This is a genomic window from Subtercola sp. RTI3 (assembly GCF_035018625.1).
Classification (GTDB): Bacteria; Actinomycetota; Actinomycetes; order Actinomycetales; family Microbacteriaceae; genus Subtercola; species Subtercola vilae.
Genome location: NZ_JASJXO010000003.1, coordinates 1 through 57,006 on the forward strand (window position 1 = coordinate 1; position 57,006 = coordinate 57,006).

Below are 57,006 nucleotides of genomic sequence, written 5' to 3' on the forward strand. Positions count from 1 at the left end.
AGATGTGTATAAGAGACAGGTACACAAAGCGACCAAAAGCGCCATCCCCTACGCGAAAAATCTGCCCAGGGTTAGGCTTCTGCTACTTCTCAGAGCACCGGGAGTACGCACGACATTCACTCCGGTCCTGCTCCAAGGGCCGGAGTGATCGCAGACCCAACTGACAGCGCCATGCCCTCCGGGGGGGCTTGGCAATTTCACAGGCATCACATCAGACCGGGGGCCGGTTTTGACGCTCAACATTTCAGTTCTCGGCGGATTCGCCCTCGTCGACGACCTCGGTGGCCCGTATGCCGCCGCATCGGTGAGTTCTCGCCGGTTGCTTGCATTCCTGGCACTGCGACCGCGCGAGAATCTGCGCATCGCGGTTGCGGGTGCCATGTGGCCCGATGTGACCGAACACAAGGCGGCGCTCAGCCTGCGGGCGACGCTGGCGCGAATGGATGCCCGTTCCCGCGAACTCGTCACCGTGGCATCCACCAGCCTCGGTCTCGCAGCGAACGTCGAAGTCGATCTGCGGTCGTCGCACGCGTTGGCGTTGAGGCTGTTGCCGCGCGAAGCACTGCCGAACGTGGCCGACATCAACCCGGCCGCCGTGGCGGCTCTCTCGGTGGAGCTGCTGCCCGATTGGTACGACGATTGGGTGCTCGCGGCTGCCGAGGATTGGCGGGGTCTCCGCATGAACGGTCTCGAGGCGCAGACACGATTACTCGTGGCGGCCGGCCGGTTGCCCGAAGCGGGCGTCGCGGCACGGGCGGCGATCTCGGTCGAACCACTGCGAGAGAGCGCCCAAGCCGCTCTGATCAGGGTGCATATCGCCGAGGGCAACCAGTCGGAGGCGTTGCGGGTCTTCGACCGCTACAGCGTTCTGCTGAACGGTTCGCTCGGGCTGGCTCCGACGACGCAACTGTCGACTCTGGTGCGCGACATCACGCGCTGAGTGATAACTTGCACGGTCATGTGCAAGTTATTACACTGGGACGTGTGAATGATTTCAGCGCATCCCGCGCCCCGCGCCGCGACGCCACCGAGAACCGCCAGGCTCTGCTCGACTCCGCTCGCCTGCTGCTGAACCGCGACCCCGACACCTCGCTCGAAGCCATCGCCGCCGGCGCCGGGCTCTCCCGCCGCTCGATCTACGGGCACTTCGCCACGCGCGACAAACTCATCGTGGCGCTACAGGCCTCGGGCAGCGAACGAGTGATCGCCGCCCTGGCCGCCGTCGATCATCCGGATTCCCGTATCGCCATCGCCCTCATCGGGGCACGCCTCTGGTCTGAGGTCGAACATGTGCGGGTCATGGCGCAACTCGCCGTTCGCGGGCCGCAACGTGAGCTGTTCGGCGAAACCCTCGCGCCACTGCGCGCCCAACTGCTGGCCATCGTGCGCCGCGGCGTGGAGTCGGGGGAACTTCGCCCCGACATCGAACCCGGCACGCTCGCTCGCCTGATCGAGGGCGCGGCGCTGAGCGTACTCGACGAGGCCGTTCGCCACAGCCTCTCGCGCGCCGAAGGGCACCGCCTCGTCATGCTTGCCGGCCTCGGTGCCGCCGGCCTCTCGTGGCGCGAAGCCACCGCCGTCGTCACCGACAACCCCGAGCTGCGGCTCATCGAGGAGAAGACGTCATGAAGGTCATCCTGAGCGCCGTCTCGAAGGGCGAGAACGGGCAGAACCTGCCCGAGACCTCGCTGAGCTACGAGAGCGGCAGGGTGACGCTCGCCGTCGTCGAGACCGCCCAGCGACCCACGCTTCTCGCCCTCATGGCGACGGGTCGGATGGCCCCGGATGCCGGTACCATCACGTTCGACGGCGAACCCGACTCTGAGGCGCTGCGCGCCTCGACCACCATCGTCGATGCTCCCGACGCGAGCGAGCATGTCGGCGATCTCAAGCTCACCGCGGTCGTGCAGGAGGAGCTCATGTTCGCCGGGCTTCCTTCCGGGCGCGCTGCCACACTGCGCGCGATCGACGAGTTGGACGCCACCGAATACGCGACCTGGCAGCTCACGAACATCCCCGTGGCGGTGCGGTTGCACGTACTCGGTGAACTCGCGGCGGCACGGCCGGGCATCCGGGGCCTCGTGCTGACGACGCCCGACCGCCACGGCGGTGACCCGGCCGAATGGTGGCCCACCGCGGCGGAGTTCGCCCGGCGCGGGCTGGCCGTGCTGCTCATCGTGAGCCACGCCACGGCCGACGATCTGCGGGGCGAGGTGGAGGCGCTCGAGAGCGAACGGCTGGCCGCGCTGGCCGCCGCAGCCGAGGAGCAGCGGCTGGCCGAGTTGGCCCGGCTTGCCGAGCTCGAGGCCGAGTCGGCGGCGTTGGCCGCAGAGCCGGCACCGGCACCCGTATCGGCATCGGCATCGCCCACAGCAGCCACAGCAGCCACAGCAGACACAGCATCGACAGCAGCACCAGAATCGAAGGAACGCGCATGAAGATCGTGACACTCGTTCGCACCGAGTTTCGCCGGCTGACCGCCACCGGGCTCGCCCGTCTGGCTCTCGTAGCTCTGATGCTCGTGCCCGTCATCTACGCGGGGCTCTACCTCTGGGCCAACAGCGACCCCTATGGCAATGTGAAGAACATTCCGGTCGCGCTCGTGGTCGAAGACCAGGGCGCCACCCTCAACGGCGCCGCCGTGAACTACGGCACGCAGGTGCACGACCAGTTGGTCGCCGACGGCAGTGTCAAATGGATCGACGCGAGCGCCTCCGACGCCGCAACCGGCATCAAGAACGGCACCTACGACTTCATTCTGACGCTCGGCCCTGACTTCTCGAAGCTGCTCACCTCGTCGGGAACGGCCACGCCCGAGCAGGCCGTCGTGCAGCTCACCACGAACGACACCAACAGCTTTCTCGCCTCGACCATCGCCGCCACGGTGGCCGAGAAGGTGCGCCTCAGCATCTCCCAGCAGGTCGGTGAGGCTGCGGCGCTGCAGTTTCTGAACGGGTTCTCTACGATTCACGACAACCTCGCGACGGCGGTGTCCGGGGCGAATTCACTGGCCGACGGCACCGCTCAGGCACAGACCGGCGCGGCCTCGCTCGCGTCGGGTGCGGCAACAGCGAACACGGGGGCACAGGCGCTGGCCAGCGGTGCCGCAGAGGCGTCGGCGGGGGCATCCACTCTCTCGACGGGTGCACAGACTGCCGCGAACGGGGCTTCGGCCCTCGCGTCTGGCGCCTCGAAGACGAACGACGGCGCCCAGGTGTTGAGCTCGGGGCTGTCGTCGCTGCAGAGCCAGTCGTCGAGCCTGCCCGCGCAGACCGCGGCCCTCGCGGCCGGGGCAGCCCAGGTTGCGGCCGGCAACAAGACTCTGGCGAGCGACGTGGGGGTGGCCGCCGGCCTCGCCCAGGCTGCCGCCGACCAGGTACCCACGGCGCGCGCCAACATCGTGAACCAGCTCACCGCTCTCGGCCTCACGGCCGAGCAGCAGGCACCCATCCTCGCGCAACTCGACCAGGTGGGCACCGCCATCAACAATGGCAATGACCAGGTGAAGACGGCCCAAGACCAGGTGAACCAGCTCTCTTCTGGTGCGAACCAGGTCGCCGCCGGCACGCAGAAGCTGGCGGATGCCGCACCCGCCTTGAGCGCCGGCATCGCCTCCGCCGCCAGCGGCGCCGCGCAGGTCGCCGCCGGCACGCAGCAGGTGTCGACCGGGGCATCCTCGCTCGCCACCGGAACAGCCCAGCTCGCCACCGGCGCTGCCGCCCTCGCCAGCGCGAACCAGCAGCTCTCCGACGGCGCCACAACCCTCGCCGGTGGAACACAGCAGCTCGCCGACGGCAGCAGCACGCTCGCCACGGGGGCCACCCAGCTGAACACGGGCGCCGCGCAACTGCGTGACGGGCTCGTGTCGGGTGAGGCGCAGGTGCCGAACTACAGCGCCGACCAGCGACAGGCCGCCGCAGCGACCATCGCCACCCCTGCCCGCGTCGATACCGACACCGTGACGAAAGCGACGACCTACGGCGCCGGCATGGCCCCGTTCTTCATCAGCCTGGCGGCCTGGATCGGCATCTACGCGCTGTTCCTCATCATCAAGCCGCTCTCCCGGCGCGCGCTCACCGCGATCAAGGCGCCGCTGCGTGTCGTCGCGGCGGGCTGGCTCGCGCCCGCGCTGCTCGGCGCGGTGCAGATGGCCGCGGTGTACTTCGTTGTCACCGTGCTGCTCGGCTTCACCGTGGCGAACCCGGCCCTCATGCTGCTGTTCATGATGTTCACGTCGGTCACGTTCGTGGCCATCATTCTGGCGCTGAACGTGTGGCTCGGCAGCGTGGGGCAGTTCCTCGGGCTCGTGCTGATGGTGCTGCAGCTCGTGACGGCCGGCGGAACGTTCCCGTGGCAGACGCTGCCCGGGCCGCTCGCGGCGCTCCACCACGCGCTGCCGATGAGTTACGCAGTCGACGGCATACGCCAGCTCATGTACGGCGGCGACCTGTCACTCGCGCTGAACGACGTAGGGGTGCTTGCCGTGTGGCTGCTCGGAGCCCTCGCCTTCACGTACTTCCTCGCCGGGCGCACCACCCGGTCGCGCACGCTGCGCGACCTGCGGCCCTCGCTGATCGGCTGACCCGCACCGCACTGCACGGCACCGCACCGCACGCTCCAGCAGCTAGCTGACGTGCACCGAGATCGTGTGGTAGCCGGTGGAGCCGTCGGGCGCGGGCGGCGCCTGGTCGGCGGTCTGGGTGTAGCCCGAGGCGTCGGTGGCCCGCACAGCGATGGTGTGGTCGCCGGCGGTCGCGTTCCACTGCAGCACCCACTGGCGCCACGTGTCGGCCGAGATGGCGTCGGCAAGGGTCGCCTCGGCCCAGGCGCCGTTGTCGATCCGCACCTCGACCCTGGCCACGCCGGTGTGCTGCGCCCACGCGACCCCCGCGATGGCGACAGCGCCGGCAGCGAGCCCGGCATTCGAGCGCGGGGTGTCGATGCGCGACGACGTCTTCACGGGGCCGAGGGCGTTCCAGCCGCGCGGGGTCCAGTAGCCCATGTCCTGGGCGAAGGTGGTGACCTTCATCTCGACGACCCACTTGGTGGCCGAGACGTAGCCGTAGAGGCCCGGCACCACCATGCGCACGGGAAACCCGTGTTCGACGGGCAGCGGCGCCCCGTTCATCCCGACAGCCAACAGCGACTGCCGGTTCGTGTCTTGCAGCACCTCGAGCGGCGTGCCGGCCGTGAACCCGTCTGAGCTGCGCGACAACACCATGTCGGCTCCCGCGGTGGGTTTCGCCCGCGTGAGCAAGTCGCGAATGGGGTAGCCGAGCCACAGCGCAGTGCCGATGAGATTGCCGCCCACCTCGTTCGAGACGCAGGTGAGAGTGGTGGCGTTCTCGACGAGCGGCAACGCGAGCAGGTCAGCGAACGAGATCTCGACCTCGTTCTCGACCATGCCGATGATCTTGAGGCTCCACGTGTCGGGGTTCAGCTGCGGAACCTGCAGAGCCGTGTCGATGCGGTAGAAGTCGGCGGCCGGCGTGATGACCGGGCTCAGGTTCGTCAGCCCGAGTTCTGCTCCGCTCGGGATGCCCGGGGCCGGTGTGGCGGCGACCGGCAACTTCAGGGCGGCCCGGGCGGTACTCACGGCCGCAGCACCTGCGTTCATCGCACGGGCTCCGATGCCGGCCACAATGGACACCGCTCCCGCCACACCCAGGAACACCAGGAATTGGCGCCGCTCGAGCGCGGCCGGCCCGGTGCGGGCGGTCGCCTGCTTCGTCGCCTTCGCCCGCGAACCCGCCTCGCGCGTCTCCCACCGGCCGAGTCTCAGGTGCAGCGACCGCAGCACGAAGACCCCCACGATCATGCCGATCACGGTGGGAATGGCCGACAGCACCGTCGCGCCTGACCGGGTGGTCACGGCGATCACCGCGATGGCGGAGAAGGCGACGAGCACGACGGTTCCGTAGGGCGGTCTGCGCTGCTCAAGCAGCCCCGCGGCTGCGGCGCCGACCACGACCACGATGCCGAGAATGCTGAGGAGCGCCGCCTTGTCACCGGTACCGAAGAGCGAGATGGTCAGCTCTTTGACCCCCGGCGGCGCCAGGTCGATGACGAGCGAACCCACCGCGAACAGCGGGCTGCTCTCGGCATCGACGAACGCAGCCACCACCTCGGCAACGGCCAGAACGCTGAGAGCAGCGACGATTCCCGTCAGGGCAGACCACACACTTCGTCGCATGGGCTCACACTACGCTCGCCAGACGTGGGGCAAGCTGACCGTCACCTGCACGCCTGTGCCGTCCCGAGCATCCGGAACCCCGCACGAACCGCTGCCGACCGAACGCTCAGCCGGCCACCGGATGCTCAGCCCCGCGTCACGGCGCAGGCCACACCAGGGTCGTGCCGTTGTAGATCGCCTTCACCACCGACGTGTCGGCGAACGCGCTGATGTCGGGAACGCTCGCCAGCTGCTTGCTGTCGACGAGAAACGCGGCCTCCTTCGCCATCAGATCGGTGTTCAACGACCCGAGCGGGGTGCCGGCCGGCTGCGACGACGCGACGAGGCCGCTCTCGGTCTGCCAGACCGCGAGGTTGTGGGCCACGTCGTAGCTCGCTCCGCCACCGGCGAGCGCGGCAGCGTCGTTCACGCACTCCGACGCATTCGTAAGGCAGTAGTCGTAGGCGTGAAACGCCGCGCGCAGAAAGTCTTCTGTGGCGGTGGGGTTCGCCGTCACGAACGCGGGGTTGGCCGCGACCGTGCCGAAGGTGCCGGGTATGCCATAGTCTTCGGGGTTCCAGAGCTTCACTGTGTCGCCGTCGGCCTTCAACGTGAGCGGCTCGTTCGACTTGTAGCCGGTGAGCGACTGCACCTGCCCGCGCGGCAGAATCGTGGGGTCGTAGCCCACCACGACCTGCGTGATCTTCGACACATCGACGCCATTCTTCACGAGCATGGCCTGCAGCTCGGGCGGCAGTTGGCCCTTCTGGCCGAGAGTCGTGCCCTCGAGCTGTTTGAGGTCGGTGACGGTGGTGGCGGTCATCAGCGTGGTGATCGGCACCTGGCCGTACGTCGCGATGGCTGTGACATTCACTCCGTTCGCGCGGGCCAGCAGCAGATCGCCGTCGCCACCCAGATCGGTGAGGGTCGCCGTACCGGCGGCCACGAGCTGCGCGTTGCCGGCGGTGTCTCCGGTGCCGGGCTGGATCTTCACGTCGAGGCACACCGCAGCGAAGTAGCCGAGCTGCTTCGCCGCCAGAATGTCGAGGATCGACGCCGACGCCTGGTACTGAAAGCCGGTGACGTACGTGAGGGTGCCCGCGGCCTTGTTCTCGGCGCACCGGGCGGCCGAGACTGCGCTGCCCGGCGAGACCGAAGGGGCCGGGGTGCTGTTCGACGAGCATCCGGTCAGCACTGCGACCATCGCTACGACGAGGGCGAGAACCGGGAGCGCTGTTGCTCGAAGGGAGGGCATGGGTGTCTCCGGGTGTGGGCCAGCATGAGGAGGAGCGCGAAGAGTTTCGGGAATCTCAGGCTACTCGCGTTTGAGCAGCTGCGATTCGTGCCAGCGCAACACCCGCCGTTCGAGCAGAGTGACCAGCAGCAGAAGCACGGCGCCCATCAGGGCGAGGCAGCCAATCGCGGCGTACACCACGGCCAGGCGCGAGTTCGAAGAGGCGACGCTGATGACGGTTCCGAGGCCTTGGGCGGCGCCCGGTGCCGAGAACTCGGCCACCACCGCGCCGACCACCGAGAGCGGGAACACGACCCTCAGGGCCGCGAAGACGAACGGCAGGCTGGAGGGCATCCGGAGCCGCAGCAGCACCTCGAGGCGCGAGGCCCGCAGCGTGCGAAAGACCTGCAGCACAGGAGGAGACACCGAGTTCAGCCCGGTGATCAGGTTCATCAGAATGGGAAAGAAAGTGATGAGCGCGGTCACGATGAGCTTGGGTGCCGGGCCGAAGCCGAACGCCACCACCAGGGCGGGTGCGATAGCCACCACGGGGGTCACATTCAGCACCACGGCGAGCGGCATGATGGCCCGCCGCAGCAGCCCCGACTCGGTGACGAGCACGGCGACCACGAACGCGGCGACGAAGCCGATCACGAGCCCGATCAGCGCCTCGGCCAGCGTGACGCCCGCGTTCTGCAGATAGAAAGCGGGCTCGGTGATGACGGCCATCGCCACGGCCCCGAGCCGCGGCAGCAGATAGGTGTTGTTGATGGCCACGAATTCCCAGACGAGCCCCGCGACGACGACGGCAACGACGGCGGGCAGCCAGAAGCCCGGTCGCAGCAGCCTCGAGCGTTGCGGCTCGCTGGGGCGACGGGTACGGCTACCGGATGCCCGGCTCGCGGCCCCGTTCGCACCACGATTCGCGCCGCCGCTCACCCCGCCGCCCGCGCTCATCGCGGCGCCCACGCGGTCTGCAGTTGTGCCCGCACCCGGTCTTCCCACAGGTGCAGCGCTGCCGACTCGAGCAACCCCTGCCGCCGCGGGCGCGGAAGGTCGATGTCGATCACGGCGTCGATATGCCCCGGCCGGCCCGACATGACCACCACGGTGTCGCTCAGCACCACGGCCTCTGCCACCGAGTGCGTGACGAACACCACCGTTGTGCGCTGCCGCTCCCAGAGCTCGAGCAGCTGAACCTGGGCGGCTTCGCGGGTGAACTCGTCGAGGGCGGAGAAGGGTTCGTCCATGAGCAGAACGTCGGCGTGAATGGCGAAGGCGCGCGCGAGAGCCACGCGCTGCTGCATGCCACCCGAGAGCTCGTGCGGCAGCCGCCCGAGCGAGTCACCCAGCCCGATGGTCTCGAGAATGGCGATGGCATCGGCAGCCGCGCCGTCTCTGGCTGCGGCGCGGGAGGGCGCGGCAGCCCGATCGATGTGGCCGGGCAGACGGCGCCGCAGGGCATCCGCCCGCCTGTTCAGTTTCGATGGCAGCGTGACATTCTGCAGCACCGACAGCCACGGCAGCAGCGCCGGAACCTGCGGCACGAAGCCGATCATCTTCACGGCGCACGCCTCATCGGGGTCGGAGCCGAACACGCTCACCTCACCCGCGTCGGCCGTCTCGAGGCCGGCGATCAGGCGCAGTAGCGTCGACTTGCCGCACCCGCTCGGGCCGATGATGCTGACGAACTGCCCGCGCCGCACCGTGAGGTCGACGTTCGAGAGGGCCTCCACCTCGGCCGCGCCGGAGCCATAGATTTTCGACGCCCCCGACACCACGATCTCGTCGGTCGGGGCCGCGCGCCCGGTGGATGCCATAGTCGCAATCTTAAGCGGCTCGGCTGCGCGTGACGCCCCGGCCGTAACGTTCACCGGTCGCAGTGCCCGACGTCATCGCTACGGCGTCGCCGTCACCCGGCGGGCGGGCCGGATGTTCTCCCCCGCGCTCTTCGACAGCCGAAGCGCCTCAGCAGAGGCCACGAGCGTCAGCACCGCCACGACCAGAAAGCTGAACGAGAACGACCCCGACGGCAGCAGGCTTCCCGTCGGCACCGACTCCCCCGCCCGCAGCGCCACCGCAGCGACGGCCACGCCGAAGCCGGCCGCCACTTGCTGCAGCGTCGAGGCGAGCGTGTTGGCCGCGGTCATCTCCGCCTGCTCGATGTCGGCGAACGCGATGGTGTTGTACGCCGTGAACCCCACCGACCGCACCACTCCGCTGAACACCATCAGCACCACCACCACGACCAGCGGCGTCTCGCGGGTGAGCAGCGCGCAGAGCACCATGCTGAGCGCAGCACCGCCGGTCGCCCCGAGCAACACCGAACGAAAGCCGAACCGGCGAAGAAGAGGCGTGGTGAACGGCTTGATGCCGAGGTTGCCGACGAAGACGAAGAGAACGAGGGTTCCGGCGAGCACCGGCGAGTAGCCGAACCGGTCTTGAAAGAGCAGCGGCAGCAGAAACGGCATACTGCTGATGGTCATGCGAAACATGGAGCCGCCCGCGTGCGAGAGCCGAAAGGTCTCGATGCGCATCGACGAGAGCCGCAGCAACGGATATCGGGCGCGCAGAAAGTGCACCGTCGCGCCGCCCACCAGAGCGAGCCCGAGCGCCGCAAGAAGCACCAGCGCGATGACGTTCGTGTCGCCATCGGCGAGCAGCGACCCCACGTAGACGAGCACTCCGAGCCCGAACCCGGTGAGTAGCACACCCCACCAGTCGAGTGCCGGCGACGCCTCCGGCCCCGCGGCGCTCCGGTCGTGCGGCAGGATGCGCAGGGCAACCACGAACGCCGCCACCCCGAGCGGCGCATTGATGAGAAAGATCCAGTGCCACGTGGCGTAGGTGGTGAGCAGTCCGCCAGCCAGTGGAGCGACGACGGGCGCCGCGAGCGCCGGCCACGTGAGCAGGGCGATGGTGCGAATCAGGTCGGCCTTCGAGGTCATCCGGAGCACAGCGAGCCTGCCGACGGGCACCATCATGGCGCCGCCCGCGCCCTGCAGCACACGAAAGGCCGTGAGCTCGGTGAGATTCTGGCTGAGCGCGCACAGAATGGATGCTGCGGTGAACACGGCGATCGCTGTCAGAAAGACCGGGCGCGCGCCGAACCGTTCGCTCAGCCAGCCGCTGAGCGGAATCAGTACCGCGAGGGTGAGCAGGTACGCAGTGATCGTCACCCCGACCGCCAGCGAGGGTACGCCGAGCGAGACACCGATGCTGGGCGCTGCCGTAGTGAGGATGGTGCCGTCGAGGTTCTCCATGAAGAAGGTCGCGGCGACCAGTAGGGCGATGTTTCGCTGGCGGTGCGGATGCTCGCTAATGCTTTGCTCCGAGCTCGAGCAGCAGCACACCGCCGATGACCAGAACGATTCCGCCGATCTGCATCCACGACAGAAACTCTTTGAACACGAGCCAGCTGATGATGGTCACCGCCACCACTCCCACGCCCGCCCACACGGCGTACGCGATACCGAGCGGCACTCCTCGGCTGAGCGTGACGCTGAGAAGCACGAACGACGCCACATAACCGACCACGACGACGAGGTAGGCCCACCACCGGTTCGCGAGCGTCACGCCCTCCCCCGACGTGAATTTCAGGAACGTCGTGGCGACGACCTCCGAAGCGATCGCCAGTGCCAGAAATAGATACCCCACGCGCTCAGCCTAGGCGTGAACGCCCGGCGGCACCCGCGGCGCGGGGCCTGAGTGCGCGTGGTGCGCGTGGTGCGCGGTGCGCGTGGTGCGTGGTGCGCGTGGTGCGCCCTCCGATGCGCCAGCCAGGCCACCCGGCTCATCCGTTCGCCTCATCCGGCCCCGACTCGCGCTGAAAAACGCAATCGTGATGTCGTCATCGTGCGGGGTAACGGAGCAGGGCTCGTGCGTAGTATTCATCACTGGCGGTGAGGCCTGATCGAACTGCCGCGTCGCCGTTCGCGATGTCGGATTGCGCCCAGACCGCTACTCCGTTCGCGTCAGGCGTTCGGCCCAGATAGTGCGAGTACATCGCGGTGACACGGGTGCTGGCCGCCTCCACGGAATCATAGATATTGTTGACGACCCACCCACGGTCGAGAGGCGGTACATAGCCCGGATGCGCGAGCAGGAAGTCGTGCGGCACGGCCGCGTTGGCGCGGCGCTGGGCCATGTCCGCCCAGAAGAACTGTTCCGAACCCGAGGCGGTTCGCCCCAGAACCTGCTTGTACACATTGGACACCCAGTAATAGAAAGCCGTCCAGGCTGGGTATCCGTTGTCGGTCTTGTTGAAGAACTCGTCTGAGACGAGGAAGTTCTTCTCGACGTCGTCGGTCGCGAAGATGCCGCGGTGCATGCCGTCGAGCCAGCCTTCCGCTCCCCCCGGTTCGGGAGTTCGGCCGAGTATCGTGCGGTATGCGTTGTCGATACGAATCATCCGATACTCGTCGCTGTCGACGAAACCTTCTGCAACAATGCCGCGGTCATTCGTTCGCCCGAGCGCACGCGACCATCCGGTGATTTCACTCGCCACGGCCTTCCGGTTCAGGATGTCGGCGTAGAGAGCATTGACGAATGCACCGACCCCGCCAGACACACCGGGGGTTGTTGTTCCCGTGCGAGTAAGCGTGAACGCTTGCGTCGCCGGCTGACCCTCTGCGACAACAACAGTGGCCGGTGCCGGATCGTCGTAACCCGCCGCCCCGCGATAGTGCACGCTGATCTTGTAGGTGCCGGGATAGACGCTTATGAACACCTCAGAGCCATCAACTATCTGCATGCTCCGATCGAACGAATCGACCCACGTGTTGTTCGACGGGTCGAGAGCGTTCAGATAGAGCTCGAAAGGAAACTGGTCGCATCCGTCGCAGCTCACTGGCACTGTCAGGGTTGTGAGGCGGTAGATCGTCTGGTCTACATGAGCCTTTGCTTCGCCCTCTGCCAGAGTGAGCGAGTCGTTGCCGGACGGGTGCGATGCATCTTGACCCCACCACTCCATGAAGCTCGACCCGTCAGCGCGACTCCCAGAGAACATCAGGCCAAATAGTTCGCCGGCCGGAAGATTGCTCAGCGTGTAGCTGCCGTCTGGGCTGCCGACCGCGGTGTAGTAGCCCGTCGCGGATTGGATCTCGGCCGTGAATGTGGCGCCCGCCATCCCCGAACCGTTCAACGTTCCACCGATGGAGGCGGTCGCCGCCGGTTGGGCTGAGGAAACGGCCTGCGCCGGAGCGACCGCGAACGTCGACAGTAAGGCGACCAGGAAGAGCGACAACGTGGCGCGCGACATTTTCTTCATTCGAGTGACTCCCCATGCCATCAGATCCGACAAGGGCGCCCTCACGGATGAGCCTCAAAAATACCACGTTGGCCCGTTTTCGGTGAAGAAAGAGTCGCCTTCCGCCATTGGCTCTCTGGTCAGCCCGCCAGCGGCGGAAAGGAGACGTGCTGCAGCACCCAGGCGTGCATGGCGACGGCGGCCGCCGCGGAGGCGTTCATCGAGCGGGTCGAACCGAACTGGCTGATCTCGACGGTTGCCGAGGCGGCAGCGAGGGCGGCGGACGAGAGGCCCGGACCCTCCTGCCCGAAGAGGAGCACGCAGCGCGACGGCATGGCGAAGGTCTCGATGAGTACGCTGCCTTCGACGTTGTCGATCGCGACGATGGGCAGGGCCTCCGCCGCCGCGAATGCTGCGAAGTCGTCGACCGTCTCGTGGTGCCTGATGTGCTGGTAGCGGTCGGTGACCATGGCTCCGCGCCGGTTCCAGCGCTTACGCCCGATGACGTGCACGGTGTCGGCGGCGAAGGCGTTGGCGCTTCGCACGATCGAGCCGATGTTCATGTCGTGCTGCCAGTTCTCGATGGCGACATGAAACGGATGCCGGTGGGTGTCGAGATCCGCAATGATGGCGGTCATCGACCAGTACCGGTAGCGATCGATCACGTTGCGCGAGTCGCCGCGCTCGAGCAGCTCGGGGTCGTACTGGTCGCCCTCCGGACGCTCGCCGACCCACGGCCCCACCCCGTTCGTCGTGAGTTCGACCGACGGGTTTGCAGCGGGCGGAAGCGAGGCATCTGACACGCAACCACGATAGCCGCAACCCCCTCTTCAGATTGTTAGATGCATCTAACTTATTGTGCAATACTGTCGAACATGACGACGGTCGAGGTGAAGGCGCCAGAGCAGCGCACACCCAAGCCCGCCCGACTGCTCTTTCTGCTCGGCCCGGCCTTCGTGGCGGCGATCGCCTACGTCGACCCGGGCAATGTTGCCGCGAACCTCACGGCCGGAGCACGTTACGGGTACCTGCTGGTGTGGGTGCTGGTGATGGCGAACGGCATGGCCATGATCATCCAGTACCAGTCGGCGAAGCTCGGCATCGTCACAGGCAAGAGCCTGCCCGAACTGCTCGGTGAGCGACTGGGCACGCGCGGGCGGCGGGCGTTCTGGGCGCAGGCCGAACTGGTGGCGGCCGCGACCGACCTCGCCGAGGTCATCGGCGGCGCCATCGCACTGCAGTTGCTGTTCGGGCTGCCGTTGCTTCTCGGTGGGCTGATCGTGGGTGTGATCTCGATGATCATTCTCGCCGTGCAGTCGCGCCGCGGTCAGCGACCGTTCGAGACCGTCATCATGACACTGCTCGGCATCATCGCCGTGGGGTTTCTGGCCGGCCTCGTGGTGAGCCCGGTGAGCTGGGGCGACGCGGCGGGCGGCCTGGTGCCGAAGTTCGATGGTGGCGAGACGGTGCTGCTCGCCGCGAGCATGCTCGGCGCCACGGTCATGCCGCACGCCATCTATCTGCACTCCTCTCTCGCCCGCGACCGTCACGGCAGAGCGCTCGATGCCCACGCTCACCGCCCCACGGGCATCCGGCGCCTGTTGCACGTAACCCGCGTCGACGTTCTGGTTGCACTACTGCTCGCGGGCGCCGTGAACATCGCCATGCTGCTCATTGCCGCCGCGAACCTGGGTGGGGTCGACGGCACCGACACCATCGCGGGTGCCCACGCCGCCATCACCGCCGCGCTCGGGCCGGTCATCGGCGTGATCTTCGCGATCGGGCTGCTCGCCTCTGGCCTCGCGTCGACGTCGGTGGGCAGCTATGCCGGGGCCACCATCATGGCTGGGCTGCTGAAGGTGCGTGTTCCGTTGCTGCTGCGCCGCGTCATCACGCTCATCCCGGCGCTGCTCATTCTCGGCCTCGGAGTGAACCCCACCTGGGCACTCGTGCTGTCGCAGGTGTTTCTGAGCCTCGGTATTCCGTTCGCTCTTGTTCCGCTGTTCAGGTTGACGGGCGACCGGATGCTCATGGGAGCGTTCGCCGACCGACTCCCCTTACGCGTGCTCTGCTGGGCGGTCGCGGCGCTGATCGTCTGCCTGAACGTGGCGCTCATCGCGCTGACCGTCACCGGGTCAGGCTGAGCCCCGCTCACGCAACAGGAGCGGGAGCAGGAGCAGCTAGCGCTTCTTGAGGGCGGCGACGAGGTCGGCCGGGCGATCGGTTCGCACGGTGTAGACGGTCTCGGCCGCTGGCCCAGCCGCGCCCGGGCCCGGCTGACGCGTCACGACAACGCCCGTGCCCGACGACAGCAGCAGGCCGCGCCGATTGCCCGGCAGCACGCGGTACCCCACGCCGCCGAACTCGCGGGCGATCATGTCGACCGCCTTAGCGCCGGCCACCTCCGAGCGCGCGAAGCGAACGGTGAACAGCGGGGCCAGTGCGAGCGCCACCTCGGCCACGGTCACCTCGACCACGATGCGAACCACGAGCAGCAGGATGCCCACTGCCAGCAGCACCACCGCCCCGACCACGGCGGCAATCGCCCCGCCGCCCTGGAACGAAGCGGGGTCGATCACCGTGGCGTCGACGACGAGCAGCACCGCAGCGACGAGAACAAGAACCCCGGCCATCCGGAGCCAGATCGGGCCACCGGACACCTCGCGAAAGAGCGGTTCGCCCGTGCCTGCCGAGCTCATGCGCCCTCGACGGTGACCCACACCGCGTCGCTCGCCCGCTGCCCCAGCTCAACGGCGATGCCGTCGTCGCCGAGGCGCACGGCCACGTCTCCCGCGAAGGTGCGGTGCTCGTCGACCGTCAGCCGAACGTCGAGCAGCACGCCCTTGTCGGCCACGTACCGGAGTAGCGCCGGGTCGGCATCGGAGATGCGCGAGACCACGAGCGAGTGCCCGGGCTCGGCGTCGCTGAGACGCACCGCGTCGGGCAGGTGCGGCCGACCGTCGGCCGAGGGGATGGGGTCGCCGTGCGGGTCGCGGGCGGGAAAACCGAGGTGCCGGTCGATGCGGTCGACGAGCGTGTCGGAGACGGCGTGCTCGAGAACCTCCGCCTCGTCGTGCACCTCATCCCACGCGTAGCCGAGCACTTCGACGAGAAAGGTCTCGACCAGGCGGTGGCGGCGCACCATGTCAATGGCGACCGCTCGGCCCGCCGCGGTGAGCTCGATGCTGCCGTAGGGCTCGTGCTCGAGCATCCCGAGGCCTGCCAGCTTACGAATGCCATCAGAGACCGTGGCCGTGCTGACTCCTGTGCGTTCAGCGAGCTGTTTGACCGTGACAGGCGACTCCGCCCACTCAGAGGCGGCCCAGATCACCTTCAGATAATCTTGGGCCGCATTCGTCAGATTGGGCAGCGTCATGCCCCCATTCTATGATTGCCGCCGAATGCATACTCGGTACAGAAATTCAATCCCTGCCAAGAAGTAGTTAGCTTCAGTAAATTATTTTTGTGCCCATCGTCAAGCGTATTTCGCCCCTCTCCGCCGCCGCCCAGAACACCCCGACCAGCTCCTACTCTCGAATCGTTCGCCACGGTGGCAACCAGTATTTCGCGACAACGCAGATGGCAGAGATCTTTCGCACCCACGCCGATGAGATCGTGGCCGAGAACCGTACTGAGCTGGTTCCACTGCTGCACAGCACCGGTGTCGAGCTTCTGCTCGTGAGCCCCTCGACGGTTTTCGCGGTGGTCGCGATCGAAGTCGGCCGCCTCAGCGCGGTATAGCAAGCGCACAGGCCCGCACCAGCGCGCACGCAGGCCGCTCGCAGTACCCTAGAGGCGAGCACCCGTGCACCCGAAGGAGCGCTATGTCCCGCCGTGACGAAATCGAATGCTGGCTGACCGACATGGACGGCGTTCTCGTCCACGAGAACCAGGCCCTTCCCGGCGCCGCTGAGCTGCTGCAGCAGTGGCGAGACGAAGACAAGCCCTACCTCGTGCTGACGAACAACTCGATGTTCACCCCGCGCGACCTCAGCGCCCGGCTGCTGGCGTCGGGGCTGACGGTTCCCGAAGAGTCGATCTGGACATCCGCCCTCGCCACCGCAGCCTTTCTCAAATCGCAGCAGCCCGGCGGCTCGGCCTTCGTCATCGGCGAAGCGGGCATCACGACCGCCCTGCACGAGGCCGGCTTCATTCTCACCGACACGAACCCCGACTACGTGGTCGTCGGCGAGACGCGCAATTACTCGTTCGAGGCCATCACCCGGGCCATCCGCCTCATCTCGGCCGGCGCCCGGTTCATTGTGACGAATCCGGATGCGACAGGGCCGAGCGCCGAGGGCCCGTTGCCGGCCACCGGTGCGGTTGCCGCCCTCATCACCAAGGCCTGCGGCAAAGAGCCGTACGTGGTCGGCAAGCCGAACCCCATGATGTTCCGCTCGGCGCTCAACAAGATCGGGGCGCACTCGGAGAACACCGGAATGATCGGTGACCGCATGGACACCGACGTGGTCGCCGGCATCGAGGCGGGCCTGCACACGATTCTGGTGCTCACCGGCATCAGCGACCAGGCCGAGATCGACAAGTACCCGTTTCGCCCCGACGAGATCTTGAAGGGTGTCTACGAGCTGGTCTCGTCAGAACCGGTGGAGTCCGACGCGATCTGATTTCGCCGTTAGGGGTGAGTGAGGCCGGCCGGGGTCACACCCCGCCGCCGCCTCCGCCGCCACCACCGCCACCCGAGAAGCCGCCACCGCCCGAGCCGCCGAACGAGCTGCTCTGCGTACTCGCGGCCAGGCTCGAGTCGACCACGTTCGACAGTGACCCGATGCTCGCCACGAAGAACGCCGCGTTGAACGCACCGACGTTGCCGCCGTACCAGGCCGGCTGCGTACCGAGGTTCTCGTAGTACGTGCCGAGCACCTGCGACCATTCGGTCTCGAGGTTCAGCAGCACCGCATACGGCAGCAGCTTCTCGTAGATCTTCACCACTTGGCCACGATCGGGAGCGCTGACCTGCGTCTTGAGGGCCCCCTCGGGGCTCTGCAACATGGCGAACCGGTCTTTCTCCGCCAGCCGGATGTAGAGCTCAAGGCCCTTGATGTAGTCGCGCAGCTCGGCGCCCTTCGGCGTGAGCGGCTTCTTCGTTCCTGCGACGAACGCCACCACCACCGACAGAGCCGCCAGCGCCAGCAGCACGTACGGCACCGCCCCGCCGTAGTCGCCGTTCACAGCCAACGTGAACATGAAGAACGCAAGCCCGGCCATGACCACAGCGGCCACCACAAAGAGGCCACTGAACAGCCCGACGCCGCCTCGCACGTACCCCTCGGTCACCGCGAGGCGCTTCGTGGACTGCACGAGCGACGAGATGCCCGAGCTGAGCGCGGTGTCGTGGCGCTCGAGCTGCTTCCACGCGCCCGGCGTCAGGGTGTCGCCGAACAGCACACGAGCGAGTGCGAGCTCGGTGTCGTCGAGACCCTGTACACCGACGAGTCGCAGCCAGTACGTCTTCGCGCCACGGCCATCGTTCTGCTGTTCGACGATCTGAATGTTTCCGCGCACCGCCAGGCTCACAAAACTCGCGGCGGGCGCCCGATCGGACTGCTTGTAGACGGCCGACGCCAGCAGCAGGTTCACGCCCTTCGGCGGTGTGTACTCGGCAATGATGGTCGGCCGCCCGGCACCGTCTTTCAGCGCGGTGAGCCGGTAGGCCATGGCCCCCACCGCGGCCAGTACCGCCAGAGTGACGAACACGAGCTCGGCGATCGCGGCGCCCGAGGCGAAGAACGAGTCATCCCGAGCCGTGAACGTGCCGGCGGTGAACCCCACCACCACGGTGACGTTCTCGCCGATTCCCAGCGCCTGGCTGGCCGTCGTCACAACGCTGCCACCGGCAGCCGAGTCGGTGCCCACCTGAATGTCACAGGTGTTCGTCGAACCGGTGACGCCTCGGTAGCAGGCGTTCTTGCCCGTCAGGTTCGAGGCCAACGCGGCCGGAACATGCACGGTGGCCGTCGCGCTCGTGAACGGCTGCTTCCATGCCGTGCCGTTCGTGTCCCAGTAGAACTCGTCGTCGTTCGTGTCGGCAAAGAACTTCGTCACGTTGGTCTGCGTGTAGGTGAACTCGTAGGTCTGCGCGCCGTGCACGAAGTTCGCGTCAGCCACCGTCACGAGCAGCAGGCCGCTCTGCGAGTCGGTCGTGAAGCTTCGCGGATGCCCGGCGCCGTCGGTCACCGACACGATGTTCACCTCGGTGGGGTGCCCGTCGTACTTCTCGGGAATCGCCCGCTGGATGCCGTGGTTCTGGTCGCCGGCCGGAAACTGGGCCACGAAGGTCTCGACCGTCGACAGCGTCGAATGCCCGGCCGAATCGCGGCCCAGCGTGAAGTCACCGTGGTAGCTGGTGAAATCGAACGAGTTCGCGTCGCCACGCACGGCACTGAGGGGAGCCGCCGCACCGGCCGCACCTGGCACCGCGGCATTCGCCGCCCCACCGCCTGCGAGCGCCAGCACTCCCGCCACGAGCGCCGCCGCAGCCGCCCTTCGCACGATCGATCGAATCGCCACAGCGCGCCTTCTGCCTTTCGTCATGAGAAGCCCTCAGCATAACGCTTGAGCCCCTCGAACCTACCCGCTGAAAGCGGGCCCGGCAACGTCGCAGCTGAGGCAGCGCCCGACGACCTGCTGAGGAAGCAGTAGAAGTTGCGCTCGTTGCTTCAGGGTCAACTCAACCCGAGGTCGTCGAGCCCGATGGCGTAGTAGTAGGGGTAGCCGGCCGCCTCGATGCGTGCGCGCGCCTCGGTGTCGCGGTCGACCACGACGGCCACACCCACCACGATGGCGCCGACCTTCTCGAGCGCCTCGATGGCTTTCAGCGGCGAACCGCCGGTGGTCGAGGTGTCTTCGATTACCACCACGCGCTTGCCTTCGAGGTCAGGGCCCTCGACCTGCTTGCCGCGGCCGTGGTCTTTGGGCTCCTTGCGTACGACGAACGCGTCGTACGTCGCGCCGCGCGCCGCACCCTGGTGCAGAATGGCGGCAGCAACGGGATCGGCGCCCATGGTGAGCCCGCCCACGGCGAACACATCGGGAATCTCGGCGATCACGTCGAGCATGACCTGCCCGATGAGCGGGGCAACGCGGTGGTCGAGGCTGACTTTTCGCAGGTCGACGTAGTACGTCGCCTTCTTGCCGCTCGTGAGGGTGAAGTCGCCGTGAAAAACTGCTTCGTCGGAGATGAATTTGATGAGTTTGTCGCGTGCATCGGTCACGGCTCAACCTTATCGCGCGCAGCAAATAGGCTGGGGGCATGCGTGTTGCCACCTGGAATGTGAACTCGATTCGTGCCCGCGTGGGCCGCGTGACCGACTGGTTGGTGCGCGAAGACATCGACGTACTCGCCATGCAGGAGATCAAGTGCAAGGAGACGCAGTTTCCGTTCGAGCCCTTCGCTGAGGCCGGTTACGAGGTCGAACTGCACGGGTTGAACCAGTGGAACGGCGTGGCCTTCGCCAGCCGCCTGCCGATGGAAGACCTGACGGTGGGCTTTGAGGGCGTACCTGGTTTCGGCAAGCCCGACGAGAACGGCGCGCTGCCGGCAGAGGCGCGCGCGCTCGGCGTGACGGTTAACGGGGTGCGGCTCTGGAGCCTGTACGTTCCGAACGGCCGTGACCTCGAGAACGCTCACTATACGTACAAGCTCGAGTGGCTGAAGCAGCTGGCGGTCGACACCCGAAAATGGATCGCCGAGTATCCGGAGCAGCCCCTCGCTCTCATGGGCGACTTCAACATCGCGCCGCTCGACACCGACGTGTGGGATCTGGCTGCCTTCGAGGGCTCCACCCACATCTCGCCCCTCGAGCGTGCAGCGTTCGCCGAGTTCGAGGCGCTCGGCCTCGCCGACGTGGTGCGCCCGCTGGTGCCCACGGGCTACACCTACTGGGACTACAAGCAGCTGCGCTTTCCCCGAAACGAGGGCATGCGCATCGACTTCATCATGGGCTCCCCCGCCTTTCAGCAGCTGGTCTCGGATGCCCGCATCGACCGCAACGAACGAAAAGGTGACGCCCCCAGCGACCACGTGCCGGTTGTGGTCGACCTCGAGCTCGATACCGAAGACGACGACGACCGCCCGATGATCTTCGGCTGACGCTGCCAGGTCACTGCGGCCCGAGCAGCCTGGCCACCACCAGCAACACAGGAACCGAGGCGATGGTGCTGAGCAGCACCACGTCGCGGGCGACGACGATGCCCACCTCGTACCGGTGCGCGAAGTTGAAGATGTTCTGGGCCGTCGGAAGCGCCGCGAGCACCACCACGCCGAACAGGTGCACGCCGTCGAGGTTCACGAGGTAGCGCCCTGCCAGGTACGCGACCACAGGCATCACAATGCTTTTCAGAACCGTGGCGGTGACGATTTCGCGTCGACCGGTTCCGGGTGCGAGCGGGCGCTGGCCTGAGAGCGACATTCCGAACGTGATGAGCACGAGCGGAATTGCCGAGCCGCCGATCAGCTGGAACGGCTGAAGCAGGGCATCCGGCATCTTCCAGCCCGACAGCGCAACGATGAGCCCGGCGATCGAGGCGATGATGATCGGGTTGCGGAGCGGCTGGGTGACGATCGAGCGCACCGACACCGACCCTCGGCGCGACGCGTCGAGCAGGGTCAGAACAAGCGGCGCGATCACGATCAGCTGCAGCATGAGCAGGGGCGCCACGAACTGCGGATCGCCCAGCACGTAGGTGGCCACCGGCAGCCCGATGTTGTTCGCGTTCACGTACGACGACGCAGCGGCGGCGATGGTCGTCTCCGCGACGCCGCGACGAAAGAACAGCCGCGACAGCAGCACGAAGATGCCCGCCGTCACCACTACAGACAGCAGTGTCACGACCAGGAACGACGAGAAGATCACGTGCACGTCGGCGCGGGCCAGCACGGTGAACAGCAGCGCCGGGCTCGAAACGAAGAAGGCAAGCCGGTTCAGGGTTCGCTGGGCTTCGCCCGGCAGGATGCCTGCCCGCTGAACCACGTACCCCACGAGGATGACGGATCCGATGATGGCGAAGCCGATCAGCACACCGCTCACAGGTCGCGACCCGTTCTGTTCACGTTCGACCTGCCAGCACGCGATCGGTCAGCCGACCAACTGCCCGCACGCGACCGGTCAGGCCACCAACCGCCAGCACACGACCCGTCATCAGCCCGTCGGCCCCCACGCCACGCCACTGGTCAGGGCGCCATGGCGGCCACCAGCGCCGACGTCAGGTACGGCGCAAGGGTGGTGGCGAACGTGTTCGTCAGGTGGTCTTGGTCGCGGTACACGTTGGCGCCACCGATGACCGCGTAGCAGTCGTTCGTGTTGCAGAACGTGCTGGTGAAGTCGAGCAGGGTGACCTTCTCGCCCGCGGCGATCGATGCGGCCGCGGCGACACCCACCGGTGGGTCTGCCACCAACCCGTCGGCGCGCGGCTCGACGCAGTCGGCTTCAGCCTCAGTTCGCAGGCACTTGTTGGGGTCGTCGCTCCACGCAGGGTTGTCGACCATGGTCACGACAGGGGTTCCCCTGCTCGTCACCTGGTTCCACGCGGCACTGAAGCCCGTGGCGAGAGCCTTACCTGTGGCCGAGGTGCCGGGCGCTCCGGCGTCGGCGAGCGCTGCCGTGAACACCGCGTCGTACGGTGCCACGGTGGCCAGCTCGGTGGTCAGGTTGCCCCGCCAGGTGTTGCACGAGACCGAGAACGCGTCGGCGCCCTGCAGTGCATCGGTGTTCCACGGGCAGCCGCCCTTGATGTAGGTGGTCAGCGCCCAGCCGTTGTCGGTGGCAAGCTGGATGAACGGCTCCAGCAGCGCGTACGCGTGCGAGTCGCCGATGAGCGCCACACGCTTCGCCGCCGGGTCGGTCGACCCGAAGTGGCAGGCATACAGCCCGGAGTCGTTCAGAGTCACCAGGCACTCGGGGTGCGCCGGGCGGTCGGCGTTGCCGAACCCGGGCGACGGGACGATCGTTCCGGCCAGCGCCGCATTCGAGCAGAGCGCAGCCGCTGCCAATGGTGCTGATGCTGATGCCGTCGTACCCGCCAACGACGTCACCACCGGCCCCGGGCCAGACGCGGCGCCGAAGCAGTCGGGCGGGCTCGCCACCGTCGAGGCCAGCTGATCAGCAGCGGCCTGGTATTTCGGCTGCTGCACGCCCCACACCCCACCGATGAGCAACGCCAGCACCGCCATGCCCGCGAGCATGAAGCTGAAACTGAAGCGGGGCTTTCGTGCGACCCAGAACCGCCATTGCCGAGCCGGGTCTTCGACGAACTTCTTCGTGAGCCACGCCAGCACGAAACAGATGGCGAGCAGCGCGATGCGGTTGTAGATGGAGAGGCCCCAGCCCGGCACAAAGGGCGCCACCACGATGAGCGGCCAGTGCCAGAGGTAGAGCGAATACGAGATGTCACCGATGAATCGCGGAACCCGTGAGGCGAGCACTCGGCCCACATCGAACCAGCGGCCACTCGGGTGCGACGCGATGATGGCCGCTGTTCCCAGCACCGGCACGAGTGCGGCATACCCGGGGAACGCGGTGTTGCGGTCGAACACGAAGGCCGCGCCGACGACCATCACGACACCCGCGTAACCCAGCAGGTTGCCTGCCCAGGCTCGGGTGGGCCGCAGGCGCGGGATGAGCGCGAGAATGGCGCCCGCCCCGAACTCCCACACCCGTGTGTACGTGACGAAGTAGGCCGTTGCCGGGTCGTTCTTCGTGAAGACGATCGAGAGCACGAGAGACACAACGCTCACCAGAACGACAAGTGTGATCATCGCGTTCCAGCGGCCCTTCGCCGCACCCGCCTTGGCGCTCAGGCGCTTCACTCCGAACAGCGACGCGGCCAGCAGCAGAATGGGCCAGATCAGGTAGAACTGCTCTTCGAGCGAGAGCGACCAGTAGTGCTGTACAAGCGACGCGTCGTTCGACGCTGCCAGATAGTCGACCGAGTTCGCCGCGAGCGCCCAGTTCTCGACGTAGAACGTGCTCGCTGCGATCTCTTTGACATTTTCGGCCAGAGCGCTCAACGGCATCACCGTGAGCGTCATGATCACGCTGAACAGCAGCACCAGCAGGCCCGCCGGCAGCAGCCGCCGCACCCGCTTCGCCCAGAACGACGGCAGTGTGATTCGGCCGGTTCGCTCGAGCTCCCGTGAGAGCTGCTGCGTGATGAGAAAACCCGAGATGACGAAGAACACATCGACGCCGATGTAGCCGCCGGTGAGGCGGCCCGGCCAGAAGTGGTAGATGACAACGAGCAGCACCGCGATGGCTCGAAGCCCCTGGATGTGCGGCAGAAAGTGCGCCGGAGCACCGCTCGGGGCGGCAGACCGGCCGCGAAGGCTCGTTGGTTGCATAGTGCCCCATGGTACTTCGACCCTTCTGTTCGAACCCTCCGCCGCATCGGCCTGTGCAGAACTCACCGCTGGTGCGTACCTGTGGGCGAAGAGGAATACTCCTTGGTATGGAGTTTCAGACGTCGCTCATCACCAGCGGAAAATCGGCCACCGGCATCGTGGTTCCACTCAACGTCTACGAATCTCTCGGCACGGCCAAACGGCACGCCGTGGTGGTCGCCATCAACGACTTCACCTACCGCAGCACCGTCACGCCCCATCGCCCGCGACGTGTTCGAAACGCTCTCGTACAGCAACAAACGCGGCTTCACCGTTGCCATCGACGAAGCCAAGACCCCCGAGACGCGCCAGCGCCGCATCGACAAGGCGGTCGCCTCGCTCGCCGATCAGCAGCCCGGCTAGTAACATCGCACCGTGACCGCACTGACGCCCTCCTCCTCTTCTGAACCCGCCGCGACCCCCGAGCCGCTCAGCTATTCGAAGAAAGACTCCGGCACCGGCAAGCTCACCGACTACCGCTACGACATGCTGCCGAAGAACGCGAAGGTCACCCTGCAGCTCGCTGCAAGCGATCCCTGCCAGCAGACCATCGCCGAGGTGCAGGCCAAGAACGTCTCAGACCTGCAGGCCTTCGTCGCCCGCCGTACCCTCGACGAAGAGCGCACCGACGCACCCGTGGCAGTTCGACTGTTCGTCGACTCCCGGATGACCGGGCTGGTCGGCTACGTTCCGAGAGGGCTCGAGGCACCCGTGCTCGACACCCTCACCCGGCTCGAGAATGCCGGCCGCACCGCACGCATCCCCGCCGAGATCGTGAAGACACGCAACGGGCTGCGAATCAATCTGTTGCTCGGCCAGACCCGCTGAACGCAAGTTTCTTCGGTCCCGCCCGGCATTCTCGCCGGAAACCCGCCAGATGCTGACGAAACGACGGCCGGAATCTTTCTAGGCTTCGGGTGAGCGCATTCGCACTCCAGCAGCAGGCCGACGGGAGGTTCTCATGTCTTCACGCACATCTTCTTTCACAGCAGATGCCATCACAGGCGAACCGGAGGTCGTCGAAGACCGCCACACCCTCGCCCTGCACCCCGCCTGGCACACCCTGAAGGCAGCCGTGGCAGAGCTTCGGCTGGCGCAGCAGCACGACGGGTCACTCGAAGACTCCGCCGACCGGGCTGAGGCTGCCGAACTGGTGGCCACGATCATCCGGAGCCTGCACGAACTTCAGCAGCCCTTCGCGCATGATGCGACCTACCTCGAAGCCAGTGCCGCCGACTTCGAGCGCTGGGCCGCCGACGGTTACGGTGTGCCCGACTTTCTCGACTCGCTCACAGCCTTTCACCCCGAATCGAACCGGGTCGACGGGCTGCGGCACGTGGTCGTCTTTCCCATGTACACGCAGAACGGCAGCCCCGACCGGCTCTTCGAGGCCGTCGCTGTCGAGGTGATCTGGCCCGAGTTCGTCGCCGAGCTCGAAGCCGGCGACTACTCGAACAAACTGTTCGTGCCCATTCGTTTTCTCGACTTCACCGAGGGGTACAACACCAATTCGGCCGTGCTGTTTCCTGAGACAGTGGCCATGCGGGCGATTCCCTCGTTCACCTGGGGCGCCATCTTCGCCGACCGCGAAGCCGCACGCTTTCGCCTCGTGGTGCAGGCCGCCGCCGAGACGACGCGGCTCGAACTGCCGGCCGACGCTGAAGCCCTGCTCTCCGACCAGCGGCTGGCCGAAGAGACCTTCGTCATGTGGGATCTCATCCACGACCGCACACACATGCGCGGTGACCTGCCCTTCGACCCGTTCATGATCAAGCAGCGCATGCCGTACTTTCTGTACACGCTCGAAGAGCTGCGCTGCGACCTCACCGCCTTTCGCGAAGCCGTTCGCATCGAGCGGGGCGCCGCCCTGCACACCGCGGCCGGTGAACCGCAGACACACTCGGCGAACGCCATCGCCACGGCCAAACGGGTGCAGTACGCCATTCTCTTCGACCGCATCTTTCGTTTCGCCCTCACCGGAGCCCGCGTACGCAACTACGACGGCCTCGGCGGCCAGCTGCTCTTCGCATGGCTGCACCAGCACCACGTTCTGCACTGGACCGACACCCGCCTCACCATTGACTGGCCCGAAATCGCCGACCAGGTCATAGCGCTCGGTGCCGAGATCGACGACCTCTACTGGCGTTCGATCGACCGCCCGAAGACGGCGCACTGGCTCGCCGCGTATGCCCTGGTCTCTGCGACCGTGACGCCGAACCCCGCTTCGGTGTGGGCGAAGGGGCCGGATGCTCTGCCCCTCGATGGCCCACCCCGAGGTCTCACCGACCAGGTGTTGCCCGACGAGTTTCCCCTGTCGATGTTCTACGAGGCGCTGCAGAAGAAGATGGGCGGCGTCATCGAGTCGACCGCGGGCATCACCGGCCACACGGCCCGCTGACCGCACACGGCGGCGGCTCGGCTCGGCTCGGCTCGGCTCGGCTCGGCTCGGCTCGGCTCGGCGAAGTATCCCCTCGCGGAGGCTCCTCTCGGCCCCTCAACCAATTCGAGTCGGCGGGCAGGGGTGGGAGCAGCCGGCGGCTGACACGCCGCGCCCGAACCTCAACCGGCGCAGCAGCGTTGCGCCGCACGCAAGACGCGTGCGCGGTCGGTGAGGGAGACTGGATGCTGTGACCGACGCACCCGACACCACCCCCAGCACCGCACCCGCCGCACCCGACACCACCACCGCCGCCTTCGCCCCCACCCAGCGCCTGCACGACCCGGCGCTCCGCGGCTTCGCGTCTGACAACTACGCCGGCGTGCACCCCGAGATGCTCACCGCCCTCGCCGCCGCCAACGAGGGCCACCAGATCGCGTATGGCGAAGACGTCTACACCGCCCGCCTGCAGCACGTCATGAAGCAGCACTTCGGCGACGAAGCCGAAACCTTCCCCGTCTTCAACGGCACCGGCGCCAACGTGCTGAGCCTGCAGTCGATGCTGCCGCGCTGGGGCGCCGTGGTCTGCGCCCAGACCGCGCACATCAACACCGACGAGAACGCCGCCCCCGAGCGCATCGGCGGTCTGAAGCTGCTCACCGTCGCGACGCCCGACGGCAAGCTGACGCCCGACCTCATCGACGTCGAGGCCTGGGGCTGGGGCGACGAGCACCGCGCCCAGCCGCTCGCCGTCTCGATCACGCAGACGACAGAGCTCGGCACGCTCTACACGCCCGACGAGGTGCGTGCGATAGCCGATCACGTGCACGAACGTGGCATGCGACTGCATATGGACGGCGCGCGCCTCTCGAATGCCGCCGCAAGCCTTGGTGTACCGCTTCGCGAGTTCACCACCGATGCGGGAGTCGACGTACTGAGCTACGGCGGCACAAAGAACGGTCTGCTCTACGGCGAGGCTGTCGTGGTGCTCGACCCCCGGGCATCCGAAGGCCTCAGCTACCTGCGCAAAATGAACATGCAGCTCACGAGCAAGATGCGTTTCGTCAGTGCCCAGCTCATTGCGCTTTTCGAAGACGACCTCTGGCTTCGTTCGGCCTCGCATTCGAATGCCATGGCCCAGCGGCTCAGAGCGGCGGTCGACCGGATGCCCGGCGTCACCCTCACCCGCCCCACCCAGTCGAACGCGGTGTTCGCCATCGTGCCGCCCGGGGTGGCCGACCGGCTGCGCGAGGTGTTCCGTTTCTACGATTGGAACAACGCCACCGGCGAAGTGCGGTGGATGTGCGCGTTCGACACCACCGAAGCCGACGTCGATGCGTTCGTGGCCGCGCTGGCGGGCATCCTCGCCGACACGCACTGAGAACCCTCTCAGCGGCACCCCATTGCCATGGAATAACCCCTCGCTACGGTTGTTGTACACCGTGACGAGCAATGATGCCCTGATCCCCCGCTGATTCACACACCCAGGAGCACCCATGTCTCTCACCGACACCTCAGCCCGCACCGCCGACACCAGCGCTCCGATTCTCGATGTGCTCGCCGAGCGGTGGAGCCCGCGATCGTTCGAACCCGAAGCCGTCATCGATGAGAAGGTGCTCACCGCCGCCCTCGAGGCAGCGCGATGGTCGGCGTCGGCGTCGAACACCCAGCCGTGGAAGTTCATCGTCGGTCGCCGCGGCACCGCCACATTCGACCTGATCAACGCCAACCTGATGGGCTTCAACCAGGCCTGGAGCCCGAACGCCAGCGTTCTCATCGTCAACATCGCTGAGGTCGTCGACGTCGACGGCAAACCGCGCCGGTGGGGCATGTACGACCTCGGCCAGGCCGTCGCGAACCTCACCGTGCAGGCGCACAACGACGGTCTGCACGTGCACCAGATGGGCGGCATCGAGGTCGAGGGCCTCCGCACCGCGTTCGACATCGACGAGCGCTGGGAGCCGGTCACCGTCACCGCACTCGGCGTGCTCGCCCCGGCCGACGCGCTGGCCGACGAGAAGACCCGTGCCCGCGAGGTCGCTCCGCGCGAGCGCAAGCCGCTCGCCGAGGTTGTTCCGATCAACGACTGACCGTCGCTGCACCAGTAGTGGCCGCCTCGGCGCAGGCGGCCACTACTGCCCGGCCGTTCGTTACCCCCGGTGACTCCGCCGCGCCGACCACCGCCCGCCGCCGGGTACCGTTGAAGCGTGTCTGCGACAATCGAGAACCTGCTCCGCGAGAACCGCGTCTACCCGCCCTCCGCTGCCTTTGCGGCCCAGGCGAACGTCGATGAGGGCGAGTATGCCCGCGCGGCGGCCGACCCCGTGGCCTACTGGGAGCAGCAGGCCGATCGCCTCGTCTGGGCCGAACGTTGGCACACCGCCCACACGTGGAAGCCCGCTGTGCCCGTGGCTGCCGGCACCAGCGACGGCGAACCCCTGCTGAGCATCCCCGTCGCCGAATGGTTCGTCGGTGGCCGGCTCAACGTCGCCGTGAACTGCGTCGACCGGCACGTGGATGCCGGGCGGGGCGACACCGTTGCCATCCACTTCGAGGGCGAACCCGGCGACCGCGAGCGCATCACCTACGCCGACCTGCAGCGCCGCGTGGCCCAGGCCGCGAACGCCCTGACTGCGCTCGGAATCGTCGCGGGCGACCGCGTGGTCGTGTACTTGCCAGTCATTCCCGAGACCATTGTCATCACGCTCGCCATCGCGCGCATCGGCGCGATTCACTCGCTCGTGTTCGGCGGGTTCTCGGCCGAGGCCCTGAAGTTTCGCGTCGAAGACACCGGTGCCAAGCTGCTCGTCACCAGCGACGGGCAGTTTCGGCGCGGCAGGGCCGTAGCCGTCAAAGCGAACGCCGATGAGGCCGTGAGCGGTAACGCCGAGACGGGCGTGAACACCATCGAGCACGTGCTGGTGGTGCGCCGAACCGGTGACCTGACCCCCGACATCCCGTGGCAGGGCGGGCGCGATGTGTGGTTCCACGACGCGATCGCCGGGGTGCCCGAGACCCACGAGGCCGAATTCTTCGACTCCGAGCATCCGTTGTTCATCATCTACACCAGCGGAACGACTGGCAAACCGAAGGGCGTCGTGCACACCAGCGGCGGCTACCTCACCCAGGCCAGCTGGAGCCACTGGGCCGCCTTCGACGCCAAACCCACCGACGTCTACTGGTGCACCGCCGACCTCGCGTGGGTCACGGCGCACACCTACGTGCTCTACGGTCCGTTCTCGAACGGCGCCACCAGCGTCATCTACGAGGGCACACCGAACACCCCGCACGCCGGGCGCCACTTCGAGATCATCGAACGCTACGGCGTCACCACGTATTACACGGCGCCCACCCTCATCCGCACGTTCATGACGTGGTTTCCGGATGGCCTGCCGCCGCAGTTCGACCTGTCGACGCTGCGCCTGTTGGGCACCGTGGGCGAGCCCATCAACCCCGAGGCCTGGGTGTGGTTCCACGAGAACATCGGCGGGGGCCGTGCGCCCATCGTCGACACGTGGTGGCAGTCAGAGACAGGGTCGGCGATCATCGCCCCCCTGCCCGGCGTCACCGCACTGAAGCCCGGATCGGCCACGCGCGCGCTGCCCGGCCTGACGGCGAAGATCGTCGACGAGCAGGGCGATGAGGTGGCTTTCGGCTCCGGCGGATACCTCGTGCTCGACGGAACCTGGCCCTCGATGGCCCGAACCGTGTGGGGCAACCCCGAGCGCTACCGTGATTCGTACTGGAAGAAGTACGCCGCCCAGGGCTATTTCTTCGCCGGCGACGGCGCGAAGTACGACGACGACGGGTACATCTGGCTGCTCGGTCGGGTCGACGATGTGATCAACGTGTCGGGCCATCGCCTCTCGACCATCGAGATCGAGTCGGCTCTCGTGTCGCATCCCCTGGTCGGCGAGGCCGGAGTCGTGGGGGTGGCCGACGCCACGACGGGCGAGGCCATCGCGGCCTTCGTCATCGCGTCACGCGAGGTGTCGGAGCAGCACGCGCACGACCCCGCGTTCTGGGCGTCGCTCGAAGCCGAACTCTCGGCGGTGCTACTCGCGCACGTCGCGCACGCCATCGGGCCCATCGCGAAACCGCGCGACCTCATCGTGGTGCCCGACCTGCCCAAGACCCGCTCGGGCAAGATCATGCGGCGTCTGCTCGGCGACCTCGTCGACGGCCGCACCCTCGGCGACACCACGTCGCTGCAAGACGACACCGTTCCGGCCCGCATCGCCGCCATCCTGGAGGCGCGGCGGATCTGACCCGCCCCGGTCGCCTGCCCGCCCGCCCGTCAGTCGGGGAGAGACGCGTCGGAGACGGCGGGGCCCACGGTGAGGCCCGAGTCGTCAGAGGCCAGGCCCACGTAGACGGTCTGGCCGTCGCGGATGCGCCCGGAGAGCAACGCCGTCGCGAGCCGGTCGTCGATCTCGCGCTGCATGAGCCTCCGCAACGGTCGAGCCCCATACGCTGGATCGTACCCTCGCTCAGCGAGCCAGGCCCGGGCATCCGGAGTCACCGCCAGCGACAGCCCACGCTCGGCCACCCGGCGGGCGAGCCGATCGACGTAGAGCGACACGATCTGGGCGAGGTCGTCGTGCGAGAGCGCAGAGAACACCACGATGTCGTCGAGCCGGTTGATGAACTCGGGCTTGAACGCCTGGCGTACCACCTGCAGTACGGCCTCCTCTTTGGCGAAGTCTGACAGCGACGGGTCGACGAGGTACTGCGACCCGAGATTCGACGTGAGAATCAGAATGGTGTTGCGGAAGTCGACTGTGCGACCCTGGCCGTCGGTGAGCCGGCCGTCGTCGAGCACCTGCAGCAGCACATCGAAGACCTCGGGGTGGGCCTTCTCGATCTCGTCCATCAGCACCACCGAGTACGGACGCCGACGCACGGCCTCCGTCAGCTGCCCGCCCTGTTCGTAGCCGATGTAGCCGGGAGGGGCACCCAGCAGCCGCGCCACCGAGTGCTTCTCGCCGTACTCGCTCATGTCGATGCGGATCATGGCCCGCTCGTCGTCGAACAAGAACTCGGCGAGCGCCTTGGCGAGCTCGGTCTTGCCCACACCGGTTGGGCCCAGAAACATGAACGAGCCCGTGGGCCGGTTCGGGTCGGAGATGCCGGCCCGGGTACGCCGCACTGCATCGGCCACCGCGCGCACCGCGGGCTTCTGGCCGATGAGCCGCTTGCCGAGCTCGCCCTCGAGGTTCAGCAGCTTCTCGGTCTCGCCCTGGGTGAGGCGGTCGACGGGAATGCCCGTCCACAGCGCGATCACCGACGCGATCTCGGCCTCGGTGACCTGGTCGCTCACCATGCGCTCTTCGTCGGGGTTCTGCTCAGCGGTCTCTGCCTCGCGCAACTGACGCTCGATCACGGGAATCTCCCCATAGAGCAACTTGGATGCCCGTTCGAGGTTGCCCTCACGCTGCGCCTTCTCGGCGGCCATTCGGGCCGCATCGAGCTGCGTCTTGAGCTCGCCCACGCGGTTCAGGATTGCCCGCTCCCTGTCCCACCGTTCTTGCAGAACGCCGAGTTCTTCGGTGCGCGTGGCCAGATCGAGCCGCAGCTTCTCGAGCCGCTGCTTGCTCGCCTCGTCTTTCTCCTTTTTCAGAGCCAGCTCTTCGAGCTTCAACCGGTCGACACTGCGTCGCAACTCGTCGATCTCGACCGGGGCCGAGTCGATCTCCATGCGGAGCCGCGACGCCGCCTCGTCGATGAGGTCGATGGCCTTGTCGGGCAGCTGGCGACCGGTGATGTAGCGGTTCGACAGCGACGCGGCCGCAACCAGCGCGGCATCGGCGATCGACACCTTGTGGTGCGCCTCGTACCGCTCTTTCAACCCCCGCAGAATGGCGATGGTGTCTTCGACCGTCGGTTCGCCTACGAACACCTGCTGAAAGCGCCGTTCGAGCGCCGCGTCTTTCTCGATGAACTCGCGGTACTCGTCGAGCGTCGTGGCCCCGATGAGGCGCAGTTCGCCGCGAGCGAGCATGGGCTTCAGCATGTTCGAGGCCGCCACCGACCCCTCGCCACCACCCGCGCCCATCAGGGTGTGCAGTTCGTCGACGAACGTGATGATGCGCCCGTTCGCGTCGTTGATCTCCTTCAGCACGGCCTTCAACCGTTCTTCGAACTCGCCCCGGTATTTCGCGCCGGCCACCAGCGCCGCCAGGTCGAGTGACACAAGTTGCTTGCCCTTCAGCGAGTCGGCCACGTCGCCCGCGACGATGCGCTGGGCGAGCCCCTCGACCACGGCCGTCTTTCCCACACCGGGCTCGCCGATGAGCACGGGATTGTTCTTGGTGCGCCGGGTCAGCACCTGGCTGATGCGGCGAATCTCTGCGTCGCGGCCGATGACCGGGTCGAGCTTGCCGCTCGCGGCGATAGCGGTGAGGTTGACGCCGTACTTCTCGAGAGCGCTCGGCTCTTTCTCGTTCTGCTGCCCACCCTGCGGCTGCATGTGTGATCGGGCCTTTCGTCGAAACGGAATGCGTTGCCTCGACTCAAACTTGAGTCTGGCTGGCTCAATTTTAGCCTGTCCCAGTATCATTGGCTACTCTGTGAATCACAGTCACCCCGTTAACAGCTGTCACAGCATAAAATATTTGCAATGAAGAGTATTTTGAGGCGAGAACTTGGTTCGCCGCTCGTTCTGGGGCTGGTGGGCACGCTCTTCATCGCGCTCGGATCGATCGGCGTGGGCTGGCTCGGCCCCGGCTCGAATGTTCTCGGCTGGCCCTTCATCGATGCGGTTCGTGCCAACGACGTCGCTGTGCACGTCTGCACCATCGTGGTCATCGGAGCCGGCCTCCTGCTGGTGATCGCCTGGCTGAAGCTCGGCGTGGCTCTCCGGGCGAACCCGCCGGATGCCCTGCGGCGGGTCATCGTCACCTCGGCCGCGTGGGCCGCCCCCCTCATCTTCTCCGTGCCGCTGTACACCCGTGACCTCTTCGCCTACGTGGGCCAGGGTCGACTCATGGTGGCTGGCTTCAACCCCTACGTCGACGGAATCTCAGCAGTTCAGGGCTGGTTCAACATCGGCGTCGACCCCATGTGGGCGAATGCCAAAGCGCCCTACGGCCCGATCTACCTCTGGATCGAGCAGGTCGTCGTCTCGGCTGTGGGCACCTCGCCCATCGTGGCCGTTGCACTCTTTCGCCTGCTGGCCATTGCCAGCGTCGTGATTCTGGCGCTCTTCGCATACCGCATCGCCCTGCTGCGAGGCATCGAGCCCGCCAAGATGCTCTGGTTCGTGCTGGCGAGCCCTGTCACGATGTTCAACTTCATCGTGGGCGGCCACAACGACGCGCTGATGCTCGCGTTCATGGTGGCTGGCCTCTACTACGCGCTCACCAAACGCCCGCTCATCGCCATCCTGCTCATGACGGCCGCCATCGGGGTGAAGCCCATTGCGGTTCTCGCCCTGCCCATCGTGGGCATGATCTGGGCCGGTCAGAACCGCACCCTTCGAAGCACCCTGAAGTACTGGATCATCTCCGTTCTCATCGCGGGCGGCGTGCTCGGCGCCATCGGTTTCGCAATGAATGTGGGCTTCGGCTGGGTTCTGACGCTCACCACGCCCGGCTCGGTTTCGCATTGGTACGCCCCCGTGAACATCCTCGCCATCAGCGTGGGCGGTGCCTTCGGAGCGCTCGGGCTGAACGGCGAAACGCCCGCGAACGTCGTCAAGTTCATCGCCATCGGCGTGATGGTGATCGCCGTCGCGTGGCTCATGCTGACGAAGCGAAACATCGACCCGCTCATGCGGCTGGCCCTGGCATTCACCGCCACGGTCATCCTCTCGCCCGTCATTCACCCTTGGTACGCGGCGTGGTGCCTCGTCTTCTTCGCCATACTCGGCATTCGCGACGGCCTCGCCACGCATCTCGCGGTGTCGGCGACCATCTTCTTCGCGTGCGTGAGCATCGCCGAGGGAATGGACATCTCCGACGCGGTACAGGGCGACGTCGTGGCGCAAGTGGTTCGCACCGTCATCATCAGCGGCGGTGCCGTGATACTCATCGTGGCGTACTGCCTGCACGAAGACCTGTCGGTCGGCCTCGCGCGACGGAGGCTACGCCAGGCACTCGACCACCGCGCAGCAGCCAAAGCCGAAGCGCGGGGCGCCGCTCTTACAGCCCGAGCTTCTGCACCCAGTACTGCAAGAACGCGGCTCCCGCTTCGTCGTGGATGAGCTCGCCCTCGACGATCACCGGGTAGGGCCGCTGCAAAACCCCATCGCTCGGGCGAACGTCGACGTGCGCCACGTCGTAGCCGGCCTGGTGCAGATAGTCGGCCATCCTGTAGTCGCTTCGCGAATCGCCCACTGACCGCCAGACGGCAGGCAGGGGCTCGCCTTCTTCGGCGAAGTGACTGAGCGCGCGCTCGGCCCCGCGGTCTTTATCGAGCGTCACCGACTCGATGTCGGTCGAGATGATGGTGGGGTCGATGCGAAACGGAACATCTCCCGCGGCGTTCGGCGCCTCGCGGTCACCGTACCGGGCACCCAGCCCGCGCTCGACCAGCTCGGCGAACGCGACCTCGTTGTACTCCAGCTGCAGTGGTTGGTACACCGACGCCTCGATGCTCGGCAGCTGTTCGACCGACACCATCGCGCGCTTGGTCTCGTCGAAGAACATCGAGTCGGAGAACTTCTCAGCCACCAGCTTGCGGATGCCCGCCGCGAACTCCTCGGGCAACGCCACCGTCGCATCGATCTGAACATTGCCCGCGCCCTCGGCACCCACCGTGAACCACGTGGCGCCCTTCTCGCAGACCACGAACATGCGCCCGCCACCCGCCAGAGCGTCGCCGAGCCCCGCCGCCATCAAAGGCGCAATGACCTGCTCGAGCACGAAGGCGTCAGAGCGCCCCGTGATGAACGCGATCGGAACACCCGCGGCCGTCAGTTTCACCAGATCGGTGACGATTTCAGGGATGACGATCGACCGGGTGACCGGCGAGGCGATGGGCCCATCGATGTCGAGCAGCAGTCCGAGGGGTGGGGCCAGAGTCATGCCTCTATTGTGTCAGGCCGCGCCACACCACTATTTCGGTGCGACGCTGGGCACGCATACCGCTCTTGAGGCTCACCACGTCACCGGCGGTTCCCGCGGCGAACACGCGCCGGCCGGGGCGATTCAGCAGCTCGTCGGCCAGCGCGCTCTCGAGTTCGCGAATGCGGCTCGCGAGCTGCTGGTTCACGTTCTCGAGTTCGAGAATGCGCCGGATGCCCTCGAGAGTGATTCCCTCAGACCCGAGCCGCGCGATCTCACGCAACTGCATCACATCACGAAGCGAGTACCGCCGCGACTTGCCGGCGGTGCGGCTGGGGCTCACGAGCCCCAGCCGGTCGTACTGCCGCAGTGTCTGCGGGTGCATCTCGGCGAGTTCGGCCGCCACCGCTATAGCGAACAGCGGAGCGTCTTCGTTCACCGGCATGGTCATTCGTGCGCCTTGGCCAACAGTTCTGCGCGCGGGTTCTCCTGCGGCTCGAGAGCGTGGAACGCCTCGAGTGCGCTGCGCGCCTCATCAGACAGGTGCGACGGAACCGCCACCTGAACGACAGCGAGCAGGTCGCCCGTGCCTTTCGGGGTTTCGACTCCCCTGCCCTTGACCCGCAGCACTCGACCACTCGGGGTGCCAGGGCCCACCCGCAGTTTCACGGGGTCGCCGCCGAGAGTGGGAACCTCGATCGTGGCACCCAGAGTAGCTTCGACGAACGTCACGGGCACGTTCACACGCAGGTTCAGGCCGTCGCGCTCGAAGACCGGATGCTTGCGCACCGAGACCGTCAGAACGATGTCGCCGGTCTCGCCGCCATCAGCGCTCGACTCGCCTTTACCGCGCAGCTTGATCTTCTGGCCGTCGGAGACCCCGGCGGGAATCTTGACCGTGATGGTGGTTCCCTCTGCGGTCTGCAGCTTGATCGTGTCGCCCTTGGTGGCGGTGAGAAAGTCCACCGTGGTGCGCGCGGTGACGTCGCGGCCCCGGGTGGGGCCACCGAAACCACGGTAGCCACCGCTCGGCTGGCCAAAGCCCTGGTTGCCACCGAACATGCCGCCCAGCAGGTCGTCAAAACCGCCCTGCTGGTACGAGTAGCCGGCATTGCTGCCGCCACCGGCACCGCCGCGCCCGCCAGCGCCGCCGAACATGCCGCCGAAGACGTCTTCGAACCCGCCCGACTGGCCCTGGCCGCCCGCTGTGAAGCGAGCGCCAGAACCCATCGCGCGAATCTGGTCGTATTCTTTGCGCTGTTCGGGGTCACCGAGAACCGAGTGGGCTTCGCTGATCTCCTTGAACTTCGCCTCAGCGCTCGCATCGCCCGGGTTGGAGTCGGGGTGGTACTGGCGAGCGAGCTTGCGGTACTGCTTCTTCAGGTCGGCAGCAGAGACGTCTTTCGAGACGCTCAGAACCTTGTAGAAGTCTTTGTCGAACCAGTCTTGGCTAGCCATTCGGCACCGCTACGACAACTTTGGCCGCGCGCAGCAGTGTTGAACCGAGGTAGTACCCCGTCTCGACGACATCAGCGATGGTCTCGACCTGAACGTCGGCGCTCGGCTGCTGAAAGATGGCCTCGTGCAGCTGCGGGTCGAAAGGCTCGCCCACCGACCCGAAGGGCTTCAGCCCGAACCGCTCGACACCCGTGCGCAGCTTGCCTGCAATGGAGGCGAACGGCCCCTCGGCCAGGTCGCCGTGCTTCTCGGCACGATCGAGATCGTCGAGAACGGGCAGCAGAATCTTCACCACGTCACCCACCGTGCGCTCGCGCTCAACCTCGCGGTTGGCCTCGGTGCGCTTGCGGTAGTTGGCATACTCTGCCGTGATGCGCTGCAGGTCGGCGAGCCGCTCTGCAGCGAGGTCGTCGGCAGCACCGGCGCTCACCGCATCGAGAAAGCTCAGGTCGTCGTCGTTCAACTCGCCCTCGCCCACGGTCTCACCCTCTTCTGCTGCTTCGGAATACATCTCATCGGGGTTCGTCGTCGACGTCTCGACGTCGGGGCCTTCGGCCTCGACGAACGCTGCGTCTTCTACCGGCTCACCCGTGACCGGGTCTGAGGAAGTACCCTCAGACCCGGCGGGGAACTGGCCAGACTCATCATTCTGTTCGTTTGACTTGTCTTTGTCGGCCATTGTTACTTCTCTTTCGACTCTTCGTCGTCGACAACTTCTGCGTCAACGATATCTTCGTCTGACGTCGCCTCGGCGGCTTCGGGCTGCCCAGCGGCGGCCGCTGCCGCCTCATCGGCCTGCGAGTTCGCGTAGATGGCCTGGCCGAGCTTCGACTGGCTCTCGTTGAGCTTGTCGAAGGCGGTCTTCACTGCCTCGTCGTCGTCGCCTGCGAGTGCGCTCTTCAGTGCATCCACATCGGCCTGCACCTCGGTCTTCACGTCGGCCGGCAGCTTCTCGTCGTTCTCTTTGATCAGCTTGTCGATCGAGTACGCGAGCTGTTCGCTGGTGTTACGAACCTCTGCGGTCTCGCGGCGCTTCTTGTCTTCTGCGGCGTGCTCTTCGCCCTCGCGAACCATGCGGGCGATGTCGTCTTTCGACAGGCTCGACCCACCGGTGATGGTCATCGACTGCTCTTTGCCCGTGCCCTTGTCTTTGGCAGACACGTGCACGATGCCGTTGGCGTCGATGTCGAAGGTGACCTCGACCTGCGGAATGCCCCGCGGGGCCGGTGCGATACCGGTCAACTCGAACGTACCGAGGTTCTTGTTGTCGCGGGTGAACTCGCGCTCGCCCTGGAACACCTGGATGGCGACCGACGGCTGGTTGTCGTCAGCAGTCGTGAAGGTCTCGCTGCGCTTGGTGGGAATGGCGGTGTTGCGCTCGATGAGCTTGGTCATCATGCCGCCCTTGGTCTCGATGCCGAGCGACAGGGGGGTGACGTCGATGAGCAGAACGTCTTTGCGCTCGCCCTTCAGAACGCCGGCCTGCAGTGCGGCGCCGACAGCCACGACCTCGTCGGGGTTGACACCCTTGTTGGGCTCGCGGCCACCGGTCAGCTTCTTGACCAGCGCGACGACGGCGGGCATACGGGTCGATCCACCGACGAGCACGACGTGTGCGATGTCGGCGACAGAAACGCCGGCCTCTTTGATGACGTCAGTGAAGGGCTTCTCGGTGCGGGCCAACAGGTCAGCGGTGAGCTCTTCGAACTTCGCGCGGCTGAGGGTCTCGTCGAGGTTCGCAGGGCCGCTCTCGGTGAGTGAGAGGTAGGGAAGCTGGATGGTCGTCGAAAGCGAACCCGACAGCTCTTTCTTGGCCTGCTCCGCAGCCTCTTTCAGGCGCTGCTTCGCGATCTTGTCCTGGCTGACATCGACACCGGTGGAGTCTTTGAAGCGCTTGATCAGGTAGTCGACAACGCGCTGATCCCAGTCGTCGCCGCCGAGGCGATTGTCGCCGGCGGTCGAACGAACCTGAATGGTGCTGAAGTCGTCGTCTTTGCCCACTTCGAGCAGCGAGACGTCGAAGGTACCGCCACCGAGGTCGAAGACGAGGATGAGCTCGTCTTCTTTGCCCTTGTCGAGGCCGTACGCGAGTGCCGCAGCCGTGGGCTCGTTGATGATGCGCAGAACGTTGAGGCCCGAAATCTCGCCGGCCTCCTTCGTGGCCTGGCGCTCGGCGTCGTTGAAGTACGCGGGAACGGTGATGACCGCGTCGGTCACCTTGTCTCCCAGGTACGACTCGGCATCGCGCTTGAGCTTGGCGAGAATACGCGCCGAGATCTCTTGCGGGGTGTACTTCTTGTCGTCGACCGCGACAGTCCAGTCGGTACCGATGTGGCGCTTGACCGACGCGATGGTGCGGTCGACGTTCGTCACGGCCTGGCGCTTGGCGGTCTCACCGACCAGCACCTCGCCGTCTTTGGTGAATGCGACGACCGACGGGGTGGTGCGAAAGCCCTCCGCGTTGGCGATGACGGTGGGTTCTCCACCTTCGAGAACGGAGACAACCGAGTTGGTGGTACCGAGGTCGATTCCTACTGCACGAGCCATGTGCTTTACTCCTTCTTGGCCTTGCGGCCGGCTAAAGATGTTCGAGGCGCTTGTTCGAGAACTTGAGCCTCATGCACTCAAGTTTACCCGACACGATTCTGGTGTCAAGTCGAAACGGCATAACTTGAGCGACTTCGGCTCAACTCTACAAAGTCACTCGTGATTAACCCTGTGAATGTACTGTTCTTGCATGACCGCCACCGCGCCAGCCGCCGTTGTTCCACAGAAGAGCGTCATCTCGTGGGCGCTCTGGGACTGGGCCGGTTCGTCGTTCAACAGTGTTGTGACCACCTTCGTCTTCACCGTCTACCTCACATCGACGAAGGCGTTCGGCGGCACGACCTTCGTCTCGGCCCAGCTCGGCTGGGTCTTGGCGATCGCAGGAATTCTTGTGGCCATCCTCGCCCCCGTCACAGGCCAGCGCTCAGACGCCTCCGGCCGACGCAAGTTCTGGCTCGCGGTGAACACCTACCTACTCGTGGCCATCACGGCAGCGATGTTCTTCGTCGAGGCCAAGCCCGACTTTCTCTGGCTCGGCCTCTTTCTGCTCGCAGCGGGCACCATCGTGTTCGAGTTCGCCTCGGTGAACTACAACGCCATGCTGACCAGCGTGTCGACGCCGGCGACGGTGGGCAAGGTCAGTGCGTTCGGCTGGTCCATGGGCTACTTCGGTGGCATCGTTCTGCTGCTCATCGTGTATTTCGGCCTCATCAGCCCTGCGCCCGCCAACGACAACGGGCTCTCGGTGCGCATCTCGATGCTCATCGCAGCCCTGTGGCTCGGGGTGTTCGCGCTGCCAGTGCTCTTCTTCGTTCCCGAGTACCGGGCACCCGCCGCCGTAGCGCGCGAGAAGGTCAGCTTCATCGGCTCGTACATCCGGCTCGGGCACGACATCGCCCGCCTGTGGCGCACCAGTCGCCACACGGTCTATTTTCTGATCGCCAGCGCGGTGTTCAGAGACGGCCTCACCGGCGTCTTCACCTTCGGCGGCGTGCTGGCCGCCGGCACCTTCGGCTTCTCATCGGGCCAGGTGATCATCTTCGCCATTGCGGCGAATGTCACCGCGGGTGTCTCGACAGTGCTCGTGGGGCGGCTCGACGACCGAGTGGGGCCGAAACCCGTCATCGTCGCGGCACTCATCGGCCTCGTCGTGAGCGGCCTGGCCGTGTTCTTGCTGCACGACGCCGGCCAGACCGCGTTCTGGGTCTTCGGGCTCGCCCTCTGCCTCTTCGTAGGCCCTGCCCAGTCGGCGAGCCGCTCGTTTCTCGCCCGGGTCATTCCGGCAGGTCGCGAGGGCGAGGTGTTCGGGCTGTACGCCACCACAGGCAAGGCAGCCACCTTCCTCGCCCCGGCGGCCTTCGCCGTCTTCGTCACGGTGGGAGGAGCCCAGTACTGGGGCATCCTCGGTCTCGTGCTCGTGCTGGCGGTGGGGCTCGTGGTGCTGCTGCCGGTGAAGTCCCGGCAGCAGCAGCTCGACTAGAGCGCCACGTAGCCACCGTCGATCGGCAGCGTGTGGCCGGTGATCCACTTGGCATCGTCAGAAGCCAGGAAGAGAACCGCGTTCGCCACATCGCCCGACGTCGGCATGCCGGGGATCGGGTTGAAGTTTTGCATACGCTCAGCCATCGCCTTCGGGTCTGGCGCGGTGTCGATGAAGTTCTGCACCAGCGGCGTCAACACCACAGTCGGGGCGATCACGTTGACGCGAATGTTGTCTTTCACGTAATCCACAGCCGCCGAACGGGTCAGGCCCAGTACGACATGCTCTACAACCTGCATTCCGAGCCGAGCCGATCGCTCTCCATCTCGGCTCTGACACGAACGCTGCTCTACAGCAGCGGTTCAGCGAGCAACCTGGTCACGAGCATGGTGAAGTCGAACCTGGTCGAGCGCGAACCCTCTCAGACCGACGGGCGCGTCACGATCATCCGCCCCACCGAAGCGGGTGCCGTCACCTTCGACGCGGCCACCACCCTCGTGCTCGACACTGTTCGCGAAGAGTTCACGGGCGAACCGGCCGAGAGCGAGCTGCCCGCGGTGGCGGCCTTTCTCAGCCGGGTGCGCTCGAAAGACCCGAACCTCCGCCGGCCACCATACGACCTGCCCTTCGACCTCTGAACCCGTCGCGCCGAGAGCACCACGTAGCGAGTTCTGAGCCGATCCGCTTCTCTGAAAAGAGTTCGTTCTCTACCAGGGCGCGCGGGTGCCATCCCACGACCACAGGGCCCCCGTGGGGCCGTCGTCGGGGAGGAATGCCAGGCGTACGGCTCCCGCAGCGGCTTCGGCCGGATCGCCGCCGGCCGACATCCCGGCAATGAGGTTGGTGAGGCGCAGGCCGGGGGCGAGCGCATTCACCTTGATATCGTCGCCGAGGGCCTGAGCCGTGAGCATAGTGACAGCATTGACCGCGGTTTTCGAGCTGCGGTAGGCCAGGCCGCCACCCTTGACCCGCTCCCAGTCGAACTGCGGATTCGGGCCGCTGTTCCAGGTGAGCGATCCGGTTCCGCTCGACACGTTGACGACGCGCGCGTGGGCTGATCTGCGCAAGGCGGGCAGGAACGCTTGCGTAACGGAGATGACACCGAAGACGTTGGTCTCGTAGGCGGAGCGCAACTGCTCAAGACTTGTGCGGCTGATGTCGTCGCGACCGGGATTCACTCCAGCGTTGTTGACGAGGATGTCCACTTCGCCGACCTGCTGCACCGCTGCGGCGATCGATGCCGCATCCGTGACATCGATTTGCACGGCGCGCGCGCCAGCGCCCAGCTGAGCAGCAGTCTGCTGCCCTTTGTCGAGGACACGAGCTCCGATCCACACGGTGAGGCCATGGCCGAGCAGTTGCTGCGCAATTTCGAGACCGATGCCACTGTTTGCCCCGGTCACCAGGGCTGTCGTGCCGGGCTCGGGTGAACGGAGCTCCGACGGAAGACGATCTGTATTTGTCATCGCATTTTCTCCAACTCCAACGGTGTGGTTGGAATGCTACTCCTGGTCTCTCGCAAACTCCAACTCATGTGTTGGTAATCTTGGAGAATGGCCTGGGATACCGACGGAACACAGCGTCGTCTACGTGACGCCGCGCTCGTCGAGTTCGCAGCTCGCGGATTCGAGGGAACAACCGTCTCCTCCATTGCGGCACGATCGGGCGTGAACAAAGAGAGGCTCTACAGCTACTTCGGCGACAAGAAGTCTTTGTGGGACCTGGTGCTGACAACCGAGCTTGAGCATCTTGCCACCGCCGTCGAACTCGCGGGGGTCGGCCTGAGCGACATCGGCGACTTCGCGGGAGCGACGTACGACTATCACGCGGCTCACCCTGAGCTCGGCCGTCTGCTGCAGTGGGAGGGCCTGCAAACCGGCCCGCCGGCTCATGCCGCGGTTCGCACGACGCACTATCAAGAGAAGGTGGCACGCTTCGCTCGGGCGCAGCGCGACGGCTCCCTCGACCCCGACATCGATCCTGGGCACCTCGTCTTCGCGCTCATCGCCCTGGCCGCGTGGTGGCAGACCGTGCCTCAGCTAGCCGAGATGATCACCGGCGCAAACCAAGATCACCAGCAGGAGAGGGCGGCACGTCGCCGTTTTGTCGTCGAGGCCGCGAGGCGAATCGCGGCGCCCTCTCGAGCCTGAACTGACGTCGGGGATGAAAGTGGCGACGATCGAGCCCGGTCGACGCGCAGCCTGTATCTGACGGCATCGACCCGTCGATCAAGAAGAAATTCAGCCATCCCATCGACTGTCGGTTTGAAGTGGTGCGGCCCGCTCCAGAAACGAAACAGAGGGAGATCGTGACCTGACTCACATCTGAGCGCGGCATCGGTCATAGACACGCGAACGGATTGAATCAGCGGCGCGGTAGGTTGTGCGGGAGCGCCATCTACCGGCATTCCCGAAAGGTACGGCCATGAACTTCGATTCAGAATGCCGCCTCGATGAAGGGGTCATCGAACGCGAATTCACTCTCAACGAGATCCCCGGCATTCTGTGGACTCCTGCAATCTCACCGGCGCCGCTGATTCTGATGGGTCACCCCGGCGGGCTGCGCACTCAGTACCCGCGTCTCCTCGGGCGGGCGAGGCGCGCCGCGGCCGACGGCATTGCGACGGCAACCATCGAACTCCCGGGAAGTGGCGAGCGGCCGCCATCAGCGGATGCCCAGCAGGCCCGGGCTGATCTGCGACGCGCCCTCGCCGCCGGCGAGCCGATCGACGAAATTGTCGACCGGCTCATCCTTCCTCTCGTTGAGCAAGCTGTACCAGAATGGCAGGCTGCTCTCGACGCCTTACTCGCGCTGCCCGAACTCAGCGGAGCTGCCGGGTACTCGGGCGGACCGATTGCCATCGGCATGCGACTCGCGCTGGTGGAACCGCGCATTCTGGCAGCGGGTCTCTTCGCGGGAAGCTTCGTTCCCCGCGTCATGTTCGAGGAGGCCCGCCAGATCAGCATCCCTCTGCACGTGCTGCTTCAGTGGGACGACGAGGGCAACGACCGCCAGTTGGCCCTCGATTTGTTCGATGCCTTCGGGTCTCGAGAGAAAACGCTGCAGGCCAACATGGGCGGGCATACCGGGGTTCCGGCGTTCGCAGGAGACGATGCGTCACGGTTCTTCGCGCGGCATCTGATGACGACTGGACGCGAAAAGTGAGACCGGCCGGGTCGTACGGCAGTGGTCAGGGCCCTGGATGAGCACGAGTCGGCTTGTAGTCACCAAGCCATAACCTGCTGCACCCGCTCACGAACCGAGCAGCACGTACCAGATGAGCAGCAGAGTCACGAGGAAACCAGTGCCGAAGTTGAGGTAGAGAAAGCGCTTCCAGCCGGCGTTGGCTCGCTCGGCATCCTCGTCGGTGATCGAGAAGAACGGCAGCACGCTGAGCGCGTAGGGCAGCGCGAGAATCGAGCCGAGCGGGCCCGGCCAGGCGGTGAAGAGCATCAGGACACCACCGAGCAGGTAGGCGACGAACGAGAAGCGCACGGTCTGGCGGCCACCGATGACGGTGGCGATCGAGGCAATACCGCCCTCGCGGTCGGCCACGATGTCTTGCACGGCCCCGAAGGCGTGGCTGGCGACCCCCCAGAGAAAGAAGGCGGCCAGAATCGCCCAGAGCGCGGGGGTGAAGACGGCCCCCGCCAGCACGAGACCGTACACGGCAGGGCTCACGAAGTGGGTGCTCGAGGTGAGCGAATCGATGAAGGGGCGCTCTTTGAATCGTAGTTTCGGCGCGCTGTAGGCGATCACCGCAAACACGCTGATGGCCAGAACGAGCCACGACAAGGGTGAACCGACGATGACGAGATAGATGAGAAACGGGAAGTTCGTGAGCGCCGCGCTCCAAAGCGTGACCCTGTGCAGCGAACGCCCGAGCACCGCCCCCTCGACGCCGCCCTTGCGGGGGTTTCGCAGGTCGCTCTCGTAGTCGAACACGTCGTTGATGCCGTACATGGCGAGGTTGTAGGGAATCAGAAAGTACAGAGTGCCCAGAACGAAGGTGACGTCGACCTGACGGGTGGTGAGAAGATACCCGGCCGCGAACGGAAAAGCGGTGTTCACCCACGACAGAGGCCGCGACGACAGAATCACCTGGCCCATCTTGCTCACTCGTCGCCCCCCTTCGGCGCGGGCCGAGCCCCATGCGCACCCCGGCGCGACGGCGGCAGCAGCGACCACAGCGCCGGCAGCAGAATGACCGCGCCGATCGCATACGCAAAGTCTTCGAGAGGCGCAATACCCACCATCGCCCCCGAGATGAGTGCCGTGTTGTACCCCACCAGTCCGATACCGATCATGATGTTGTCGAACACTGCCGTCATTCCTACGAGAACAACTGCGGTGATGAGAAGGGCTCCGAGCCGCGGGGTGTGGCGCACCACTCGCGCCGTCATCGCCAACAGAATGGCCAGGGTGAGAAAGATGATGTTCAGTTCCCAGTACGTCACGTGTCGGACCCCTTTCTGGTGAGCGCGCCGAACAGGTTCATCGTGAGGTAGCAGAGCAGGGTGAGAAAGAACAACTCTTCCAGCGGCAGCTCGGGCCCGATTACGAGACCGGTCATGAACGCGGTCTCGCCGCGAAAGAAGATGTGCGCACCGATGCCCGACAGATCCCACACCAGAAAGAACAGTACCCCCACCACCAGCACGATGGTCGCCCGCCTGGTGTCACGCCAGAAGAACAGAGAGAACCGGCGATCGAGCACCACCATGCCGGTCAGCGCCACAGCCAGCGCCAACAGGTACAGGATGCTCATGCCGCCCTGCCCGCCCCGGCCCGTCGACCGTTCACAGTGGCTCGGGTAACGCGGTCGTCGAAGTGTCTCCGCGCAGGCGCTTGATCACCAGTTCGGCGCTGATCAGGCACATCGGCAGGCCGATGCCCGGAATCGTCGATCCGCCCGCGTAGTAGAGCCCCGCGACCTTCTTGCTCACGTTGCCGGCGCGAAAGAACGCGCTCTGGCTGAGCGTGTGCGCGGGGCCGAGAGCGGTGCCGTTCCAGGTGTTGAGGTCGTTCTTGAAGTCTTCGGGGCCGACGGTTCGGCGAACCACGATGCGTGAAGCGAAGTCGTCGATGCCGGCCCAGGCCCCGATCTGCGCGATGGCCTCGTCGGCGATCGCCTCGACCTGGGGGGAACCGGCGCCGTCGTCGCCGCCATGACCGATGCCCGGGTCGGCCGGGATGGGCACGAGCACGAAGATGTTCTCGTGACCTTCGGGGGCCACCTGGGCATCCGACACACTGGGCCGGCAGACGTAGATCGAGGCCGGGCTCGGTACCGAAGTGGGCGAGCGGTGGCCGAGACCGAGGCTCGCGGCCACGCCGCCCGCCCCGAAGATCTTGCCGAAGTCGTCTTTCCAGCTCTTCGTGAAGAAGAGTGTGTGGTGCGCGAGCTCGGGCAGTTCGCCAGAGATACCGAGGTAGATGAGCACGGCACTGGGGCCGGGGGTCTTCTTCTTCCAGTAGCTGGCCGGGTAGGTCTGCAGTTCGGGCAGCAGCATGGTTGTCTCGACGTGTTCGAGGTCGGTCGCAGCCACCACGATGTCGGCCTCGAGAGAGTGCGCCGCACCGGTGCTGTCGAGGTACTGGATGCCCGCGACCCGCGCCGGCCGCTTCGCCCCCGTCGCTTCGGTCTCGGTGATCACGCTCGAGCGCGCCCCGGTCGCCGTGGCACCGTTCGAAGTCGAACCGGCCACACCGGGCTTGCCCGCGACACCGCCGCTCGCGCCGCCGCGCGAACCTCCGTGCCGCTCTGGGTCGTACTCTGCCTCGCCCTCGAGCACGCGGCGCAGTTCGTCGCGGTCGATGATGTTCGTGTCGAACTCGTTCGTGGGGTAGTCGTAGGGCCCCGGCACGGGTTCGAGGTGGGCTGCCGCCTCGACCTCGTCGTCGGTCGTCACGATTCGCGTCACCGAGGCGCCGGTGACAATGGTGACGCCCGCCTCGACCGCGAGGTCGGCAATGCTCTCGATCACCCGGGCGAAACCGCCCTGCGGATAGAGCACCCCATCGTCAAGGTCGAGGTGGCTCATCAGGTGATACATGCTCGGAGTGGAATATGGCGACGATCCGAGAAAGACGGCAGGGTAGCCGAGAATCTGCTGCAGCCGCGGGTCGCGCACGGTGCGACCGGCGAAGCTGTCGAGCGACTCGAGCAGCAGGCGCACGAGCCGCGGCGAGCGCTTCAAAACGGGACCCTTCAGCAGGGGCCGGAAGTCTTCGAAGGTCGAATAGAGAAAATACTCTTTCGCCAGCTCGTAGGTCTCGGCGGCCGAGTCGAGGTAGCCGGCCATGCGCACGCCGGCTCCGGGCTCGAGCGACTCGAACAGTTCGAGGTTCTCTTCGCGACTCGCCTTGATGTCGACCGCGTTGAATTCGCCCTCGAAGAGAACCCGGTAGCCGGGATCGAGAAGAGAAAGGTCGAGCTGGGCATCCGCTGAGGTGCCCATCAGCTTGTAGAAGTGGTCGAAGACCTCGGGCATGAGGTACCACGACGGTCCGGTGTCGAAACGAAAGCCGTCTTTCTCCCAGACACCCGCACGCCCGCCGAGGGTGTGCTGTTTCTCCACGACGGTGACGTCGTACCCCTCGCGGGCGAGAAGACCTGCCGTGGCGAGGCCGCTGATGCCTCCGCCGATGACGATTGCCTTCACTGTTGCTCCTTCGGTAGTCGCCCGGCGACGGCAGAAGCCGCAATACGGAGCTTGACAGGGTTGGGCACCCGAACGCGCGTCTGGGCGAGTACAGAGGCCGGCGTTTCGCGCAGCCGCGCAGTGAGTTCACCGAACAGGCCTTGGGCGAGAATCACAGCTCGGCGACTCGACGACGGCAGCAGGGGCAGGGATGCCCGGGCGATGCGCAGATCGTTCTCGATGTCGGCCACGATTTCGAGCTTCGCGGCCTCGCTGAACGTCTCGACGTTCACCCCCGGAAAGTAACTGCGGCCGAGCCCGGCGAAGTCGGCCGCCAGGTCGCGCAGAAAGTTGATCTTCTGAAACGCAGCTCCCAGGTGGCGGGCACCGTCAACCAAGGTGCTGCGCTGGGTATCGGTGACTATATGCCCCTGCAGGAATGCGCTGAGGCACATCAGACCTACAACCTCAGCCGAGCCGTAGACGTAGGCGTCGAAGCTCTCGGGCGTGTGCTCGGTCTCGGTGATGTCGGCTCGCATCGAGGCGAAGAACGGCTCGACGAGTTCGGGGCCGAAAGACACCTCCCGCGCGGTGAGCGCGAACGCGTGCACGATCAGATTGGTGCTGTAGCCCACCGCAATGGCTTCGAGTGTCTCCCGTTCGAGGCCGTCGAGCAGACGCAGAATCTCGTTGGGCGCCAGCTCGGCATCGGCCGCGACACCGTCGACCACCTCGTCGGCGAGCCGCACCAGCGCGTAGATGTTCTCGACGTGGCCGCGCACCCCGGCACCGAGCAATCGCGACGCGAGCCCGAACGATGTGGAATAGCGGTGAATCACGAGGCCGGCCGACTGCGTGGCGACGCTGTCGTAGAGCAATCGTGCCCGCGAGCTCTCGCGCGTCATCGCACCCGGCCCAGAACGGTCTCGATGATCGGTTCGAACTCGGCCCGCGCACGGTCGGGCAGCGCGTCGGAGGCAAGTTCTTCTGCCGCCCGGTTCGCGAACTCGCGCGCAAGCTCCTCTGCGTAGTGCCGAGCTCCGCAGTCTTCGAGCGAGCGGCGCACCACAGCGGCCTGCTCCCACGTCAGATCGGGGAGGCCGAGCCACCGGCTGATCTCGACCCATTCGGGGCGACCCGATGCGTACGCAATGAGTACGGTGCGCTTGCCCTCGCGGAGGTCGCCGATGGTGGTCTTGCCCGTGGCAGCCTCGTCTCCGAAGACGCCGAGCAGATCATCCACGATCTGATAGGCGATGCCGATGTTGCGCCCGAAGCCGGCAAGGGCGCGCACGGCCTCGTCGCTGGCACCCGCGAGCACAGCGCCCGCCTCGACGGGAGACTCGAATGAGTAGACGGCGGTCTTCAGGCGCTCCATGTCGACGACCTCTTCGACAGTGGGCATCGACTTCAGCTGGGAGAAGTCGACGTCGAGCAGCTCGCCGGCCGCTGAGGCGAACATCGCTTCGTCGAAGATGTCGTGCAGGCGGCTGCGCATGAGCTCGCCCACGCCGCTGCGGTCGATGAGCCGGTACGCATTGAAGAGGGCGAGGTCGCCGGCGATGACGGCAACAGAGAGGCCGCGGTGTTCGGCAGCAGGAATGGGAATGCCGGCGGTCTGCGCGATGTCGCGGTAGACACCCGACACATTGACTCCCCCGCGGCGGATGAAGTCACGGTCGATCACGTCGTCGTGCACGATGAGCGCCGTGTGCAGCAGCTCGAACGCGGCACCCACATGCGCGGCAGCCTCGAAGTCGGTGCCGCCGAGGCTTTCGTACGCGCCCATCACCATTCCAGGGCGAAAACGCTTGCCGCCAGCGGTGTTCTTCTCCAGTGTCTGCCACAGAGTGAGATACCGAGGGCCGATTGCTGACGCTCGGTTCTTGGCTAGGCTGAAGAAACGGTCAAGTACGGCGTCGACATGTTTTTGTCTCCGCTGAGCTGAGACCACGAGATCTTGTGGGTCCACATTCCGAGAGTAACCCACGGCAGGAGAAGAGGGCGTAATGGCTGTCGTTGATGAACAGGTCGTGCTACTGTCTGAGTCCGGTTCGGCCATCGGCGTGGCACCGAAAGCCACTGTGCACACTGCCCACACACCTCTGCACCTGGCCTTCTCGTGCCACATCTTCGACGAGGCCGGCCGGGTTCTCGTCACCCGGCGGGCGCTGGCGAAACGCACGTGGCCCGGCGTCTGGACCAACAGTTTCTGCGGGCATCCGGCACCGGGTGAGGCGATGGATGCCGCGGTCGAACGCCGCGCGGCAGCCGAACTCGGTGTGACGCTCGAGTCGTACACCCTCGCACTGCCCGACTTTCGGTACCGGGCCGTCGATGCGTCGGGAGTGGTCGAGAACGAGATCTGCCCTGTGTACACGGCGCGCGTGACCTCGGGTGAGGGGCTGCTCGCGCCGAACCCCGACGAGGTCATGGAGTACCAGTGGGCCGACCCGGTGCTGCTGCTGGCCGCCATCGAGGCGACGCCGTGGGCGTTCAGCCCGTGGCTGACGCTGCAGCTGCCGCGGTTGGCCGGGCTGGGGCTGCCCGGCCAGGTGGCGGGGGCTGCGGCACTCTAGGGGCGGGGGGCGGGCCGCGGCTGCGCGTCACGGCTTGTCGGGCGTCACGGCTTGCCGGCGTCGCGGCGTCAGGAGAACGTGTGCGGGGCGACGGTGAAGGTGAGGGTGCCGTCGGGCAGCCACGTGGCGGTGACGTCGACGTTCGAGAGGGCTTTCGAGCCGGTGCGGGGGTTCAGGTTGGTGATGCCTGAGACAGTGACGGTGAGGCCGTCGACTCCGATCAGGGCGGGGTCGTTGCACGTCGTGGCGAAGGTTCGGGGGTCTGAGCCGAGAACCACGATGAGGCAGATCGAACCGAACGTGCTCTTCGCGAGGTAGGCCGAAGCCGGAGTGAAGTCGGTTGTGCTGAGCAGCCGGAACGTGGAGCGGTCGACATCGGGCGGCAGCGCAGCGCTGACCAACGACAAGGCCGGCAGGTCGCCCGTGGTCTGGGCGCGGGAGAAGATGGTGTCGAGGGAGTTGGCGGCCAGGATGGCGCCCGCGACGGAGTCGGCCGGGGCGACAGGGGATCCGGAGGGGCCGAGGGCTCCGGCGGCGGTGCCCTCGGTGCTGGTGCCTGCGGTGCTGGTGCCTGCGCCGGCCGGGGTGCCTCCGCGCCCGCCGCCGAACGCGCCGGTGAGGGTGCCGAACACCGAGCCGAGCTCCGGGGTGGCGAGCACCACGAGGGCGAACACGAGCGCCAGGGCAGGAACGCTCCAGGCGATGCGCCGACGCCGGGTGTGCCGCGCCAGACGCTCGAGGCGGGCAGCCGCTTCATGCGCTGCCGCGGAACGGGCGACCTCGGCCCGGCCTGCGGCGATCTGCGCCTCGAGGTCGTGCAGGCGAACGGCCTGATCCAGCCGCTCACGCTCGGGGGTGCCGGGGCCGTAGACCGCACGCCGCAGATCAGTGAGCAGGCGCTGCCGGGAGCCGGGGTCGTCGGCGGGGAGTTCAGGCATCGGGCATCCGGAATCAGGCGGCGAAGCTGAAGCCGTCGGCCGTGAAGATCAGCCGCACATCGGCGAGGCTCTCGACCACGAGGTCGGCGTCGAGTTGGTCGGCTCGGTGGGTTCCGACGACGCCGACGGTGGCGCAGCCGGCAGCCCGGGCGGCGGCGAGGCCCGCGGGGGCGTCTTCGAAGACCACGCAGTCGCGGGGGTCGACGCCGAGGCGGCGGGCGCCCTCGAGAAACGGGTCGGGGTTCGGTTTGCCGAGAACGGTGTCGTCGATCGTGACGACCACGGCGGGTGCCGGGATGCCCGAGGCGGCGATGCGCACGGCCGCGAGGTCGCGCGTGCACGAGGTGACGATGGCGCGGCGGGGTTCGGGGATGCCGCTGAGCAACTCGGCGGCTCCCGGCAGAACGGTGATGCCCGCGAGGTCGACGAGTTCGAGGGCTTGCACGCGGGCGAAGCCCTCCTCGACCCGGTCGGCCGGGAGGAGGTCGGCCACGAGGCCGCGGGCGGGCTTGCCGTGCATGCCGTCGCGAAAACCGTCGGGGAGACCGAACTCGGTGCCCCACTGGCTCCAGGCGCGGTCGACGGCGGGGGTGGAGTCGATGAGGGTGCCGTCCATGTCGAACAGGGCGGCGGCGAAGGTACGCCCGGCGAAGGCGGGGTGCGGGGCGGAGGTCATGGCTCCATTCTCGCGCACAGGGCCGCGCGGGTCGGCGGCACGGAACGGGCGCCCACGCAGCATCCGAAGCCCGGGTTGGTGAAAACGAGAGGGCAGAATCTCTCCGAAAACGTCGGCTTTATGAGAGGAAGCTCCCTCTCGATGGGCGGGAGTCAGAGCAGAGGTGGGGCGCGGGTCAGCGGCGGGCGGTGGTGCCGATGGTGAAGGAGCCGTCGGGGTTCCAGCGGGCGAGCAGGTCGACGGTGGCCGAGTCGACGGAGTGCGTCGAGGGGTTGAGCGCGGCGGAGGTCGACATCGACAGCTGCAGCCCGCCCGCAGCCACCGCGGCCTCGCTGGCGCACGAGGTCGCGTAGTCGGAGGCGTTGCCGTACACGACGAGGCAGATGTTGCCGTCGACGTCATGGGCGGCGTAGGCGGATCCGTTCGAGAACTCTCCCCTGCTCAGCGCACGGAACGAGTCGGGCACCATGTGCGAGGGGAACTGCAGCGGTAGCGGCGGCACGTCGATCATGATCTGGGCGTGCGTGAAGATCACGGCGTACGAGTTCGCGGCGTCTGCGGCGCTGGCGCTGGCTGTCGCTGGGGCTGTGGCTGCGCTACCAGCCCCGGTGCTGGCCCCGGTAGACGCGAACGCCGAGCTGCTGGCGCCCGCAGTCGCCCGCGAGATGGCGGCCGACGCGAGCGAACCGGCCGCGAGAAACACGGCAACCACGAGGGCTGCGAGCACACCCCAACGCGCCAGGGCGTCTCCGTGCCGGGCGGACCGACCCGTGCGGCGGCGCTGCGCGGGGGTCGCAGGGTGGTGCCGTGCGGCAGTGTCGAGGCCGGCGGCGGGCCGAGAGGGAGGAACGTGATCGCCACACACGGAGGTCGTAGGCGCTGGGCCACCGTGGTTCGCTGGCACGTGGGGGGCTGACGCCTGCGAGGGTTCCGGATGCTCCGCCTTCAGCGCGTGCGCGAGAGCAAGGTCGAACGCGAGTCGGTCTCCCGCCAGTTCTCGCTCCAGCGACTGCAGGTCGAGTGCCGCCTCGGCGGAGTCAGCTGCGGCTGGGGTAGACGCGAACGGCGTGTGCACGGGGCGCGCGAAGACAGTGCGTTGCAGAGCGGGGAGCCGGCGGGCAGGTGCCAGGGCGCCGGAGGGAGCGGCGGTTTCGGGGTGCGAATTCCACCACAGGGCATCCAGAGCCTGGTGGCGACCCCGGTAGGCGGAGGTGAAGCGGGCGAGGAAGTCGTCGTGGGCGGCGGCATTCGCGAACCAGTCGGTAGTGAGTGCGGGTGTCACAGGGAACCTCCGGTTTCATCTTTGCGGGCAGGGCGCGCAAAAGCTACCGGGCGGGCCGCACCAGCACCAGCACCAGCACCAGCACCAGCCAGCACACACGCGCACACGGACGCGAGCACCAGCGGCTCAGGACAGGCTCTCGGAATGGCACCGTAGACTTTGGGAGTGAAGATCACGATAGTCGGGCATGTGTGCATCGACGAGAACGTCAGCGAAGGGGAAGCCGCAACACGGCTCGCTGGGTCGCCAGCCGTGTTCATGAACCGGCTCTTCTCGCACGACCGCGCACTCGACGTGTCGATTCTGGCCCCGTACGGTGACGACTTCGAGGAGTTCGCGGCCGAGCTTCCGCTGCTGAGCCGCCCGCTGCACGCCCGCACGCTGCTCTACCGCAACGTTCTGACCGGAACGCACCGCCGCCAGGAGGTCGAGCACGCCGAGGCGTCGGCTCCGGGCGACATCGACGCGATCGCCGGCATCGAGCTCGAACGCACTGACCTGCTGATTCTGAGCCCGCTGCTGCCGAACTTCGACGTCGACTACGTGCGCGAGGTGCGGCGCCGGGTGCCCGCTGAAGCTGTCACGGTGCTGCTTCCACAGGGGTACATGCGCACGGTCGCGAGCGACGGGCGCGTCAACAAGCGCGACTTCGTCGAATTCGCTGAGGTGCTGCCGCTGGTCGATATCGCGGTTTTCTCCGACGAAGACACCGACGACGCTCTCGCGCGGGGCGCCGAGTGGTCGAGGCGATTCGTGAACACGAGCATCGTGGTCACCCAGAACAAATACGGCGCCACGCTCTTTCGCCGGGGAGCGGCCACGGTGATCGGTGCTCCGCTGATCGGCGCGGTGGATCCGCTGGCCACCGTTGGGGCGGGTGACGTGTTCAGCGCGGCGCTGTCGGTCTCGTACGTCGCCAAGCGCGACCTCGGACTGGCCGTGGCTGACGCGAACGAGGCCGCGGCTGAGTTTCTGCAGCGCAGCGAGCTGGGCGCCGAGGCGCCGCTCGCGGCCCTCCGTTACTGACCCGCGCGCCGCTCCCACCCCGCCACGCGTACGCGCACGCTCGCGCCGCGGAGGTGGCCTTACGCTCGCCGCGCTCGCCGCGCTCGCCGCGCACGACTGCGCACGACTGCGCACGATGGCGGTGTGGCGAAGGGCGGGGCTGCGAGGGGGCAGCAGCTACCGCGGCCGGTGGTGCCGGCCCATCGGCACGATGAGCGGCGTACCGGTGACCGGGTCGGCGAGCCGCACCGAGTCGACCCCGAACACGTCGCGCACGAGCGCCTCGGTCACCACGTCACCCGGCGCCCCCTCGGCGACGATGCGCCCGTCTGACATGGCGATGAGGTGGTCGGTGTAGCGACACGCGAGGTTGAGGTCGTGCAGAACCATCACCACGGTGGTGCCGCAGGTTCGGTTGAGGTCGAGGAGAACATCCAGAACCTCGATCTGGTGACTCAGGTCGAGAAACGTTGTGGGCTCGTCGAGCAGCAGAATGCCGGTCTGCTGGGCGAGGGCCATGGCGATCCAGACCCGCTGCCGCTGGCCGCCCGAGAGCTCGTCAAGTGTGCGTTCGGCCAGGTCGGTGGTGCCGGTGGCGGCGAGCGCGTCGGCCACCGCCACATCGTCGCCCGCGTTCCAGCGCGCGAACCAGCCCTGGTGGGGGTAGCGCCCGCGCGCCACGAGGTCGCCCACCGTGATGCCGTCGGGCGCGGTGGGCGTCTGCGGAAGCAGCCCCACCATCGTGGCCACGTCTTTCGTCTTCAGGCTCTGGATGCTCTGCCCATCGAGCAGCACAGCCCCGGCGCTCGGCACCAGCAGCCTCGCCAGGCCGCGCAGCAGCGTGGATTTTCCGCACGCATTCGGCCCCACGATGGTGGTCACGGCGCCCGCCGGTATGGCCACGCTCAGCTCTGACACGATGAGCCGCCCGTCGTAACCAAGGCTCACCCCGTCGGCCGCGAGGGTGTGTTCGTCTGTCATGGGTCAGCCTCCCTGGCCGGAACGGTTCGTACGAGTGAGCAACCACAGCAGGTACGGCGCACCGACGATTCCGGTGACCACCCCCACGGGCAGTGAGGTGCCGGGCAGAGCGAACTGGGCCACGAGGTCGCTCGCGAGCACGATCACTCCGCCGAGCAGTGCCGCCGGAACAAGAGCGAGCCGACCCCCGCCGACGAGCCGACGCGCAATGGGCGACGCCACCAGCGCGACGAAACCGATGGGCCCCACGATCGACACGGCGACCGCCGCGAGCGCCACCGCGACCACGATGAGCACGAGACGCGAACGCTCGACCCGCACCCCGAGGGCCAGCGCCGAGTCATCGCCGAGCCGCAGCGCGTCGAGCGTAGGCGAGAGCGCGAGGGTGAGCGGAACCAGCACGACAACCGCCACAGCCAGCACGAGCACCTCCGACCACGTCGAATTGTTCAGGCTGCCGGTGAGCCACACGAGCGCCTGCTGCACATCGGTGATCTTGCCGCGGGTGAGCTGGTACGACGTGATACTGGTGCTCACGGCCGCCACACCGATACCCACAAGTACCAGCCGGTAGCCCGTGATGCCGTTGCGCCACGCGAGCAGGTAGATGACGGCCGCCGCGGCCAGCGCGCCGGCCAGCACGATACCCGACAGTGCGAACCCGCTGAGCCCGAGCAGCAGAATCGCGCTGATGCCGGTGGCACTCGCGCTCGACGTGATACCGATGATGTCGGGGCTCGCCAGCGGGTTACGCACGATCGCCTGAAACAGGGCCCCCGACAGCCCGAGGCACACGCCCACCAGCAGGCCGACGGATGCCCGGGGCAGCCGCACCTCGCCCACCACGAAGTTCGCCGAGCGAGACCCGTGGCCGGTCAGCGCACCGAACACCTCGGGCACGCTGAGGCTGAACGCGCCGAGGCACAGCGTCACCAGCACGAGCGCAATCACCACCGCGCCCAGCACCACGCCCACCCGCCCACCGCGGCCCGAGCCAGAACGTCGGCCACCGGCACCGCCGCCAGCGTGCCGTCGGCCGCGGCCCTTCTCCCCCGCCCTCACAGCGACCCCAGCCGCGTGCGGCGCACCAGCGCGATGAAGAACGGAGCCCCCACGAGCCCGATCACGATGCCCACCTGCAGCTCGCCCGGCAGCGCCACGACCCGCCCGATCACGTCAGCGCCGAGCAGCAGCACCGGCCCGAGCACCAGGGAGAACGGCAGGATGAACCGGTAGTCGGGCCCCGCGAAGTACCGCGCCACATGCGGCACGACGAGCCCCACGAAGACGAGGGGGCCGACGGCTGCGGTGGCCGATCCGCAGAGCAGAACGACCGCCACGGCACCGACCAGACGCGAGACGGCGACCTTCTGCCCGAGGCCCCGCGCGAGGTCGTCGCCGAGCGCCAAACCGTTGAGGGTTCGGCCGAGACCGAGGGCCAGCACCACGCCGACAAGGGCGAGCGGGGCGACCTGGGTGAGAACATCCGTGCCCCGGCCGGCGAGCGAACCGACCTGCCAGAAGCGCAGCGAGTCGAGGGCGGCGGTGTTGGTGAGCTGCACGGCCGTGATGACCGAACCGAGGGCAGCCGACACCGCGGCCCCGGCGAGCGCAAGCTTCACGGGCGTGGCGCCTTCGCGACCGCCCGAGGCGACCACGTAGACGAGAACGGAGGCCAGCGCCGCGCCCGCGAACGCGAACCAGAGGTATCCGCTCGGGCTGGTGACGCCGAAGACCGCGATGGCGACAACCGCGGCCAGCGCCGCCCCGAAGTTCACGCCCAGAATGCCGGGGTCGGCGAGCGGATTGCGGGTCAACCCCTGCATGACAGCGCCGCCGAGCGCGAGGCATCCCCCGGCCAACAGCCCGATCAGCGTGCGCGGAATGCGCTTGTCGACCACCACCAGCGCGTCGGTGTTGTTCGGGTCGTAGTGAGTGAGGGCGTTGAGCACGACGCCGGGGCTGAGGCTGCGCGCCCCCACCGC

Annotated in this window: 55 protein-coding genes (1 of these 55 only partly in view); 21 read left to right on the top strand and 34 right to left on the bottom strand. The window is 66.8% G+C overall.

Going from position 1 to position 57,006, the window contains the following annotated elements:
* Window positions 1–229: 229 nt before the first annotated feature.
* The 4 genes from QN358_RS02070 to QN358_RS02085 are packed head-to-tail and all read left to right on the top strand — an operon-like array spanning window position 230 to window position 4,582.
* The gene (locus QN358_RS02070; protein WP_323511455.1) at window positions 230–940 is read left to right on the top strand and encodes a bacterial transcriptional activator domain-containing protein; all 711 of its coding nucleotides are present in this window, start codon (window positions 230–232) and stop codon (window positions 938–940) included.
* Window positions 941–984: 44 nt separating this feature from the next.
* A complete protein-coding gene (locus tag QN358_RS02075; protein WP_136641458.1) occupies window positions 985–1,629 on the top strand; it encodes a TetR/AcrR family transcriptional regulator in 645 nt (214 codons plus the stop codon).
* Window positions 1,626–2,438, top strand: coding sequence for a hypothetical protein (locus QN358_RS02080; protein ID WP_323511456.1), 813 nt, complete (start codon window positions 1,626–1,628; stop codon window positions 2,436–2,438). The genes QN358_RS02075 and QN358_RS02080 overlap by 4 nt, the downstream gene beginning before the upstream one ends.
* Window positions 2,435–4,582, top strand: a complete 2,148-nt coding sequence (locus QN358_RS02085; RefSeq protein WP_323511457.1) for a YhgE/Pip domain-containing protein — start codon at window positions 2,435–2,437, stop codon at window positions 4,580–4,582. Before QN358_RS02080 ends, QN358_RS02085 begins: the two co-directional genes overlap by 4 nt.
* A 42-nt stretch (window positions 4,583–4,624) precedes the next feature.
* Here the strand turns inward: QN358_RS02085 and QN358_RS02090 are convergent, their stop codons facing one another.
* The 8 genes from QN358_RS02090 to QN358_RS02125 form a co-directional block, all read right to left on the bottom strand.
* Complete coding sequence (locus tag QN358_RS02090) at window positions 4,625–6,193, bottom strand: molybdopterin-dependent oxidoreductase (protein ID WP_323511458.1); 1,569 nt, start codon at window positions 6,191–6,193, stop codon at window positions 4,625–4,627.
* Between the two features lie 136 nt (window positions 6,194–6,329).
* Window positions 6,330–7,427: an ABC transporter substrate-binding protein gene (locus QN358_RS02095; protein WP_323511459.1), complete on the bottom strand. Its 1,098-nt coding sequence runs from the start codon at window positions 7,425–7,427 to the stop codon at window positions 6,330–6,332.
* A gap of 60 nt (window positions 7,428–7,487) precedes the next feature.
* Window positions 7,488–8,411: an ABC transporter permease gene (locus QN358_RS02100; RefSeq protein WP_323511460.1), complete on the bottom strand. Its 924-nt coding sequence runs from the start codon at window positions 8,409–8,411 to the stop codon at window positions 7,488–7,490.
* Entirely contained in the window at window positions 8,360–9,226 is an 867-nt protein-coding gene (locus QN358_RS02105) for an ABC transporter ATP-binding protein (RefSeq protein WP_323511461.1), read from the bottom strand. The genes QN358_RS02100 and QN358_RS02105 overlap by 52 nt, the downstream gene beginning before the upstream one ends.
* Window positions 9,227–9,304: 78 nt before the next feature.
* Window positions 9,305–10,669 carry an MFS transporter gene (locus QN358_RS02110; protein WP_323511462.1) on the bottom strand — a complete coding sequence of 455 codons (1,365 nt, stop codon included), beginning with the start codon at window positions 10,667–10,669 and terminating at the stop codon, window positions 9,305–9,307.
* 55 nt (window positions 10,670–10,724) lie between these two features.
* Window positions 10,725–11,063 (bottom strand): DMT family transporter, encoded by a 339-nt coding sequence (locus QN358_RS02115; protein WP_323511463.1) that lies wholly within the window; start codon window positions 11,061–11,063, stop codon window positions 10,725–10,727.
* Window positions 11,064–11,256: 193 nt separating this feature from the next.
* Window positions 11,257–12,675, bottom strand: a complete 1,419-nt coding sequence (locus tag QN358_RS02120; protein WP_323511464.1) for a DUF4214 domain-containing protein — start codon at window positions 12,673–12,675, stop codon at window positions 11,257–11,259.
* 119 nt (window positions 12,676–12,794) lie between these two features.
* Window positions 12,795–13,457: a TrmH family RNA methyltransferase gene (locus tag QN358_RS02125; protein WP_323511465.1), complete on the bottom strand. Its 663-nt coding sequence runs from the start codon at window positions 13,455–13,457 to the stop codon at window positions 12,795–12,797.
* Window positions 13,458–13,529: 72 nt separating this feature from the next.
* Here QN358_RS02125 and QN358_RS02130 point away from each other — a divergent pair, with 72 nt between their 5' ends.
* Window positions 13,530–14,798, top strand: coding sequence for an Nramp family divalent metal transporter (locus QN358_RS02130; RefSeq protein ID WP_136641448.1), 1,269 nt, complete (start codon window positions 13,530–13,532; stop codon window positions 14,796–14,798).
* Window positions 14,799–14,834: 36 nt separating this feature from the next.
* On the opposite strand, the gene QN358_RS02135 is transcribed toward QN358_RS02130, so the two are convergent.
* Both QN358_RS02135 and QN358_RS02140 read right to left on the bottom strand, forming a co-directional pair.
* A complete protein-coding gene (locus tag QN358_RS02135; RefSeq protein WP_323511466.1) occupies window positions 14,835–15,353 on the bottom strand; it encodes a hypothetical protein in 519 nt (172 codons plus the stop codon).
* On the bottom strand, window positions 15,350–16,030 hold the full coding sequence (locus QN358_RS02140) for a metal-dependent transcriptional regulator (protein WP_136641446.1): 681 nt from the start codon (window positions 16,028–16,030) through the stop codon (window positions 15,350–15,352). The genes QN358_RS02135 and QN358_RS02140 overlap by 4 nt, the downstream gene beginning before the upstream one ends.
* 89 nt (window positions 16,031–16,119) lie before the next feature.
* On the opposite strand from QN358_RS02140, the gene QN358_RS02145 reads away from it, so the two are divergent.
* Window positions 16,120–16,395: a hypothetical protein gene (locus tag QN358_RS02145; protein WP_136641445.1), complete on the top strand. Its 276-nt coding sequence runs from the start codon at window positions 16,120–16,122 to the stop codon at window positions 16,393–16,395.
* A gap of 83 nt (window positions 16,396–16,478) precedes the next feature.
* The gene (locus QN358_RS02150; protein WP_136641444.1) at window positions 16,479–17,279 is read left to right on the top strand and encodes an HAD-IIA family hydrolase; all 801 of its coding nucleotides are present in this window, start codon (window positions 16,479–16,481) and stop codon (window positions 17,277–17,279) included.
* 34 nt (window positions 17,280–17,313) lie between these two features.
* Here QN358_RS02150 and QN358_RS02155 read toward each other — a convergent pair whose 3' ends face one another.
* Both QN358_RS02155 and pyrE read right to left on the bottom strand, forming a co-directional pair.
* Complete coding sequence (locus QN358_RS02155; RefSeq protein ID WP_136641443.1) at window positions 17,314–19,182, bottom strand: DUF2207 domain-containing protein; 1,869 nt, start codon at window positions 19,180–19,182, stop codon at window positions 17,314–17,316.
* Window positions 19,183–19,337: 155 nt separating this feature from the next.
* Window positions 19,338–19,886: an orotate phosphoribosyltransferase gene (pyrE, locus tag QN358_RS02160; protein ID WP_323511467.1), complete on the bottom strand. Its 549-nt coding sequence runs from the start codon at window positions 19,884–19,886 to the stop codon at window positions 19,338–19,340.
* A 38-nt stretch (window positions 19,887–19,924) separates the two neighbouring features.
* Between pyrE and QN358_RS02165 the strand changes: the two genes are divergently transcribed.
* Window positions 19,925–20,764: an exodeoxyribonuclease III gene (locus QN358_RS02165; RefSeq protein ID WP_136641441.1), complete on the top strand. Its 840-nt coding sequence runs from the start codon at window positions 19,925–19,927 to the stop codon at window positions 20,762–20,764.
* Window positions 20,765–20,774: 10 nt separating this feature from the next.
* Here QN358_RS02165 and QN358_RS02170 read toward each other — a convergent pair whose 3' ends face one another.
* Both QN358_RS02170 and QN358_RS02175 read right to left on the bottom strand, forming a co-directional pair.
* Window positions 20,775–21,701: an AEC family transporter gene (locus tag QN358_RS02170; protein WP_323511468.1), complete on the bottom strand. Its 927-nt coding sequence runs from the start codon at window positions 21,699–21,701 to the stop codon at window positions 20,775–20,777.
* A 143-nt stretch (window positions 21,702–21,844) separates the two neighbouring features.
* Complete coding sequence (locus QN358_RS02175) at window positions 21,845–24,076, bottom strand: acyltransferase family protein (protein WP_323511469.1); 2,232 nt, start codon at window positions 24,074–24,076, stop codon at window positions 21,845–21,847.
* A gap of 15 nt (window positions 24,077–24,091) precedes the next feature.
* Here QN358_RS02175 and QN358_RS02180 point away from each other — a divergent pair, with 15 nt between their 5' ends.
* From QN358_RS02180 to acs, 6 genes are all read left to right on the top strand, one after another.
* Window positions 24,092–24,412: a YdeI/OmpD-associated family protein gene (locus tag QN358_RS02180; RefSeq protein ID WP_272898609.1), complete on the top strand. Its 321-nt coding sequence runs from the start codon at window positions 24,092–24,094 to the stop codon at window positions 24,410–24,412.
* 12 nt (window positions 24,413–24,424) lie between these two features.
* A complete protein-coding gene (locus QN358_RS02185) occupies window positions 24,425–24,877 on the top strand; it encodes a hypothetical protein (RefSeq protein WP_136641438.1) in 453 nt (150 codons plus the stop codon).
* 133 nt (window positions 24,878–25,010) lie between these two features.
* Window positions 25,011–26,447, top strand: coding sequence for a DUF6421 family protein (locus QN358_RS02190; protein ID WP_323511470.1), 1,437 nt, complete (start codon window positions 25,011–25,013; stop codon window positions 26,445–26,447).
* 229 nt (window positions 26,448–26,676) lie between these two features.
* Entirely contained in the window at window positions 26,677–27,807 is a 1,131-nt protein-coding gene (locus QN358_RS02195; protein ID WP_136641436.1) for a threonine aldolase family protein, read from the top strand.
* A gap of 115 nt (window positions 27,808–27,922) precedes the next feature.
* Window positions 27,923–28,516: a nitroreductase family protein gene (locus tag QN358_RS02200; RefSeq protein WP_136641435.1), complete on the top strand. Its 594-nt coding sequence runs from the start codon at window positions 27,923–27,925 to the stop codon at window positions 28,514–28,516.
* 117 nt (window positions 28,517–28,633) lie between these two features.
* Window positions 28,634–30,694 carry an acetate--CoA ligase gene (acs, locus tag QN358_RS02205; RefSeq protein ID WP_323511471.1) on the top strand — a complete coding sequence of 687 codons (2,061 nt, stop codon included), beginning with the start codon at window positions 28,634–28,636 and terminating at the stop codon, window positions 30,692–30,694.
* Window positions 30,695–30,723: 29 nt separating this feature from the next.
* Here acs and QN358_RS02210 read toward each other — a convergent pair whose 3' ends face one another.
* Complete coding sequence (locus tag QN358_RS02210; protein WP_136641433.1) at window positions 30,724–32,895, bottom strand: ATP-dependent Clp protease ATP-binding subunit; 2,172 nt, start codon at window positions 32,893–32,895, stop codon at window positions 30,724–30,726.
* 150 nt (window positions 32,896–33,045) lie between these two features.
* Between QN358_RS02210 and mptB the strand changes: the two genes are divergently transcribed.
* Window positions 33,046–34,629 carry a polyprenol phosphomannose-dependent alpha 1,6 mannosyltransferase MptB gene (mptB, locus tag QN358_RS02215; RefSeq protein WP_323511472.1) on the top strand — a complete coding sequence of 528 codons (1,584 nt, stop codon included), beginning with the start codon at window positions 33,046–33,048 and terminating at the stop codon, window positions 34,627–34,629.
* On the opposite strand, the gene QN358_RS02220 is transcribed toward mptB, so the two are convergent.
* From QN358_RS02220 to dnaK, 5 genes are read right to left on the bottom strand one after another with little or no spacing between them, the layout of a single operon-like run.
* Window positions 34,568–35,452 carry a hypothetical protein gene (locus QN358_RS02220; RefSeq protein WP_323511473.1) on the bottom strand — a complete coding sequence of 295 codons (885 nt, stop codon included), beginning with the start codon at window positions 35,450–35,452 and terminating at the stop codon, window positions 34,568–34,570. The two genes, mptB and QN358_RS02220, sit on opposite strands and share 62 nt — an antisense overlap.
* A 4-nt stretch (window positions 35,453–35,456) precedes the next feature.
* Entirely contained in the window at window positions 35,457–35,882 is a 426-nt protein-coding gene (locus QN358_RS02225) for a heat shock protein transcriptional repressor HspR (protein WP_201799244.1), read from the bottom strand.
* Window positions 35,879–36,889 (bottom strand): DnaJ C-terminal domain-containing protein, encoded by a 1,011-nt coding sequence (locus QN358_RS02230; protein ID WP_136641430.1) that lies wholly within the window; start codon window positions 36,887–36,889, stop codon window positions 35,879–35,881. Before QN358_RS02230 ends, QN358_RS02225 begins: the two co-directional genes overlap by 4 nt.
* Window positions 36,882–37,568 carry a nucleotide exchange factor GrpE gene (locus QN358_RS02235; RefSeq protein ID WP_416351946.1) on the bottom strand — a complete coding sequence of 229 codons (687 nt, stop codon included), beginning with the start codon at window positions 37,566–37,568 and terminating at the stop codon, window positions 36,882–36,884. The genes QN358_RS02230 and QN358_RS02235 overlap by 8 nt, the downstream gene beginning before the upstream one ends.
* Window positions 37,569–37,570: 2 nt before the next feature.
* Window positions 37,571–39,436, bottom strand: a complete 1,866-nt coding sequence (gene dnaK / locus QN358_RS02240) for a molecular chaperone DnaK (protein ID WP_136641428.1) — start codon at window positions 39,434–39,436, stop codon at window positions 37,571–37,573.
* Between the two features lie 190 nt (window positions 39,437–39,626).
* On the opposite strand from dnaK, the gene QN358_RS02245 reads away from it, so the two are divergent.
* Entirely contained in the window at window positions 39,627–40,916 is a 1,290-nt protein-coding gene (locus QN358_RS02245) for an MFS transporter (protein ID WP_323511474.1), read from the top strand.
* Here QN358_RS02245 and QN358_RS02250 read toward each other — a convergent pair.
* Window positions 40,913–41,158: an SDR family oxidoreductase gene (locus tag QN358_RS02250; RefSeq protein WP_323511475.1), complete on the bottom strand. Its 246-nt coding sequence runs from the start codon at window positions 41,156–41,158 to the stop codon at window positions 40,913–40,915. The genes QN358_RS02245 and QN358_RS02250 overlap by 4 nt on opposite strands.
* Window positions 41,159–41,197: 39 nt before the next feature.
* On the opposite strand from QN358_RS02250, the gene QN358_RS02255 reads away from it, so the two are divergent.
* A complete protein-coding gene (locus QN358_RS02255; RefSeq protein ID WP_323511476.1) occupies window positions 41,198–41,554 on the top strand; it encodes a MarR family winged helix-turn-helix transcriptional regulator in 357 nt (118 codons plus the stop codon).
* Between the two features lie 69 nt (window positions 41,555–41,623).
* On the opposite strand, the gene QN358_RS02260 is transcribed toward QN358_RS02255, so the two are convergent.
* The gene (locus tag QN358_RS02260) at window positions 41,624–42,382 is read right to left on the bottom strand and encodes an SDR family NAD(P)-dependent oxidoreductase (protein ID WP_323511477.1); all 759 of its coding nucleotides are present in this window, start codon (window positions 42,380–42,382) and stop codon (window positions 41,624–41,626) included.
* Between the two features lie 87 nt (window positions 42,383–42,469).
* Between QN358_RS02260 and QN358_RS02265 the strand changes: the two genes are divergently transcribed.
* Both QN358_RS02265 and QN358_RS02270 read left to right on the top strand, forming a co-directional pair.
* On the top strand, window positions 42,470–43,066 hold the full coding sequence (locus tag QN358_RS02265; protein WP_323511478.1) for a TetR family transcriptional regulator: 597 nt from the start codon (window positions 42,470–42,472) through the stop codon (window positions 43,064–43,066).
* 274 nt (window positions 43,067–43,340) lie between these two features.
* Window positions 43,341–44,081, top strand: a complete 741-nt coding sequence (locus tag QN358_RS02270) for an alpha/beta hydrolase (RefSeq protein WP_136641422.1) — start codon at window positions 43,341–43,343, stop codon at window positions 44,079–44,081.
* 87 nt (window positions 44,082–44,168) lie between these two features.
* Here QN358_RS02270 and QN358_RS02275 read toward each other — a convergent pair whose 3' ends face one another.
* The 6 genes from QN358_RS02275 to QN358_RS02300 are packed head-to-tail and all read right to left on the bottom strand — an operon-like array spanning window position 44,169 to window position 49,550.
* Window positions 44,169–45,026, bottom strand: coding sequence for a prenyltransferase (locus QN358_RS02275; protein WP_136641473.1), 858 nt, complete (start codon window positions 45,024–45,026; stop codon window positions 44,169–44,171).
* A 5-nt stretch (window positions 45,027–45,031) separates the two neighbouring features.
* Complete coding sequence (locus QN358_RS02280) at window positions 45,032–45,373, bottom strand: lycopene cyclase domain-containing protein (protein WP_136641421.1); 342 nt, start codon at window positions 45,371–45,373, stop codon at window positions 45,032–45,034.
* Window positions 45,370–45,684: a lycopene cyclase domain-containing protein gene (locus QN358_RS02285; RefSeq protein ID WP_136641420.1), complete on the bottom strand. Its 315-nt coding sequence runs from the start codon at window positions 45,682–45,684 to the stop codon at window positions 45,370–45,372. The genes QN358_RS02280 and QN358_RS02285 overlap by 4 nt, the downstream gene beginning before the upstream one ends.
* A gap of 31 nt (window positions 45,685–45,715) precedes the next feature.
* Window positions 45,716–47,581 carry a phytoene desaturase family protein gene (gene crtI / locus QN358_RS02290; protein WP_237280289.1) on the bottom strand — a complete coding sequence of 622 codons (1,866 nt, stop codon included), beginning with the start codon at window positions 47,579–47,581 and terminating at the stop codon, window positions 45,716–45,718.
* Window positions 47,578–48,465: a phytoene/squalene synthase family protein gene (locus QN358_RS02295; RefSeq protein ID WP_323511479.1), complete on the bottom strand. Its 888-nt coding sequence runs from the start codon at window positions 48,463–48,465 to the stop codon at window positions 47,578–47,580. The genes crtI and QN358_RS02295 overlap by 4 nt, the downstream gene beginning before the upstream one ends.
* The gene (locus tag QN358_RS02300) at window positions 48,462–49,550 is read right to left on the bottom strand and encodes a polyprenyl synthetase family protein (RefSeq protein ID WP_416351947.1); all 1,089 of its coding nucleotides are present in this window, start codon (window positions 49,548–49,550) and stop codon (window positions 48,462–48,464) included. The genes QN358_RS02295 and QN358_RS02300 overlap by 4 nt, the downstream gene beginning before the upstream one ends.
* Window positions 49,551–49,569: 19 nt before the next feature.
* Here QN358_RS02300 and idi point away from each other — a divergent pair, with 19 nt between their 5' ends.
* Complete coding sequence (idi, locus tag QN358_RS02305) at window positions 49,570–50,139, top strand: isopentenyl-diphosphate Delta-isomerase (RefSeq protein WP_323511481.1); 570 nt, start codon at window positions 49,570–49,572, stop codon at window positions 50,137–50,139.
* 68 nt (window positions 50,140–50,207) lie between these two features.
* Here the strand turns inward: idi and QN358_RS02310 are convergent, their stop codons facing one another.
* The 3 genes from QN358_RS02310 to QN358_RS02320 form a co-directional block, all read right to left on the bottom strand.
* Window positions 50,208–51,077 carry a hypothetical protein gene (locus tag QN358_RS02310; RefSeq protein WP_323511482.1) on the bottom strand — a complete coding sequence of 290 codons (870 nt, stop codon included), beginning with the start codon at window positions 51,075–51,077 and terminating at the stop codon, window positions 50,208–50,210.
* A 13-nt stretch (window positions 51,078–51,090) separates the two neighbouring features.
* Window positions 51,091–51,753: an HAD-IA family hydrolase gene (locus tag QN358_RS02315; protein WP_323511483.1), complete on the bottom strand. Its 663-nt coding sequence runs from the start codon at window positions 51,751–51,753 to the stop codon at window positions 51,091–51,093.
* 175 nt (window positions 51,754–51,928) lie between these two features.
* The gene (locus QN358_RS02320; RefSeq protein WP_323511484.1) at window positions 51,929–53,035 is read right to left on the bottom strand and encodes a hypothetical protein; all 1,107 of its coding nucleotides are present in this window, start codon (window positions 53,033–53,035) and stop codon (window positions 51,929–51,931) included.
* Between the two features lie 165 nt (window positions 53,036–53,200).
* Here QN358_RS02320 and QN358_RS02325 point away from each other — a divergent pair, with 165 nt between their 5' ends.
* A complete protein-coding gene (locus QN358_RS02325; RefSeq protein WP_136641413.1) occupies window positions 53,201–54,061 on the top strand; it encodes a PfkB family carbohydrate kinase in 861 nt (286 codons plus the stop codon).
* A 156-nt stretch (window positions 54,062–54,217) separates the two neighbouring features.
* Here QN358_RS02325 and QN358_RS02330 read toward each other — a convergent pair whose 3' ends face one another.
* The 3 genes in view from QN358_RS02330 to QN358_RS02340 are tightly spaced (at most 3 nt apart) and all read right to left on the bottom strand, a layout consistent with a single transcriptional unit that may run on beyond the window.
* The gene (locus QN358_RS02330) at window positions 54,218–55,021 is read right to left on the bottom strand and encodes an ABC transporter ATP-binding protein (protein ID WP_136641412.1); all 804 of its coding nucleotides are present in this window, start codon (window positions 55,019–55,021) and stop codon (window positions 54,218–54,220) included.
* Window positions 55,022–55,024: 3 nt separating this feature from the next.
* Complete coding sequence (locus tag QN358_RS02335) at window positions 55,025–56,083, bottom strand: FecCD family ABC transporter permease (protein WP_136641411.1); 1,059 nt, start codon at window positions 56,081–56,083, stop codon at window positions 55,025–55,027.
* Window positions 56,080–57,006, bottom strand: partial view of a FecCD family ABC transporter permease gene (locus tag QN358_RS02340; RefSeq protein ID WP_136641410.1) — the 3' portion only. Its footprint extends 96 nt past the window's final position; only the last 927 of its 1,023 coding nucleotides appear in the window; the start codon falls outside the window, past its right edge; the stop codon is at window positions 56,080–56,082. The genes QN358_RS02335 and QN358_RS02340 overlap by 4 nt, the downstream gene beginning before the upstream one ends.

Excerpts from the sequence above, each read along its gene's own strand:
- QN358_RS02080 (WP_323511456.1), top strand. The coding sequence starts at position 1,626 with ATGAAGGTCATCCTGAGCGCCGTCTCGAAGGGCGAGAACGGGCAGAAC.
- QN358_RS02085 (WP_323511457.1), top strand. The coding sequence starts at position 2,435 with ATGAAGATCGTGACACTCGTTCGCACCGAGTTTCGCCGGCTGACCGCC.
- QN358_RS02090 (WP_323511458.1), bottom strand. The coding sequence starts at position 6,193 with ATGCGACGAAGTGTGTGGTCTGCCCTGACGGGAATCGTCGCTGCTCTC.
- QN358_RS02095 (WP_323511459.1), bottom strand. The coding sequence starts at position 7,427 with ATGCCCTCCCTTCGAGCAACAGCGCTCCCGGTTCTCGCCCTCGTCGTA.
- QN358_RS02105 (WP_323511461.1), bottom strand. The coding sequence starts at position 9,226 with ATGGCATCCACCGGGCGCGCGGCCCCGACCGACGAGATCGTGGTGTCG.
- QN358_RS02110 (WP_323511462.1), bottom strand. The coding sequence starts at position 10,669 with ATGGAGAACCTCGACGGCACCATCCTCACTACGGCAGCGCCCAGCATC.
- QN358_RS02120 (WP_323511464.1), bottom strand. The coding sequence starts at position 12,675 with ATGAAGAAAATGTCGCGCGCCACGTTGTCGCTCTTCCTGGTCGCCTTA.
- QN358_RS02130 (WP_136641448.1), top strand. The coding sequence starts at position 13,530 with ATGACGACGGTCGAGGTGAAGGCGCCAGAGCAGCGCACACCCAAGCCC.
- QN358_RS02135 (WP_323511466.1), bottom strand. The coding sequence starts at position 15,353 with ATGAGCTCGGCAGGCACGGGCGAACCGCTCTTTCGCGAGGTGTCCGGT.
- QN358_RS02140 (WP_136641446.1), bottom strand. The coding sequence starts at position 16,030 with ATGACGCTGCCCAATCTGACGAATGCGGCCCAAGATTATCTGAAGGTG.
- QN358_RS02150 (WP_136641444.1), top strand. The coding sequence starts at position 16,479 with ATGTCCCGCCGTGACGAAATCGAATGCTGGCTGACCGACATGGACGGC.
- QN358_RS02165 (WP_136641441.1), top strand. The coding sequence starts at position 19,925 with ATGCGTGTTGCCACCTGGAATGTGAACTCGATTCGTGCCCGCGTGGGC.
- QN358_RS02190 (WP_323511470.1), top strand. The coding sequence starts at position 25,011 with ATGTCTTCACGCACATCTTCTTTCACAGCAGATGCCATCACAGGCGAA.
- QN358_RS02200 (WP_136641435.1), top strand. The coding sequence starts at position 27,923 with ATGTCTCTCACCGACACCTCAGCCCGCACCGCCGACACCAGCGCTCCG.
- QN358_RS02210 (WP_136641433.1), bottom strand. The coding sequence starts at position 32,895 with ATGCAGCCGCAGGGTGGGCAGCAGAACGAGAAAGAGCCGAGCGCTCTC.
- mptB (WP_323511472.1), top strand. The coding sequence starts at position 33,046 with ATGAAGAGTATTTTGAGGCGAGAACTTGGTTCGCCGCTCGTTCTGGGG.
- QN358_RS02220 (WP_323511473.1), bottom strand. The coding sequence starts at position 35,452 with ATGACTCTGGCCCCACCCCTCGGACTGCTGCTCGACATCGATGGGCCC.
- QN358_RS02225 (WP_201799244.1), bottom strand. The coding sequence starts at position 35,882 with ATGACCATGCCGGTGAACGAAGACGCTCCGCTGTTCGCTATAGCGGTG.
- QN358_RS02230 (WP_136641430.1), bottom strand. The coding sequence starts at position 36,889 with ATGGCTAGCCAAGACTGGTTCGACAAAGACTTCTACAAGGTTCTGAGC.
- QN358_RS02235 (WP_416351946.1), bottom strand. The coding sequence starts at position 37,568 with ATGGCCGACAAAGACAAGTCAAACGAACAGAATGATGAGTCTGGCCAG.
- dnaK (WP_136641428.1), bottom strand. The coding sequence starts at position 39,436 with ATGGCTCGTGCAGTAGGAATCGACCTCGGTACCACCAACTCGGTTGTC.
- QN358_RS02245 (WP_323511474.1), top strand. The coding sequence starts at position 39,627 with ATGACCGCCACCGCGCCAGCCGCCGTTGTTCCACAGAAGAGCGTCATC.
- QN358_RS02255 (WP_323511476.1), top strand. The coding sequence starts at position 41,198 with ATGCTCTACAACCTGCATTCCGAGCCGAGCCGATCGCTCTCCATCTCG.
- QN358_RS02260 (WP_323511477.1), bottom strand. The coding sequence starts at position 42,382 with ATGACAAATACAGATCGTCTTCCGTCGGAGCTCCGTTCACCCGAGCCC.
- QN358_RS02265 (WP_323511478.1), top strand. The coding sequence starts at position 42,470 with ATGGCCTGGGATACCGACGGAACACAGCGTCGTCTACGTGACGCCGCG.
- QN358_RS02270 (WP_136641422.1), top strand. The coding sequence starts at position 43,341 with ATGAACTTCGATTCAGAATGCCGCCTCGATGAAGGGGTCATCGAACGC.
- QN358_RS02275 (WP_136641473.1), bottom strand. The coding sequence starts at position 45,026 with ATGGGCCAGGTGATTCTGTCGTCGCGGCCTCTGTCGTGGGTGAACACC.
- QN358_RS02285 (WP_136641420.1), bottom strand. The coding sequence starts at position 45,684 with ATGAGCATCCTGTACCTGTTGGCGCTGGCTGTGGCGCTGACCGGCATG.
- QN358_RS02295 (WP_323511479.1), bottom strand. The coding sequence starts at position 48,465 with ATGACGCGCGAGAGCTCGCGGGCACGATTGCTCTACGACAGCGTCGCC.
- idi (WP_323511481.1), top strand. The coding sequence starts at position 49,570 with ATGGCTGTCGTTGATGAACAGGTCGTGCTACTGTCTGAGTCCGGTTCG.
- QN358_RS02310 (WP_323511482.1), bottom strand. The coding sequence starts at position 51,077 with ATGCCTGAACTCCCCGCCGACGACCCCGGCTCCCGGCAGCGCCTGCTC.
- QN358_RS02315 (WP_323511483.1), bottom strand. The coding sequence starts at position 51,753 with ATGACCTCCGCCCCGCACCCCGCCTTCGCCGGGCGTACCTTCGCCGCC.
- QN358_RS02330 (WP_136641412.1), bottom strand. The coding sequence starts at position 55,021 with ATGACAGACGAACACACCCTCGCGGCCGACGGGGTGAGCCTTGGTTAC.